Source organism: Streptomyces rimosus subsp. rimosus (assembly GCF_000720725.1).
GTDB classification, from domain to species: Bacteria; Actinomycetota; Actinomycetes; order Streptomycetales; family Streptomycetaceae; genus Streptomyces; species Streptomyces rimosus_A.
In genome coordinates this window covers 1-56,313 of the sequence record NZ_JOCQ01000044.1, presented here as the reverse complement: position 1 = coordinate 56,313, position 56,313 = coordinate 1, and the positions used below count along the sequence as shown (strand labels likewise).

The 56,313-nt window shown below is 73.5% G+C and carries 52 protein-coding genes and 1 pseudogene (1 of these 53 only partly in view); 29 read left to right on the top strand and 24 right to left on the bottom strand.

Translation table 11 applies throughout. The features are described from left to right. Both IH45_RS0123005 and der read left to right on the top strand, forming a co-directional pair. Positions 1 to 194 carry the 3' end of a lysophospholipid acyltransferase family protein gene (locus IH45_RS0123005; protein WP_234440636.1) on the top strand. Its footprint begins 394 nt before the window's first position, so only the last 194 of its 588 coding nucleotides appear in the window; its start codon lies off the left edge, out of view; the stop codon is at positions 192 to 194. A 64-nt stretch (positions 195 to 258) separates the two neighbouring features. Further along, complete coding sequence (gene der, locus IH45_RS0123000) at positions 259 to 1,719, top strand: ribosome biogenesis GTPase Der (protein WP_003986579.1); 1,461 nt, start codon at positions 259 to 261, stop codon at positions 1,717 to 1,719. A 109-nt stretch (positions 1,720 to 1,828) separates the two neighbouring features. On the opposite strand, the gene IH45_RS0122995 is transcribed toward der, so the two are convergent. Then, positions 1,829 to 2,173 carry a hypothetical protein gene (locus tag IH45_RS0122995; RefSeq protein WP_050515100.1) on the bottom strand — a complete coding sequence of 115 codons (345 nt, stop codon included), beginning with the start codon at positions 2,171 to 2,173 and terminating at the stop codon, positions 1,829 to 1,831. A gap of 244 nt (positions 2,174 to 2,417) precedes the next feature. After that, positions 2,418 to 3,248: a hypothetical protein gene (locus IH45_RS0122990; protein WP_030671509.1), complete on the bottom strand. Its 831-nt coding sequence runs from the start codon at positions 3,246 to 3,248 to the stop codon at positions 2,418 to 2,420. A 599-nt stretch (positions 3,249 to 3,847) separates the two neighbouring features. Here IH45_RS0122990 and IH45_RS0122985 point away from each other — a divergent pair. Then, positions 3,848 to 4,513, top strand: coding sequence for a LysM peptidoglycan-binding domain-containing protein (locus IH45_RS0122985; RefSeq protein ID WP_030671508.1), 666 nt, complete (start codon positions 3,848 to 3,850; stop codon positions 4,511 to 4,513). 175 nt (positions 4,514 to 4,688) lie between these two features. Then, positions 4,689 to 5,141, top strand: a complete 453-nt coding sequence (locus IH45_RS01000000143990; protein WP_050515094.1) for a transglycosylase family protein — start codon at positions 4,689 to 4,691, stop codon at positions 5,139 to 5,141. Here the strand turns inward: IH45_RS01000000143990 and IH45_RS0122975 are convergent. The 3 genes from IH45_RS0122975 to IH45_RS0122965 are packed head-to-tail and all read right to left on the bottom strand — an operon-like array spanning position 5,127 to position 9,081. After that, positions 5,127 to 5,825, bottom strand: a complete 699-nt coding sequence (locus tag IH45_RS0122975; protein WP_030671506.1) for an ATP-binding cassette domain-containing protein — start codon at positions 5,823 to 5,825, stop codon at positions 5,127 to 5,129. The two genes, IH45_RS01000000143990 and IH45_RS0122975, sit on opposite strands and share 15 nt — an antisense overlap. After that, positions 5,822 to 8,587 carry an ABC transporter permease subunit gene (locus IH45_RS0122970; RefSeq protein WP_050515093.1) on the bottom strand — a complete coding sequence of 922 codons (2,766 nt, stop codon included), beginning with the start codon at positions 8,585 to 8,587 and terminating at the stop codon, positions 5,822 to 5,824. Before IH45_RS0122970 ends, IH45_RS0122975 begins: the two co-directional genes overlap by 4 nt. Then, the gene (locus IH45_RS0122965; RefSeq protein ID WP_234440635.1) at positions 8,584 to 9,081 is read right to left on the bottom strand and encodes a hypothetical protein; all 498 of its coding nucleotides are present in this window, start codon (positions 9,079 to 9,081) and stop codon (positions 8,584 to 8,586) included. The genes IH45_RS0122970 and IH45_RS0122965 overlap by 4 nt, the downstream gene beginning before the upstream one ends. A 113-nt stretch (positions 9,082 to 9,194) precedes the next feature. On the opposite strand from IH45_RS0122965, the gene IH45_RS0122960 reads away from it, so the two are divergent. From IH45_RS0122960 to IH45_RS0122940, 5 genes are all read left to right on the top strand, one after another. Beyond that, positions 9,195 to 9,728, top strand: a complete 534-nt coding sequence (locus IH45_RS0122960; RefSeq protein WP_030671499.1) for a hypothetical protein — start codon at positions 9,195 to 9,197, stop codon at positions 9,726 to 9,728. Continuing rightward, positions 9,706 to 11,037 carry an ABC transporter substrate-binding protein gene (locus tag IH45_RS0122955; RefSeq protein WP_030671496.1) on the top strand — a complete coding sequence of 444 codons (1,332 nt, stop codon included), beginning with the start codon at positions 9,706 to 9,708 and terminating at the stop codon, positions 11,035 to 11,037. The genes IH45_RS0122960 and IH45_RS0122955 overlap by 23 nt, the downstream gene beginning before the upstream one ends. A 457-nt stretch (positions 11,038 to 11,494) precedes the next feature. Next, positions 11,495 to 12,517: a hypothetical protein gene (locus IH45_RS0122950; protein WP_032918118.1), complete on the top strand. Its 1,023-nt coding sequence runs from the start codon at positions 11,495 to 11,497 to the stop codon at positions 12,515 to 12,517. A gap of 72 nt (positions 12,518 to 12,589) precedes the next feature. Next, a complete protein-coding gene (locus tag IH45_RS0122945) occupies positions 12,590 to 12,760 on the top strand; it encodes a hypothetical protein (protein WP_003986593.1) in 171 nt (56 codons plus the stop codon). Between the two features lie 52 nt (positions 12,761 to 12,812). Then, on the top strand, positions 12,813 to 13,823 hold the full coding sequence (locus tag IH45_RS0122940; RefSeq protein ID WP_030671491.1) for a helix-turn-helix transcriptional regulator: 1,011 nt from the start codon (positions 12,813 to 12,815) through the stop codon (positions 13,821 to 13,823). On the opposite strand, the gene ctaD is transcribed toward IH45_RS0122940, so the two are convergent. The 11 genes from ctaD to IH45_RS0122885 all read right to left on the bottom strand — a co-directional run bounded on the left by ctaD (position 13,741) and on the right by IH45_RS0122885 (position 20,810). After that, on the bottom strand, positions 13,741 to 15,462 hold the full coding sequence (ctaD, locus tag IH45_RS0122935; RefSeq protein ID WP_030671488.1) for an aa3-type cytochrome oxidase subunit I: 1,722 nt from the start codon (positions 15,460 to 15,462) through the stop codon (positions 13,741 to 13,743). The genes IH45_RS0122940 and ctaD overlap by 83 nt on opposite strands. A gap of 157 nt (positions 15,463 to 15,619) precedes the next feature. Next, the gene (locus IH45_RS0122930; protein ID WP_030671485.1) at positions 15,620 to 15,895 is read right to left on the bottom strand and encodes a gas vesicle protein K; all 276 of its coding nucleotides are present in this window, start codon (positions 15,893 to 15,895) and stop codon (positions 15,620 to 15,622) included. Further along, a complete protein-coding gene (locus IH45_RS0122925; RefSeq protein WP_050515092.1) occupies positions 15,892 to 16,137 on the bottom strand; it encodes a gas vesicle protein in 246 nt (81 codons plus the stop codon). The genes IH45_RS0122930 and IH45_RS0122925 overlap by 4 nt, the downstream gene beginning before the upstream one ends. Beyond that, on the bottom strand, positions 16,134 to 16,964 hold the full coding sequence (locus IH45_RS0122920) for a GvpL/GvpF family gas vesicle protein (protein WP_234440634.1): 831 nt from the start codon (positions 16,962 to 16,964) through the stop codon (positions 16,134 to 16,136). Before IH45_RS0122920 ends, IH45_RS0122925 begins: the two co-directional genes overlap by 4 nt. Beyond that, entirely contained in the window at positions 16,961 to 17,284 is a 324-nt protein-coding gene (locus IH45_RS0122915) for a gas vesicle protein (protein ID WP_003986599.1), read from the bottom strand. Before IH45_RS0122915 ends, IH45_RS0122920 begins: the two co-directional genes overlap by 4 nt. Further along, on the bottom strand, positions 17,281 to 18,384 hold the full coding sequence (locus IH45_RS0122910; RefSeq protein WP_030671479.1) for an SRPBCC family protein: 1,104 nt from the start codon (positions 18,382 to 18,384) through the stop codon (positions 17,281 to 17,283). The genes IH45_RS0122915 and IH45_RS0122910 overlap by 4 nt, the downstream gene beginning before the upstream one ends. Beyond that, the gene (locus IH45_RS0122905; protein WP_030671477.1) at positions 18,377 to 19,024 is read right to left on the bottom strand and encodes a hypothetical protein; all 648 of its coding nucleotides are present in this window, start codon (positions 19,022 to 19,024) and stop codon (positions 18,377 to 18,379) included. Before IH45_RS0122905 ends, IH45_RS0122910 begins: the two co-directional genes overlap by 8 nt. Positions 19,025 to 19,075: 51 nt before the next feature. Next, positions 19,076 to 19,321 carry a gas vesicle protein GvpG gene (locus IH45_RS0122900; RefSeq protein ID WP_030671475.1) on the bottom strand — a complete coding sequence of 82 codons (246 nt, stop codon included), beginning with the start codon at positions 19,319 to 19,321 and terminating at the stop codon, positions 19,076 to 19,078. A gap of 3 nt (positions 19,322 to 19,324) precedes the next feature. Further along, positions 19,325 to 20,065 (bottom strand): GvpL/GvpF family gas vesicle protein, encoded by a 741-nt coding sequence (locus tag IH45_RS0122895; RefSeq protein WP_030671473.1) that lies wholly within the window; start codon positions 20,063 to 20,065, stop codon positions 19,325 to 19,327. Beyond that, positions 20,062 to 20,493, bottom strand: coding sequence for a gas vesicle structural protein GvpA (locus tag IH45_RS0122890; protein WP_030671470.1), 432 nt, complete (start codon positions 20,491 to 20,493; stop codon positions 20,062 to 20,064). Before IH45_RS0122890 ends, IH45_RS0122895 begins: the two co-directional genes overlap by 4 nt. After that, on the bottom strand, positions 20,490 to 20,810 hold the full coding sequence (locus tag IH45_RS0122885) for a gas vesicle protein GvpO (RefSeq protein ID WP_032918116.1): 321 nt from the start codon (positions 20,808 to 20,810) through the stop codon (positions 20,490 to 20,492). Before IH45_RS0122885 ends, IH45_RS0122890 begins: the two co-directional genes overlap by 4 nt. 399 nt (positions 20,811 to 21,209) lie before the next feature. On the opposite strand from IH45_RS0122885, the gene IH45_RS0122880 reads away from it, so the two are divergent. Further along, positions 21,210 to 21,425: an I78 family peptidase inhibitor gene (locus tag IH45_RS0122880; protein ID WP_003986606.1), complete on the top strand. Its 216-nt coding sequence runs from the start codon at positions 21,210 to 21,212 to the stop codon at positions 21,423 to 21,425. Between the two features lie 120 nt (positions 21,426 to 21,545). Here IH45_RS0122880 and IH45_RS0122875 read toward each other — a convergent pair whose 3' ends face one another. Both IH45_RS0122875 and IH45_RS0122870 read right to left on the bottom strand, forming a co-directional pair. Continuing rightward, positions 21,546 to 22,568 (bottom strand): phosphatase PAP2 family protein, encoded by a 1,023-nt coding sequence (locus IH45_RS0122875; RefSeq protein WP_030671466.1) that lies wholly within the window; start codon positions 22,566 to 22,568, stop codon positions 21,546 to 21,548. Between the two features lie 289 nt (positions 22,569 to 22,857). Then, positions 22,858 to 24,036, bottom strand: a complete 1,179-nt coding sequence (locus tag IH45_RS0122870) for a mannosyltransferase family protein (protein WP_030671463.1) — start codon at positions 24,034 to 24,036, stop codon at positions 22,858 to 22,860. A gap of 212 nt (positions 24,037 to 24,248) precedes the next feature. Between IH45_RS0122870 and IH45_RS0122865 the strand changes: the two genes are divergently transcribed. Then, the gene (locus tag IH45_RS0122865; protein WP_030671459.1) at positions 24,249 to 25,865 is read left to right on the top strand and encodes an MFS transporter; all 1,617 of its coding nucleotides are present in this window, start codon (positions 24,249 to 24,251) and stop codon (positions 25,863 to 25,865) included. A 192-nt stretch (positions 25,866 to 26,057) separates the two neighbouring features. After that, positions 26,058 to 27,254 (top strand): acyl-CoA dehydrogenase family protein, encoded by a 1,197-nt coding sequence (locus tag IH45_RS0122860; protein ID WP_030671456.1) that lies wholly within the window; start codon positions 26,058 to 26,060, stop codon positions 27,252 to 27,254. A 69-nt stretch (positions 27,255 to 27,323) separates the two neighbouring features. Here the strand turns inward: IH45_RS0122860 and IH45_RS0122855 are convergent, their stop codons facing one another. Then, a complete protein-coding gene (locus tag IH45_RS0122855; protein ID WP_030671453.1) occupies positions 27,324 to 27,776 on the bottom strand; it encodes a cell division protein SepF in 453 nt (150 codons plus the stop codon). Positions 27,777 to 28,698: 922 nt separating this feature from the next. On the opposite strand from IH45_RS0122855, the gene IH45_RS0122850 reads away from it, so the two are divergent. The 10 genes from IH45_RS0122850 to IH45_RS0122805 all read left to right on the top strand — a co-directional run bounded on the left by IH45_RS0122850 (position 28,699) and on the right by IH45_RS0122805 (position 40,685). Continuing rightward, positions 28,699 to 30,546 carry an FAD/NAD(P)-binding protein gene (locus IH45_RS0122850; RefSeq protein WP_030671450.1) on the top strand — a complete coding sequence of 616 codons (1,848 nt, stop codon included), beginning with the start codon at positions 28,699 to 28,701 and terminating at the stop codon, positions 30,544 to 30,546. Positions 30,547 to 30,635: 89 nt separating this feature from the next. Continuing rightward, entirely contained in the window at positions 30,636 to 31,676 is a 1,041-nt protein-coding gene (locus IH45_RS0122845) for an LLM class flavin-dependent oxidoreductase (RefSeq protein WP_030671448.1), read from the top strand. Positions 31,677 to 31,729: 53 nt separating this feature from the next. Continuing rightward, a complete protein-coding gene (locus tag IH45_RS0122840) occupies positions 31,730 to 33,019 on the top strand; it encodes an NtaA/DmoA family FMN-dependent monooxygenase (protein WP_030671446.1) in 1,290 nt (429 codons plus the stop codon). Between the two features lie 4 nt (positions 33,020 to 33,023). Further along, complete coding sequence (locus tag IH45_RS0122835) at positions 33,024 to 33,830, top strand: DUF1684 domain-containing protein (protein WP_030671443.1); 807 nt, start codon at positions 33,024 to 33,026, stop codon at positions 33,828 to 33,830. 253 nt (positions 33,831 to 34,083) lie between these two features. Further along, positions 34,084 to 35,001, top strand: a complete 918-nt coding sequence (locus tag IH45_RS0122830; protein ID WP_030671440.1) for a S1 family peptidase — start codon at positions 34,084 to 34,086, stop codon at positions 34,999 to 35,001. A gap of 185 nt (positions 35,002 to 35,186) precedes the next feature. After that, positions 35,187 to 36,146: a slipin family protein gene (locus IH45_RS0122825; protein WP_030671437.1), complete on the top strand. Its 960-nt coding sequence runs from the start codon at positions 35,187 to 35,189 to the stop codon at positions 36,144 to 36,146. A 444-nt stretch (positions 36,147 to 36,590) separates the two neighbouring features. After that, entirely contained in the window at positions 36,591 to 37,655 is a 1,065-nt protein-coding gene (locus tag IH45_RS0122820; protein ID WP_030671434.1) for a S1 family peptidase, read from the top strand. A 762-nt stretch (positions 37,656 to 38,417) separates the two neighbouring features. Next, positions 38,418 to 39,254 (top strand): GNAT family N-acetyltransferase, encoded by an 837-nt coding sequence (locus IH45_RS0122815; RefSeq protein ID WP_030671431.1) that lies wholly within the window; start codon positions 38,418 to 38,420, stop codon positions 39,252 to 39,254. Continuing rightward, a complete protein-coding gene (locus tag IH45_RS0122810) occupies positions 39,251 to 40,072 on the top strand; it encodes a lysophospholipid acyltransferase family protein (protein WP_063763040.1) in 822 nt (273 codons plus the stop codon). Before IH45_RS0122815 ends, IH45_RS0122810 begins: the two co-directional genes overlap by 4 nt. Beyond that, positions 40,065 to 40,685 (top strand): DedA family protein, encoded by a 621-nt coding sequence (locus IH45_RS0122805; RefSeq protein WP_030671425.1) that lies wholly within the window; start codon positions 40,065 to 40,067, stop codon positions 40,683 to 40,685. The genes IH45_RS0122810 and IH45_RS0122805 overlap by 8 nt, the downstream gene beginning before the upstream one ends. 143 nt (positions 40,686 to 40,828) lie before the next feature. Here IH45_RS0122805 and IH45_RS0122800 read toward each other — a convergent pair whose 3' ends face one another. Then, complete coding sequence (locus tag IH45_RS0122800) at positions 40,829 to 41,254, bottom strand: subtilase-type protease inhibitor (protein ID WP_030671422.1); 426 nt, start codon at positions 41,252 to 41,254, stop codon at positions 40,829 to 40,831. A gap of 586 nt (positions 41,255 to 41,840) precedes the next feature. Between IH45_RS0122800 and htpG the strand changes: the two genes are divergently transcribed. Further along, positions 41,841 to 43,766 carry a molecular chaperone HtpG gene (gene htpG, locus IH45_RS0122795; RefSeq protein ID WP_030671419.1) on the top strand — a complete coding sequence of 642 codons (1,926 nt, stop codon included), beginning with the start codon at positions 41,841 to 41,843 and terminating at the stop codon, positions 43,764 to 43,766. Positions 43,767 to 43,900: 134 nt separating this feature from the next. Here the strand turns inward: htpG and IH45_RS0122790 are convergent, their stop codons facing one another. Continuing rightward, entirely contained in the window at positions 43,901 to 44,599 is a 699-nt protein-coding gene (locus IH45_RS0122790; RefSeq protein ID WP_030671416.1) for a TetR family transcriptional regulator, read from the bottom strand. Between the two features lie 128 nt (positions 44,600 to 44,727). Between IH45_RS0122790 and IH45_RS0122780 the strand changes: the two genes are divergently transcribed. Then, a complete protein-coding gene (locus tag IH45_RS0122780; protein WP_030671412.1) occupies positions 44,728 to 45,492 on the top strand; it encodes an SDR family NAD(P)-dependent oxidoreductase in 765 nt (254 codons plus the stop codon). A gap of 50 nt (positions 45,493 to 45,542) precedes the next feature. Here the strand turns inward: IH45_RS0122780 and IH45_RS0122775 are convergent, their stop codons facing one another. Further along, a complete protein-coding gene (locus IH45_RS0122775) occupies positions 45,543 to 46,619 on the bottom strand; it encodes an ABC transporter permease (RefSeq protein ID WP_030671408.1) in 1,077 nt (358 codons plus the stop codon). Between the two features lie 279 nt (positions 46,620 to 46,898). On the opposite strand from IH45_RS0122775, the gene IH45_RS0122770 reads away from it, so the two are divergent. Next, a complete protein-coding gene (locus tag IH45_RS0122770) occupies positions 46,899 to 50,618 on the top strand; it encodes a DNA polymerase III subunit alpha (protein WP_030671407.1) in 3,720 nt (1,239 codons plus the stop codon). Next, positions 50,615 to 51,718, top strand: coding sequence for a DNA polymerase Y family protein (locus IH45_RS01000000143985; RefSeq protein ID WP_050515098.1), 1,104 nt, complete (start codon positions 50,615 to 50,617; stop codon positions 51,716 to 51,718). Before IH45_RS0122770 ends, IH45_RS01000000143985 begins: the two co-directional genes overlap by 4 nt. A 42-nt stretch (positions 51,719 to 51,760) precedes the next feature. Here the strand turns inward: IH45_RS01000000143985 and IH45_RS0122760 are convergent, their stop codons facing one another. Beyond that, positions 51,761 to 52,345, bottom strand: a complete 585-nt coding sequence (locus IH45_RS0122760; RefSeq protein ID WP_030671403.1) for a TetR/AcrR family transcriptional regulator — start codon at positions 52,343 to 52,345, stop codon at positions 51,761 to 51,763. A gap of 110 nt (positions 52,346 to 52,455) precedes the next feature. Here IH45_RS0122760 and IH45_RS0122755 point away from each other — a divergent pair, with 110 nt between their 5' ends. Further along, entirely contained in the window at positions 52,456 to 52,998 is a 543-nt protein-coding gene (locus tag IH45_RS0122755) for a hypothetical protein (RefSeq protein WP_050515091.1), read from the top strand. A 265-nt stretch (positions 52,999 to 53,263) separates the two neighbouring features. Here IH45_RS0122755 and IH45_RS0122750 read toward each other — a convergent pair whose 3' ends face one another. Beyond that, on the bottom strand, positions 53,264 to 54,286 hold the full coding sequence (locus IH45_RS0122750; protein ID WP_030671399.1) for a lytic polysaccharide monooxygenase: 1,023 nt from the start codon (positions 54,284 to 54,286) through the stop codon (positions 53,264 to 53,266). A gap of 231 nt (positions 54,287 to 54,517) precedes the next feature. On the opposite strand from IH45_RS0122750, the gene IH45_RS0122745 reads away from it, so the two are divergent. Then, complete coding sequence (locus IH45_RS0122745; RefSeq protein WP_078897728.1) at positions 54,518 to 55,786, top strand: ATP-grasp domain-containing protein; 1,269 nt, start codon at positions 54,518 to 54,520, stop codon at positions 55,784 to 55,786. Next, positions 55,783 to 56,313: pseudogene (locus tag IH45_RS0122740) on the top strand (hypothetical protein); the annotation flags it as partial. The gene IH45_RS0122745 and the pseudogene IH45_RS0122740, both read left to right, overlap by 4 nt.

Here is a 56,313-nt window from a genome sequence, read left to right as displayed (position 1 = left end):
CGGAGCGCCGTAGCCGGGCCATAAAGGCGGTACCGCCGCTGCGCAGCCGCGTGGACGTGGTCTTCGGCGACGCGTTCGCGGCCGGCGACGGCAGCGGCCGGCGCACCCGTACGGCGCTGGACGCGGCGACCGTACGGATACAGGAGCGGCTGACCGCTCACCTTGCCCAGGCCAGGCGCCTGACCGGGCACTGAACGAGACTTGTAGGGCGCCCGCGCACGAGCGGGCGCCGTTGACGGAGAACGAGGAACGGACTTCATGAACGACCAGATCCCCACCGGCGACGAGCACGGTGCGCTTGGTGACGCCGAGTACACGGAGTTCATGGAGCTCGCCGCGCAGGAGGGCTTCGACCTGGAGGAGGTCGAGGGCGACATCGCCGCGGCCGGGCACGGCCCGCTGCCCGTCCTCGCCGTCGTCGGCCGCCCCAATGTCGGCAAGTCGACCCTGGTGAACCGCATGATCGGCCGCCGCGAGGCGGTCGTCGAGGACAAGCCGGGCGTCACCCGGGACCGGGTCACCTACGAGGCGGAGTGGAACGGCCGCCGCTTCAAGGTCGTCGACACCGGCGGCTGGGAGCAGGACGTCCTCGGCATCGACGCGTCGGTGGCCGCCCAGGCCGAGTTCGCGATCGAGGCCGCCGACGCGGTGGTCTTCGTGGTGGACGCCAAGGTCGGCGCCACCGACACCGACGAGGCCGTGGTCAAGCTGCTGCGCCGGGCCGGCAAGCCGGTCGTGCTGGTCGCCAACAAGGTGGACGGGCCGTCCGGCGAGGCCGACGCCGCCATGCTGTGGTCGCTGGGCCTGGGCGAGCCGCACCCGATCTCCGCACTGCACGGCCGTGGCACCGGCGACATGCTCGACGCCGCCCTCGAAGCGCTGCCCGAGGCGCCCGAGCAGCTCTTCGGCACCCCGCTCGGCGGGCCGCGCCGGATCGCGCTGATCGGCCGCCCGAACGTCGGCAAGTCCTCGCTGCTGAACAAGCTCGCCGGCGAGGAGCGGGTGGTCGTCAACGAGATGGCGGGCACCACCCGCGACCCGGTCGACGAGCTGATCGAGCTGGGCGGCAAGACCTGGAAGTTCGTGGACACCGCGGGCATTCGCAAGCGTGTCCACCTCCAGGCGGGCGCCGACTACTACGCCTCGCTGCGCACCGCGGCCGCCGTGGAGAAGGCCGAGGTCGCGATCGTCCTGATCGACGCGAGCGAGTCCATCAGCGTCCAGGACCAGCGGATCATCACGATGGCCGTGGAGGCGGGCCGCGCGCTGGTCATCGCGTACAACAAGTGGGACCAGCTCGACGAGGAGCGCCGCTTCTACCTGGAGCGGGAGATCGAGCGGGACCTCGTGCAGATCCCGTGGGCGATGCGGGTCAACGTCTCGGCGCGCACCGGCCGCCACATGGACAAGCTCGTCCCGGCGATCGAGACGGCGATCGAGGGCTGGGAGACCCGGGTGCCCACCGGCCGGCTGAACGCCTTCCTCGGTGAGATCGTCGCCGCCCACCCGCACCCCATCCGGGGCGGCAAGCAGCCGCGCATCCTCTTCGGCACCCAGGCGGGCACCAAGCCGCCGCGCTTCGTGCTCTTCGCCTCCGGCTTCCTGGAGGCCGGCTACCGCCGCTTCGTCGAGCGCCGGCTGCGCGAGGAGTTCGGCTTCGAGGGGACGCCGATCCACATCTCGGTGCGGGTGCGCGAGAAGCGCAGCAAGAAGAAGTAATCGCCGGCAGATCGGCGGTGAACGGTGGCGGGGCGGCTCCCGGGCCGCCCCGCCACCGTTTTCGCGTACGGGCGTACGGGCGTACGGCCACGCCCGCCGTTCGGACCGGTCAGTGCCCGTGCGGCCGGTACTCGCGGGGGGCCGGCGGCAGCGCCGGGGGGAAGTGGTTCCGCACGGGGCCGCCCGCGTGCTGCGGGTGGCCGTGGTACGGCTGGCGGGAGGCGGGCTCCCAGTGACCGGGCGACGGGAGGTGACCGGTCGCGGTGGTCGTACGGCCCCAGATGCTCCGCATCGCCTCGGCGCTCAGCCCTTCCTCGCCCGTACGGTCCCCCGGCAGCGCCCGGAAGGAGCGGCGGTACTCGGCGTACAGCGAGTCGTAGATCGGCGTGGCCGAGGCGGGGGCGGCGTGGGGGGCCGTCACGGTCGCCGTGGTCGCGTCGTGCGACGGGCGCATGCCGGGGATTTGGTAGGGATACGGGACGCGGGTGGACGGGTCGTATGGATGCACGTCTGTGCCAACGACCCGGATGCTCCCTGGATGCGGCCTTGGTGAAGAATCGGCTGATCGGCGGGAGCGCGCGACCGGCTCACGGTCGGCGCCCGCCCGCACCGAAGGCCGCCCCGCGCCGCTCGATGTGAGCACGGCGCGGGGCGGCCTTCCGGCGCGGTCGTCCACCAGGAGACCGCGGGCTTGTGCGTCAGGTGCCCGCCAGCGGCAGCACGGCGGCCACCAGCTTGCCCTCGGCGGTGGCCTTCTCCATGGCCTCGCGCATCAGGTCCTCACGCGGCTGGTGGCCGATGGCGCCGACCGGCGCCGCGTACACCAGCACGGTCTGCGCCTTGCCGGCGGCGGTGCGCCAGCCCTCCGAGACGGGCAGCGGCTGATGCGCCTGCCACCAGGAGACGGGCTGGCCGCCGTCGCTGCCCGGCTGCAGGATGGCGTGCAGCCGCCCGGCGGCCAGCAGTACGGACCAGCCCGGGTTGGTCGCGGGCATGACGGACATGTCCGTGACCGGGGCGAAGCCGTGCTCCAGGAGCAGCGGGAGGAACGCGTCGCCCGGTTCGGTGGAGCCGGGGCGGGCGATGGCGCCGGCGGGCTCGACGACCAGCGCCGGCCGCAGGTCGTTCTCGACCAGGACCAGCCCGCAGGTGACACCGAGTGTCGCCTGCCGGGGCTCGCCCGGGAGCGCGGCGAACGGGGTGGCGGGCGCGCGGCCCGAGGGCGCCGCCTGCGCCCCGTCGGGGCCGCCGTCCGCGCCGGTGATGGAGCGCACCGCGCCCTGCAGCTGCTCCTCGGAGACCGGCACGACCTGCGAGGGGATGCACGACGCGTGCGCGAAGGCGAGCACCGCGGTCTCCTCGCCCACGAACAGGACGGTGCTGGTGCGCTCCTGGTCGCTGTCGCCGGGGGTGCGGCAGGAGGTGCAGTCGTAGTTGCCGGGGGCGTTGCCACCGGCCAGCAGGCGGTCGGCTTCTTCGTCACCGATCTCGGCGCGTACGTCGTCACTGACGTCGAGCATGCGCGGCACGGATGGCTCCTCGATCGTTGCGCGGGCTTGCCGGGCGGTCCCCGGCTCGTACCTGGACAACGGGCGATCTGTGGCCGGGGTCACGCGCGGCCGGGTGCGGAACCGAACCGTTCGAAGCGCAGCGTGAGATGCGGCCCGGAACCGCTCACTCCCTGCCATCCGCTGCGGGGGACACGGAAGTTCCGGCGGTGAACTGGGTCACAGATCGCCGGAGTGGCTGGCGGATATATGCGGAAATCGGGGAATCAAGTGGGTGGCCGAAATTGGCCGATACCTCCGGTAACGCCCGACTGGCCAGGCGGGACGGCGGCGTGGTTGATAACGGGGCGTCAGCCTTCCTACATTCTCCGGCCGTGTGCACCGAGCACCACCCGGGGACGCCCGCCGTCCGCTTCCACCACCGGTCCGCACCACGGCCGGTACGCCGGGCACGGCACGGCACGAGAGCCGCGTCGTGTGGCACCGGATGCACCGCACGCAGCACCACCGAGCACCATTCAGCACCACCCCGCGGCGGGCGGGGTGCCGCGGACCGCGGGCGCCCGACGCGCCGGCGCCGCGACACCCGGGGGAGACCCGGGGCCGTGGAGAGGGATTCCATGCCTTTCACGAAGGGCGTCATACGTCGTGACATCGCCGCGCTGGCCGGGGCGGCACTGATCGCCCCGCTCGCGCTGGTGGCCGCCACCGCCGGTCCGGCGCAGGCGGCGGACGCCGGAGTGTGGGACCGCATCGCCCGCTGCGAGAGCGGCGGCAACTGGCACATCAACACCGGCAACGGCTTCTCGGGTGGCCTGCAGTTCACCCACAGCACCTGGCGCGCGCACGGCGGCGGGGCCTACGCGCCGACCGCCGCCCAGGCCAGCCGCGCCCAGCAGATCGCCGTGGCCTCCCGGGTCCAGGCCAACCAGGGCTGGGGCGCCTGGCCCACCTGCGCCGCCCGCGCCGGTGCTCACGGCAGCGCCCCCAAGGCGCCGAAGGCACACCGGTCGGACCGGAGCGGCGCCCAGCGGCACGTGCGCAAGGACGTCCGCCGGGACGTGCGCGCCAAGGTCGGCAAGCAGGCGCGCGGTACCGGCGGGCACGCCGACCGCGGCCGCATCCGGGCCGCTTCCGGCGGCGGGTACACGGTGCGCCCGGGCGACACGCTCAGCTCCATCGCCGCCGCGCACAACACGGGCTGGCAACGGCTGTACGCGGCGAACCGGGCCGCCATCGGCGGCAACCCGCACCTGATCGTCCCGGGGCAGCGGCTCAGCGTTTGAGCCGTGGGGGACGCGGCCCGGTTCCCGCGGGCGCCCGCGGGAACCGGCACGGGCCGGCTCCCCGTCCCCGGGTAGGCCGAACGCCCCATCCGGTCGTCCACCGGCCGGGTGGGGCGTCACACCGTTGGAGGCGCGGCGGAGGCGACACGCCCGGACCCCTGCCTAGCGTGAGCCGATGTCCCGTACTTTTCGCTCGCTGAAGCTCAAGCGTCTCGCGAAAGCAGGCCGCCTCAGAGCGGCCGTCCTGTCCCTCGTACCGGCCGTCGTCCTGCTGTGCGTGCCCTCCGGCGCGCAAGCGCGGGACACGGAGCAGCACCTGCCGTCCCCGGCCGGCTGCTCCCTGTCCCGGGGAGTGTGGAACTGCATCGCCGAGTGCGAGAGCGGCGGCGACTGGCGCAAGAACTCCGGAAACACCTACTTCGGCGGACTGCAGTTCCGGCAGTCGACCTGGAAGGAGCACGGCGGCCTGGCCTACGCGCCGCGCGCCGACCTCGCCACCCGCGAGCAGCAGATCGCCGTCGCCCGCCGCGTGCAGCGCGTGCAGGGCTGGGCGGCCTGGCCGTACTGCGCCAAGCGGTACGGACTCGGCAAGCGGAGCCTGGCGCCCGGCGGGTCACCGCCGGGGTGAGGACTCCGGACCGCCGGGTCCCGGGAAGCGGGCGGCCTCGGCCGGCTCGCCGCTGAAGGCGACGCCGCCGCGCCGCAGGACGTACGCGATGGTGGCCGCCCGGCACAGGCCGGGCGGTAGCGCTTGCTCGGCGACCAGGACGGTGCGCCCGGCGGCCGCCAGGTCGCCGAACAGCGCGTACGTACGTGCTGTGGTCTCCGGCGACATGCCCTGCGTGGGCTCGTCGAGGAGGAGCAGCCGGGCGGTGCCGACCAGCGCGCGCGCCACGGCGAGCATCCGCTGCTCGCCGCCGGACAGCGTGCCCGCCCGGCGGCCGAGGAGCGCGCGCAGCGGCGGGTAGGCGTCCAGTGCCGGGCCGATGACTCCGTTCGGCGCGGCGAGACCGAGCTGTTCGGCGACGGACAGCGAACCGAACACCGCGCTGCGGTCGGGCACCAGGGTCAGCCCGCGGCGCGCACGGGTGTGGGCGGGGACCCGGGTGATGTCCGTACCGCGCCACATGACGCGTCCTGCGGTGAGCGGCACGGTGCCCGCCAGCGCGCGCAGGGCCGTGGTGCGGCCCGAGCCGTTGCGCCCGAGCAGCACCGTGACGCGGGCGGCGGGGACGAGCAGGTCGACACCGTGCAGGGCCTCCAGTGAGCCGTAGCGGACCCGGGCCGCGCACAGAGCGACCTCGACGCTCACGCGCCCGGCTCCGGCAGCCCCGCTGGTCTGCTCGGCTCCGCCGGCCCCTCTGATCTGCTCGGCTCGGCCAGCCCCTCTGATCTGCTCGGCTCCGCCAAGACTTGGCGTGCGGGGCCGCGGGCCACGATCCGGCCCGCCGCCATCGCGTACACCGTGTCGGCCAGTCCGGCGACGAGGTCCAGGTCGTGCTCGACGACCAGCAGCGCCGTGCCGTCCGCCGCCAGGGTACGCAGCACGTCGGCCAGCGCCGCGACCTCCGCGCTGTCCAGACCCGCCGCGGGCTCGTCCAGCAGCAGGGTGCGCGGACGGCCCGCGACGGCGCGCGCCAGCTCGACGCGGCGCAGCGTGCCGGTGTCCAGCCCGGCGACGGGCGCGGAACGCAGCGGCCCGTCGAGGGAGAGCAGATCCAGCGCACGCGCGGTGGCGGCGGCCGGATCGAGCACGCCGCTCTGCTCGGCACCCACCCGCACGTTCTCGGCCACGCTCAGCCCCTCGAACACGGCGAGCTGCTGGAAGGTCCGGGCCAGTCCGAGGCGGGCTCGCGCGTGGGCGGACCTGCGGGTGATGTCGGCCCCGTCGAGCAGCACCCGCCCGCCGGCCGGGCGCAGGGTGCCGCACAGACAGTGGAACAGGGTGCTCTTGCCCGCGCCGTTGGGCCCGATGAGCGCGGTGATCCGGCCGGGTGCGACGGTCAGGTCCACCCCGTCCACAGCGGTGAAGCCGTCGTAGCGGGCCCGGACGGCGCGGGCGGTGAGGCGGCCGGCGGGGGTGGGGGAGAGCGGTGGAGGCGCGGGGCGGGGGCGCGGTCGGCGTACGGCCGGCGGGGGGCTTTCGGACGTACGGGTACGGGGCGTACGGCCCTCGGTCCCCGTACGTACCGGGCCCCGCACCACCGCCAACCGCTCCCGCATCTCCGCGCCCAGTGGAGTCAGCCGCACCTCCGGGGCCGCGAACAGGCGGGCCGCGGTGCCGCGCAGGGCCGCGTACGGGCCGTGCGGGAGGCGGCCGGCGAGTACGGCGAGCACGCCGATCACCGCGGCGGCGGCACCGCCCGCGGCCCCCGCGTCCAGGCCGACCAGCAGGACCGCGGCGGTGAGCGCGCCCAGCAGGCTGTCGGCGCCGAGGACGACCACGGCCGCGAACCACAGCAGGCCGCGCACCGGGTCGTAGGACGCGGCGTCGAAAGCGCGCAGCGCCATGCCGAGCATGCCGCCGCCCAGCGCGGCCAGCGCGGCGCCCACCACGAAGGCGGCCAGTTTGAGTGCCGGTACGGGCACTCCGGCAGCAGCCGCCCCTGGCTCGTGATCGCGCATCGCGGCCAGCGCGCGCCCCGTGCGACCGCGGCGCAGCGCCGCCACGGCGAGCAGCGCCAGGCCCAGCAGCACCAGTTCCAGGACGTAGTACGCGCGGTCGGCGGCGAAGCCGGCGGGGCGGTCCAGGGTGAGGCCGGCGGTGGCGTACGGCTGGTCGAAGACGAACCGGCTGACCGCGACGCCGAAGGCCAGGGTGGCCAGGGCTGTTGCCAGGCCGTGCCCCCGCAGCGCGGGCCGCCCGGTGAGCAGGCCGAGCGGCGCGGTCAGCAGGACGGCCAGCAGCAGTGCGAGCAGTCCGGGGACGGCCGGTACGCCCGGGAAGCGGCCGGCCGCGAGCAGCGCGGTGAACAGGGCGCCCAGCCCGGCGTACGCGGCCTGCCCCAGCGAGATCTGGCCGCCGCGCCCGGTGACCACGACCAGGGAGAGCAGCACCACGCCGAGCGCCGGTACCTGCACGGCGGTGCGCAGGTCGCCGCCCGCGAAGCCGAGGGGCAGCAGGAAGAGGATGCCGCAGACCAGCCAGGCGCGGCCGTCGTGGTCGGGCAGCGGGCCGGTGCGCAGGGCGGCGCCGGTGCCGTCGGACGCGGCCGGGGTGCGGGCGGAGCCGAGCCCGCGCAGGGCCGGGGCCGCGACGAGCAGCGCCACCACGAACAGATTGGCGCCCACGGCCTGCACCAGGGGCTCCAGGCTGCCGCCCGGGTGCAGCCGGGTGAGCTGGCTCTGCGCGACGCCGATGCCCAGCGCCACGGCCACCGCCACCGGCAGGCTGCGCAGCCCGGCGGCCACCGCGACCGCCATCACCTCCATGACCAGCAGCGGCAGCCCGTACGGGTCCAGGCGCAGCAGCGGGGCCAGCAGGATGCCGGTCAGCCCGGCGGTGAAGGAGCCGAAGGCCCAGCCGGCGGCGGCGACCCGGTCGGCGTCGATGCCGCCGAGGACGGCGAGCGGCCGGTTGTCGACGACGGCGCGCAGCTCGCGCCCGAAGCGGGACCAGCGGGTGACGGCGGCGACCCCGGCGGCCAGTGTGACGGCGGTGCCGAGCTGGACCCAGGGGTCGTCGGGCAGCAGCGCGGGCGCGTCCGCGCGCGCCCCCGGCCCCCACAACAGGCCCGCCCCGCCGACCAGGAGGACGAAGACGCCGAGCGAGGCGACCAGGGTGCGGGCCGGGCCCGCACCGCTGACGGCCAGCGGGCGGAAGACGGCCCGGTCCAGCGCGAGGCCGATGCCGGGCGCGACGAGGAGGAGGGTGACGGCGGCGGCGAGCGGCAGCGGCCAGTGCCAGGCCGCCAGTTGCCGCAGGACATAGGCGCACACCATGGCGACGGCGCCGTGCGCGAAGTTCAGCACGCCGGTGGCCCGGTAGGTGACGATCAGTCCGATGCCGGTGAGCGCGGCGGCGCTGCCCACCGCGAGGCCCGCCAGGGTGAGGTCGTACGAGAGCGAGCTCACCGCCGCGCGCCGCCGGGCTCACAGACGGGACAGGACGTCAGCGTTGCCGCGGGCCCCGCTTCCGGCGGCTCGCCCACGGGCCGGGCGTCCGGGCGGCCTGCCACGAGCGGGCAGCCGGGCCGGTGCAGGAGCGTTCCGCCGGGTACGGCGAGCGGTGGACCGGTGTCGTCCGGTACGGCTTCCCGCGCGGCCGCGGGGCCGTGCGCGCCGGGCGGTGTCCCGTCGGCCCCGTACGCGACCAGCAGCCCGTACAGCTCCTCGACCCGGGCCGCCGCCAGTCCCTGGTCGCCCCGCGCCACCAGCACCGCGCCCGCGACGATCAGCGCGGCGCCCGGGATCGAGCAGGACGCCAGGAACGGGATCTGGCGCTCGGCGAACCGCTCGCCGGAGACGCCGTACCAGCCGACCGCGCACAGCACCGCCCCGCCCGCCAGCGCCGCCCAGCCGCCCCACGGCACCAGGCGCGCGCCGGACCGTGTCCGCGCGTTGCGCATCACGCCCCCTCGCGACTTTCGGCGAATAGCGCCACTATGCCCTGTGGGAACAGCACCTTGAAGGCTTGTGCCAGACCGGCTCCGGGCGGTCGCGACGACAGGCGGTGGTGTACATGACGTTCCGTGGGGGCTCCGCGCGGCGGGTTCCGGCGCTGGTGGCGGCGGTGCTGCTGGTGGCGACCGGGACCGCGGGGTGCGGGGACGCCGACGACGGCGGGCAGCCGGCGCCCAGCGGCGCGGCCTCCGGCTCGGGGCAGTCCCGTACGGGCACACCGACGGGCAACGCCCCGGCCGACCCGGCCGCCGCCGAGCGGGAGATCAAGGAGAACTGGCGGAAGTTCTTCGACCCGAACTCGTCCAACGCCGAGAAGGCGAAGTACCTCCAGAACGGCGAGCAGCTCCAGCTGCTGCTGGAGGCGTTCAACGGCGACCAGCGGGGCCGGCAGGTCGGGGCGCAGGTGTCCGCCGTACGGTTCACCTCGGCGACCGAGGCCGATGTGACGTACAGCCTCACCCTCAAGAAGGCCACCGCGCTGCCGAACGCCAAAGGCGTCTCCGTCTACCAGGACAAGGTGTGGAAGGTCTCCCTCAAGACGCTGTGCGCGCTGGTGGGCATGAGCGGCAATGCGAGCGCGCCGGGCTGCTGAGGCGGCCGGTGCCGCCGCGTCGGCGCTACTGCTCGCGCTGACCGCGGCCTGCGGCAGCAGGCTCCCGGAGAGCGCCTTCGAGAACCGCCGGAGCGCGCCCGCGACCGGCGCGGCGCGCGAGCCGGTCACCGTCGGGATCATCACCAGCACGACGAGCCCGGTGGGCGGCGAGGCGTTCACCGGACCGCGGGACGGCGCGCTGGCCTACTTCGCCGCGCTCAACCGCGGGGGCGGCGTCAACGGGCGGCCGGTGCGCCCGGTCACCTGCGACGACGGGGGCAGCGGCGTCGGCAACAACGAGTGCGTGCGCGAACTGCTCACCGACAAGAAGGTGTTCGCGCTGGTGGCGACCACCGCGCTGGACTACGCGGGCGCACCGCGGGTCTCCGCCGCCGGCGTCCCCGACATCGGTGGGCAGCCGGTCGGCGCCGCGTACGACACGTATCCGCACCTGTACGGGATCTACGGCAGCCAGGCGCCGCGGGACGGGAAGGCTCCGGGCTGGGGCGGCACGCTCTACGGCGGCACGGAGGTCTACCGCTACTTCAAGCGCGTCCAGAAGGCCCGCAGCGCCGCCGTCGTCTCCTACAACCAGGCGGCCTCCGCCGCGTACGCCCGGCTGATCGTGCGCGGCCTGGAGGCCGAGGGGTACGACGTGACCACCGAGCAGGTCGACTTCGCGCTGCCCAACTTCCCCGCGGTCGCCGCCGGGCTGCGCGACCGGGGCGCCGACCTGGTCTTCGACGCGCTGGACACACACGGCAACGCGCGGCTGTGCGAGGCGATGGACGCGGCGGGCGTCCGGCCCACTGCGAAAGTCACGAATGTGCAGAATTGGTCGGATGTGGTTGCCAAGGACTACAAGGACTCGCCGGGCTGCCGCAACGCTCTGTGGGCCACGGGTGCCAGCCGCAACTACGACGATCAGGGGAGCGGGCCGGGCAGCGCGGCGGTACGGGAATTCCGTTCCGGAATGGCCCGCTACGCCAAGGGCGGGCCGCTGTCGCAGTGGCAGCTGGAGGGCTGGGCGGCGGCGATGTGGTTCGCCGACGCGGCGCGCTCGTGCGGGGCGCGGCTCACCCGCGCGTGCGTGGAGCGCTTCGTCGCCGACGGCGCGCCCTACACCGCCCGTGGCCTGCTGCTTCCCGCCTCGTTCCGGCCGCGGCCCGAGCCGCCGGCCACCGACCGCACCTGTCTGTCGGTCGCCCGCTGGCGGGACGGAGCGCGCGGCGGCAGGGGCGGCTGGGTCACCCAGGGCGACATGGACACCACCTGCTTCACCGTGCCGCAGTTGCCCTACCGGCCCTGAGTGCCCGGCCGGTACCCGCGGTCCGGCGTGTCGGTATCGCACGGCACAGCGTGCCAAGTTGAAGGCTGCACACCTCGTGACGGGACGCCCCGTGACCGCCTAGCTTGTGGCGTTACAGCACGGCGCGGCACGGCACGGATACGACGATCAGTGATGCAGGAAAGTTCCGTGATGTCGCTACCGATGTCCTAACTCTTTCGGAACAAGTTGGCGAAAGCCCTCAACCCGGAACCGAGGCCCGTGGTCTACCCGTTCAAGGGTCGGACGAACCGGACGCGTCCGCCGACGACCGAAGGACACGGGGACGGAACGCAGGACAGATGCACAGCTCATTCCTGTTTCACCACGCCGACGGCATCGGGGGGACGAACCGGACGACGTACAACCCGGCTCCGGGGCACGGGGCGTACGCAACCAAGGACGCGGCGCGAGCCGCTGTGAGAGGGGTGCGGACGGTATGAACGCGTCGACGCAACTGCCCGCGACGGGCGCCGGTCCGGCCGGTACCGAAGCCGTCGCTCCCGTGATCACCGAAGCCCCGGCCGCCGGTCCCGCGGCCCCGGACGCCACGGCGGCCGAGCACGGCGCCGGCGAAGCGGCCCCGGCCGCGCAGCCGCTGCGCGCCGACTGCATCGCGGACTCCGCCGGGGGCCTGACCTTCGACATCACCGCGCCCCAGGGCACCCGCCCGGTCTGGAGCGCGGCGCTCGTGCTGCGCCCGCGCGGCGACTGCAGCGCGGCCCACGAGGAGCTGCGGCTGCCGCTCGGCCCGAACGGCTCCGGACGGCTGCGCGCCGTCCTGCCCAGCACCGTTGCCCTGCCCGAAGGGCGCTGGAACGTTTACGCGGACCTCGGCGACGGCCGTGACCCGCAGCGGCTGCTGCCCGGCGACAACGACCTGCGCTCGCTGGTCGACCGCCGCCCGCTGGCCGGTATCGGCCGGCTGGGCGTGCGCATCCCGTACACCACCCGGTCCGGCAGCCTCGCGCTGCGCAGCTGGCTGCGGGGACCGCACGCGGAGGCCGCGGACATCGTCGTGGACGCCGGCGGCACGACGGTCACCGGCCGGCTGTACGGCGCCGTCCTCGGGCCGGGCGCGTGCGCCGAGGCCAGGCTCCGCGGGGGCGCCCCGGAAGCGGATGAAGCGGATGAAGCGGGCCCCGTCGTCACCGTCCCGCTCACCGGCGACGGCCCCGAATTCACCTTCACGCTGCCGTACGTGCCGCTCGCGGAGCGCTGGGGAGGCGACAACGAGCGCTGGGACCTGTGGCTGCGCGCGGCCGAGGGCGCCGAGCCGGTCCGCATCGCCCGGCTGCTGGACGACGTACCGGAGAAGAAGGCGATCTTCGTCCATCCGGCGCTGCCCGTCGGCTGCCCCGCCGGACAGCTGCGCATCGGGCCGTACTACACGCTCGACAACGATCTGACGATCCGGGTCACCGGCGACCGGCCGGACGGGCCGGACAGCACCGGCTGTTGACCGAGGTTCGTCAAGCCAGGGGGAATAACACCCCGCGCCGGGGGCACTCGGAGCAGCGGAGGTGCGAATCACATGGTTCCTGTTCTTTTGGTACTGCTTCTGGCTTTGATCCTGTTCGGCGCGGGTTTCGCGCTCAAGGCCCTGTGGTGGGTCGCCGTCGCGGTGCTGGTCGTGTGGCTGCTCGGCTTCCTGTTCCGTACGACGAGCGCGGGCGGCGGACGTACCCGCTGGTACAGGTGGTGACCCGATGACATACGGACCGTAGCTGTCCGCATGGGATGCCAGACTGCCCGGCATGTTGGAGACCTCGGCACGACTGCTCCGCCTGCTCTCCCTGCTGCAGGCACACCGCGCGTGGACGGGCGCGGATCTCGCCGACCGGCTCGGCGTGACCCCGCGCACCGTCCGCCGTGATGTGGACCGCCTGCGCGAACTGGGCTACCCCGTCCACTCGGCCCCCGGCACCGCCGGGGGCTATCAACTGGGCGCGGGCGCCGATCTGCCACCGCTGCTCCTCGACGACGAGGAGGCGGTGGCAGTCGCCGTCGGGCTGCGCACCGCGGCCGTCGGCGGCGTCGAGGGCATCGAGGAGACCTCCGTACGGGCCCTGGCCAAGCTGGAACAGGTACTGCCGAACCGGCTGCGCCGCCGCGTCAGCGCCCTGACCGCCTTCACCGTCCCCATGTTCGGCACCGCGGACGGACCCCGGGTCGACGCCGCCACCCTCACCGAACTGGCCAACGCCTGCCGCGACAGCGAGCGGCTGCGCTTCGACTACGCGGCGCACGACGGTACGGCCAGCCGCCGCACCGTCGAGCCGCACCGCCTGGTGTCCGCGCAGCGCCGCTGGTACCTCGTCGCCTGGGACGTGGACCGCGCGGACTGGCGGACGTTCCGCGCCGACCGCATCACCCCCACCCCGCCGCACGGCCCGCGGTTCACCCCACGGCAGGGCCCGGCCGACGACCTCGCCGCCTACGTCTCACAGGGCGTGTCCACCCGGGCCTACACCGAGCAGGCGGCCATCGTGCTGCACGCCTCCGCCGAGGAGGCCGGCCGGCGCATCACCCCGGCCGACGGCGTCATCGAACCGCTCGACGACCACCGCTGCCTGCTGCGCACCGGCGCGCACAGCCTGGACGTACTGGTCATTCACATCGTCCTGATGGGCTTCGACTTCGAGGTCCGCGAACCGCCCGGACTGGCCGGGCGGATCGAGGAGATCAGGGACCGGCTGACCCGGGCGCTGAACCCGGCTCCGGCTCCCCGGCGGAGCGTTCCGGCACCGGCGCGTCCGGCGGAGTGAGCCGGACGATCTCCGGGTGGTGCAGGTCGAAGGCGGGCGACTCCGAGCGGATGCGCGGAATGGTCAGGAAGTTGTGGCGCGGCGGGGGACAGGAGGTCGCCCACTCCAGCGACCGGCCGAAGCCCCAGGGATCGTCCGTCTCGGCCTTCGTGCCGTACTTCGTGGTCCGCCACACGTTGTAGAGGAACGGCAGCGTGGACAGGCCCAGCAGGAAGGCGCCGACGGTCGAGAGGGTGTTCAGCGCGGTGAAGCCGTCGGCCGCCAGGTAGTCGGGGATGCGGCGCGGCATCCCCGCCACGCCCAGCCAGTGCTGGACGAGGAAGGTGGTGTGGAAGCCCACGAACAGCGTCCAGAAGTGCAGCTTGCCCAGCCGCTCGTCGAGCATCTTCCCGGTGAACTTCGGCCACCAGAAGTAGAAGCCGGCGAACATCGCGAAGACGACCGTGCCGAAGACGACGTAGTGGAAGTGGGCGACGACGAAGTACGAGTCGGTGACCTGGAAGTCCAGCGGCGGCGAGGCCAGGATCACGCCGGTCAGCCCGCCGAACAGGAAGCTCGCCAGGAAGCCGACGGCCCACAGCATCGGCGTCTCGAAGGACAGCGAGCCGTGCCACATCGTGCCGATCCAGTTGAAGAACTTCACCCCCGTCGGCACCGCGATCAAAAACGACATGAACGAGAAGAACGGCAGCAGCACCGCGCCGGTGGCGAACATGTGGTGCGCCCACACCACCACCGACAGCCCGGTGATCGCCATCGTCGCGCCGATCAGCATGACGTAACCGAAGATGGGCTTCCGCGAGAAGACCGGGATGATCTCGGTGATGATGCCGAAGAACGGCAGCGCGATGATGTAGACCTCGGGATGCCCGAAGAACCAGAACAGGTGCTGCCACAGCAGCGATCCGCCCCACTGGGCCTCGAAGACCACCGAGCCGAAGCGCCGGTCCGCCTCCAGCGCCAGCAGCGAGGCGGCCAGCACCGGGAAGGCGATCAGCACGAGGATCGAGGTGAACAGCACGTTCCAGGTGAAGACCGGCATCCGGAACATCGTCATGCCCGGCGCGCGCATCCCGATGATGGTGGTGAGGAAGTTGACCGAACCGAGGATGGTGCCGAAGCCGGACAGCGCCAGGCCCATGATCCACATGTCGGCGCCGATGCCGGGGGAGCGGCCCAGCGAATTCAGCGGCGCGTAGGCGGTCCAGCCGAACTCCGCGCCGCCCGTCGGCGTCAGCAGGCTGGCCAGCACGATCAGGCCGCCGAAGAGGAACAGCCAGTACGAGAGCATGTTCAGCCGTGGGAACGCCACGTCCGGCGAGCCGATCTGCAGCGGCATGATCTCGTTGGCGAAGCCCGCGAAGGCCGGGGTGGCGAACAGCAGCAGCATGATCGTGCCGTGCATCGTGAACGCCTGGTTGAAGTCCTCGTTCGTCAGGATCTGCAGCCCCGGGCGGGCCAGTTCGGCCCGCATCAGCAGCGCCAGCAGACCGCCGACCAGGAAGAAGCCGAACGAGGTGATCAGGTAGAGATGGCCGATCTTCTTGTGGTCGGTGGTGGTCAGCCAGTCCACCAGCACTGCGCCGGGCCGTCGGGCCCGTACCGGTTCCGGGCTCGCCGCCACGGTGTCCGTACCCATCTGCGCCACCTCGTTCGCCAAGAAGCAACCGGCTGAGCCGGTAAGGGACGTGCTCGGGCTCTGGCGGCCATGATGGCCGCCCGCCCCGCGTCACGCGAGGGGGCGTACACAGCCCGGCCGGATCATTGCGGCCCCCGGACGTCGCGCGCCGCGGTTCTCACTCCCTGGGCAGCAGCGGCCCCAACGGGCCCAGGTCCAGATTGAGTTCGTCCTTGCCGATGCCGTAGCGCTCGCACAGCTCGCCCATCCGCCGCTCCAGCAGCATCAGCGTCAGACCGATCCGCTCCTCCTGGTCCTCGGACAGATCGCCCTGGTCGACGCGGCGCAGCGCCTGCCGCTCCATGAGCTGGTGCAGCAGTTCCACCACCGTCAGCACGAGCCGCACCAGGTCGCGCTCCACGGTGTCCTCGTCCAGTTCGACGCGCCGGGTCACGGCGCCACCTCCTCCTCGGCATCCGGCCCCAGATCGTCGAAGGGCGACGGGACGTTGGCGTTGACCGAGCTGATCAGGGCCCGCAGATCGATGCGGACGAGGTCCACCTCGGCGATGCGCAGCGTGAGATCGCCCGCGATGACCGCGCCGCCCGCCAGCAGCCGGTCCAGCAGGTCGACCAGCGCGATCTGCCGGTCGGCCAGCGGATGGCCCGGCTCGGAGGCGGGCACCGGCGCGGTCATCCGGCACCGCCCGCCCCGGTGTCCCCGCCCGGGTCCGAAGGCTGCGGCGCCTGCGTGAAGGAGTACGGGGCCCACGGCCCGGTCAGCTCGATCCGTACGCCGGGGCTGCGGTCCGCCAGCTCGCCCACCAGGCCCGCGAACGCCCCGGCCTGGTCGCGGGGGATCAGATATGCGCCGTTGAGCACATTGCGCCCGCTGACGCCGGACAGCCGGGGGTCCTGGGGGCGGTGCAGCCGGCTGCGCTCGGCGATCTTGTCCAGTGCCTCGTGGGCGGCGCGGGCCAGCTCGTCGGCGCGCCGCTGGCTCTGCTCCTGGGCCTGCCGGTGGGCGAGCCGCCGGCGCAGGAAGTCGCGCCCCGAGCCGTCGGCCGGCGCCTGACGCGCCGAACCGCTCGCGGGCACGGACGGTTTGGCGGTGCCGGGGTCCTCGACGTACGCCTTGACACCCCACTCCATCCGGCCGTCCAGGCTCACCAGCGCGCTCAGGAACTCCTCGGCGCGCTGCGCCAGCACCTGCCGCACCCCGCGCGCGTCGCGGTGGACGGTCACCAGGCGCAGCGGCAGCACGCAGAACTCCGCGGCGGCGGTGTCCACCACGCTGCGGTGCGCGCGGGCGGTCCGCTCCAGCCACGCCATGTCCTCCAGGTGCGCGCGCAGCGCCTCCTCGTCGAAGTCCGCGGCCGGCACCCGGGAGACCAGGGCGGCCAGCGCGCCCTCCGCGACGGTCTCCACGGGTGCGTCCGCGACGCCGAGCAGCCCGTCCGGCGGACGGCAGCCGGCCCGTGCGACGGCGTAGGTGTACATCAGCTCGGCGCCGTGCGTGCTCAAGTGATCTCCTCTCGCGGCTCCTGCTCCTCCAGGGCGGCGATCCGCTCGCGCAGCCGCTCGTTCTCCCGGGCGAGTTCCCGGCGCCGGGCGCCGGAGGACAGCGACGGGTCGTCGCGCCACCAGTCGATGCCCATCTCCTCCGCCCGCTCCACCGAGGCCACGATCAGCCGCAGCTTGATCGTGAGCAGCTCGATGTCGAGCAGGTTGATGCGGATGTCACCGGCGATCACCACGCCCTTGTCCAGGACGCGTTCGAGGATGTCGGCGAGGTTGGCACCGCCGTTGGAGGAGCCGTAGGGGGAGGGGACCTGGGAACTCATCGGGCCGGCTCCGGCTCGCGCTCGTCCTCCTCCTCGGCAGCGGAGTCGGAGGGCTCCTCCTCGTACGCGTCCTCCTCGGCGTCCTCCTCGTCGTCGTACGCGTCCTCGGGCTCGTCCTCGGCGTCCTCGTCCTCGTCCTCGTACGCGTCCTCGGCCTCCGGCTCCTCGCCCTCGGCGTCGTCGGTGTCGCGGGCATCGCCGGACCCCTCCTCGTAGGAGTCCTCGGACGGCTTGTCCGCGCCCTCGGTGTCCCGCTCCTCGCGGTCCTCCTCCTCGCGCTCCAGGGCCTCGTCGTGGCTGACGACGACCTCGCCGTCGCGGATCTCACCGCGCCACTCGCCGGTGGCCTCGCCCCGCATCATCACGAAGCGGCGGAAGTTCTTGAGGTCGAGGCGCGCCCGGCGGCCCTGCGCCCGCCAGATGTTGCCGGTCTTCTCGAACAGGCCCTTCGGGTAGTACTCGATGACCAGCAGCACCCGGGTGAGGCTCTCGGCCAGCTCGTGGAAGGTGACCACGCCCTTGAGCGTGCCCTTGGCGCCCTCCGAGGTCCAGGTGATGCGCTCGTCCGGGATCTGCTCGGTGGTGTGCGCCTTCCAGCTGCGGGTGGACCAGAAGATCTTCGCGCGCCAGTTGGAGTCGGTGTCGTCGGCGGACTCCACCCCCTGCACCCCCTTGGCGAAGGTGCTGAACTCCTGGAACTGCGTCCACTGGTTGTACGCCTCGCGGACCGGTACGCCGACGTCGACGTCCTCGCTGATCGTCACGAACTTGCCCTTGCCGCCGCCGCCCTTGCGCTTGCCGGTCAGCTTGCCGACGGCGCCCTTGACGGTGTTCTTGGCGCCGTCCTTGAGGGTGTTCTTGACCGCGCCCTTGAGCGTGTCCTTGAGCACCGGGCCGACCAGGCTGTCGCTGCGGCCCTCCGCCACGTCCGTGAGCCGGGTGGTGGCCTCGCCGAGCCGCTTGCCGGTGGCCACCAGCAGCCGCTGGGCCTGCGCCGCGGCGAACGAGACGGCTTCTTCCTTGAGGCGGTCGACGGCCGGGTTGCCCGCCACGCTCTCCTTGACGGCGGCCACCGGGCCGCCGGACCTCGACTCAGCCACGGTCCTCACCCCCGCTGCGGCGGGTGGCGGACCGGGCCGTCTTCTTCGCGGCCGACGCGGTCTTCTTCGGGGCGGCGGCGGTCTGCTTCGCGGGCCGCTTGCGCCTGTCGGAAGCGGTCTTCGTGCCGGATGTGCCCGTCTTCGAAGAGCGGGTGCCGGTCTTCTTGGCGGCGCTCCGTCCTTCCCCGCCCGCGGACTTCCGCGAGCCGCCGCGGTCCTCGGCGGTCTCCTCCTCTTCGGCGTCCTCGGGCGCCTCGTCACGGCTGCGTCCGCCGCCGGTCGCCCCGCGCACGGTGTCCGCGGCCTTGCCGCCGGCCTCGCCCGCGTCGAGCTGGTCGCGTACGTTCAGGGTCCGTTCGTGCAGGCTGTCCGCCAGGGAGTCGAGGCGCTTGGTGACCAGCGCGCCGGTCGCCGCCTTGCCCACCCCCTTCAGGTCGCCGCGCAGCTGCTCACGCAACTCCTTGAGCTGCGGGTTGGCCGCTATCTGGTCGCTGACCAGGGAGACCAGTTGCTGCGGGCTGAGGTTCAGGCGCTTGCCCAGGACCATGCTGCCGATACCGATGGCGAGCTTGGCCTTTTTCGTACGGCCGAGCAGATAGCCTCCGGCGACGGCCAGCACCAGTGCCGGCCGGTTCTTCATCTCGGGGTTCTCCTCAATGTCTGTTGCGCATGGGTGCGGCGGGGCGGGCGGCTAGGCCCCGGAGGAGCGCTGCCGCAGCTCCTCCAGCCGGTCCAGCAGCGCGTCCTCGCGCCGGTCGAACTCGGCCTCGTCGATCTCCCCGCGGTCCAGCCGCTCGGACAGTTCGCGCAGTTCGCGCTGGACCACGGACGGGTCGTAGTACTGCCGCTCCGCCTCGGTGAGGACCTGCCGCAACACCCAGCCGGTCCCGCGCACGGGAGCGGCCGGGAGCAGCAGCAGTTCCTTGAGCAGGCCCACCGGTCACTCCGCCGCGGCGGACTCCAGCGGCCGTACGAAGCTGTACGGCGGCAGCGGTCCGTTGACGAGCAGTTCCAGGTGGGGGTGGTCGGAGCCGAGCCGGTCGGCGGCCTCCAGGAACGCGGCCGCGTCCTCGCGCCGCATCAGGAAGGACAGGTTGACCAGCCAGCCGGCGCCCTCGGGCCCGGGCCGGGACTGCTCGGCCCGCGGCGTGAGCGCCGTCTCCACCGTGTGCGCGTCGCCCACCTCGCGGGCCCGCACGGCGTTGGCGATCAGCTCGCCGAGCCGGAGCTTGTCCTGGTAGGCACCGCCGCCGGACGCCTGGTTGGCCTCGTTGAGGGCCCGGATCTCGGGCTCCTCCACCAGGACCCGGCGCAGCACGTCCTCTTCGCGGTGCGCGGCCTTCACGTTGTACTCGACCCGGCCGTTGAGGTCGTCCAGCTGTGCCTTGTAGTGCTCGGCGTGCTCGGCCAGCACCTCCTGGACCGCCTCGTCACTGTCCGACAGCGAGCCGAACCGCAGCGGCAGCACCGCTCCGTCCGCTCCCGCCTCGGTCAGTACGTGCTGGTGGGCCAGCAGGTCACGGCGCTTGGGCCGGAGCCGGTCGGGGCAGTCGCTGACGATGGCCGCCAGGTCCCCGCCGCGGACGACGCGGACCGGGCGCGGCGGATCGCCGATGCCCAGGATCTCCTGCTCCGGTTCCGGGTGGCCGGCGCGGGCGATGCCGTAGACGTACGTGCTCACTCGCTCTCCTCCTTCTTGCGGGAGGCGGTGCGCCGCGGCCTGCGCTGCGGCTCACCTTCGGCCTCTGCCTTGTCCCGCCCCTGACCGATCGCCTCGGCGAAGGTCTCGGCCGCGCCCGAGAGCGCGCCCTTGGACTTGCCCTTGGCGCCGGACTCGGTGACCTGGCCGACCACGTCGGGCAGGCCGGGGCTCTTGTTGGCGCCGGTCTCCAGGTCGAGCCGGTTGCAGGCTTCGGCGAACCGCAGGTAGGTGTCGACGCTGGCCACCACCACCCGGACATCGATCTTGAGGATCTCGATGCCGACCAGTGAGACGCGGACGAACGCGTCGATCACCAGGCCGCGGTCGAGGATCAGCTCCAGGACGTCGTAGAGGCCACTGGTGCCACCCCCGCCCCCGGACTGCTGTTGTGCCGGGACAACGGTCATGTCTGTGGTCTTCCTCTCGCGCGCTCATAGCGGCTGACGCGCCGGTAGCCCGTGAGCATGCCGTCCGGGTCGAGCGAGACCTCGTACAACGCCATGAGGCTCATCGTCTCGGGGACCCGGGCGAGCTCCAGCACCTCGGTCTCCAGGACCCAGCCGTCCTCGGTCCGTTCGAACCGGGAGACCGTCTCGGGGGTCAGACCCGTCAGCTCGGCGAGCTGTTCCCGGGCCGACCGCAGGAGTTCCGGTGCGCTGGGGCGGGCGGACGCCGCTCGGTCGTTGTTGCTTCTGTCCGGTGTCTTCGCTGTGTTGTCTCCCATGGGGCTCCTCGGCAACAGCGAGTACCGCGCGGCGGTGGACCCAAACCCGCCGTCGGCCGTCATGCCCGTGAAATATGCGTGGGCGGCGTGCCGCCGACCGATTTCCGGACGCCGGACGGCGGGAAATCGAAGGAATAAACGGAGACTGACGGGGAATTAATTCCGGCCGCTCGGCAGGCGTGCCGCGGCGGTCTCCGGACGACGATCAAGGCCGGAATCCGGCCGACCTGGATTCCCACCCGGTTGGTGCAGTGCCGGGCTCGTTCGGGTGACGGAAACCGAACCGGACACGCGCCGTGGTCCTGTGACAGAAGTGTGACGAACGCAGGACCGGCCGGGTACCGGGGCGTGGCACCCCGGCCCTTCCACCGCCGTCGGCGGGCGCCTACGGTGGCTGCCATGGCACCCGTACCGAAGTCCCCGTTCGAACCCGACGACGACCCCGAGACCTATGTCGGGCTGGCGCGGCGGACCGCCGAGGAGCGCGCCCGCGAGCGCGGCTGGAGCACCGTCCGTTCCCTGGCGCCGGGCACGATCATCACCATGGAGTACCTGGGCGGCCGCCTGAACTTCGAGGTCAAGGACGACGTCGTGACCCGCAGCTGGAAGGGCTGAACCGCCGCGGCGCCAGCCGTGGGAAAGGCCGACGGCCCCGGCGCTCCGAGGAGGAGCGGCCGGGGCCGTCGGCCGCGGGGGAGAGGCTGTGCGTACCGTCCCCGCGGGTCTGGTCGCGGTTCAGCTGCCGCCGGTACGGCCGCGGGCCGGCGCCGGGGCCAGCGGCGCGGTGCGCGGTGCGCGGTCGGCGTGCGGCGGGCGCCGGGGGCCGGTCGGGGTGACCGGGGTGCGCTCCGAGCGGACCGTGTGCGGGCGCGGCGGGTGGTGCGGCCGGGCGTCCGCGGTGCGCGTGGCGGTGCCGGTGCGGGCGGGGCCGGCGGCTTCCCGTACGAGCACCTCGTCCTCGGGGGCGGGGCGCGGCGCGGACAGCCCGGAGCGGGCGGCCACCGGGGCGAGCGGCGCGGGGACGCGCGGCCGGCCGGTCCGCAGCCGTATCCACAGGGCCGTCAGCCGGGCCTCGGCCCACTCCACCGCGGGCTCGAACCAGGGCAGCGCGAGGAGGACCAGGAGCCCGGCGGCCCAGCCGAGCAGCACATCGCTGACCCAGTGGGTACCGAGGTAGACCGTGGTCATGCCCACGCCCAGGGCGCCGAGCGCGGCGATCACCGACAGTGCCCGGCGGCGCAGCGGCGTGGTCGCCAGGTAGGCCAGGACACCCCAGGTGACCACGGCGTTCGCGGTGTGGCCCGAAGGAAATATATCGCCGCCGAGCCACATCTCGTTGGCGCCGATGGTGGTCGCGTAGTGCGGGCCGAGCCGGCCCATGCCGAGCTTGGCGGCGCCCGCGGTGATGTTGAGCAGCAGCAGCGAGGTGCCCAGCACCAGCAGCGGGTGGAGGTTCTTCGTCCGCCAGCAGCGCCAGCCCAGCCAGGCCGCCACGGCAACCGCGGTGGGGCCGCGCTGGCCGAGCACGACGAAGTAGTCGAGGAAGGCGTGGATCTCCGGCCACTGCTTGTAAGGCCGGAAGAGCATGGCCTGCCAGTCGAACGTGACCAGCCATGAGGTGGCGAGCACGCCGACCACGATCGCCACGTACACCGCGAGCGTGCCCCCGAACAGCCACCAGCGGGTCCGGGTCATACGTGACGGTGGGCGATCGGCCGGGCGCTCCTCCATCTGGTCGAGCTTGTCATCGGTACGCACTCAATCGACGTTACCGCGTGTGATGTCGGTGCCCGGTCGAACTGTGAGCTTTGTAATGACGATGTGATGTGCAATCTGTCTCAAACGCGACTTTGGACAGTGGTTTTCCGAAGGAATTCCAGGGGCGTCCGATTACCTCTCGGGACGCTCCCGGAAGTCGCTCCGGGTGAGCCCTTTCCAATTCGCCGGAGAAGTTTATCGCCGATTCGTGCGGGTGTCGCGGTGCGTTTCCCCGGGAGGCCGTTCCCGGAGGGGAATGTTCCGTTCGGCGCGGGGGCGGCCGACGGGCTCAGGGCGGCCCCGAACCGTTCAGCCACACCGCCCCGTACACCGCCGACCCCGCGCTGACCAGGGCCGTAACCGTCCAGGCCGCCGCCGGACGCCACCGCGCCAGCCCGGCGGCGAGCGGCAGCAGCAGCGGGTAGGCCGGCATCATCAGCCGCGGCTTGGACCCGAAGTACCCCTTGGCGGTGAGCGCCAGCAGCAGGACGGTGCCGCCGTAGACGAGCAGCGGCAGCGGCTGCCCGCGGCGCGCGCCCAGCACGTACAGCCAGACCACCAGCGCGACCCCGGCCAGCAGTCCGAGGCCCGCCGGAAAGCCGAGGTCCCACAGGAACGCGGCGAAGGCCCTGCCCCCGTCGAAGCCGTTGCCCCAGCCGCCCTGGACGTCCAGATACGCGGTGAGGCTGCCCCGCTCCGCGGCCACCCACAGGAAATAGCCGCACCAGCCCAGCGGTGCCAGCAGCACGCCGAGGAGCATCCGCCGGTGGCGGCCCCACCGCGGAGCCCCGCCGGCCGGGCGGTCCCGCCACAGTGTCACCGCGGCGGTGAGCCACACCGCCGCGACCACCGCGGCCCCCACCGGCCGGGTCAGCCCCGCCAGCGAGGCCAGCACTCCCGCGGTCACCCACCGGCCGGTCAGTACGCAGTACACGCCCCACGCCGCGAGCGCGGTGAACAGCGACTCCGAATACGCCATCGACTGCACGATCCCCACCGGCAGCGCCGCCCACAGCGCGGCCAGCGCGACCCCGGCCCGCGGCCCGTGCAGCCGCTCGCCGGTCAGGTACAGCGCCCAGGCCGCGGCGAGCGACGCGAGCCAGGACACCGCCAGCCCGGCATCGGCGGCCGACAGCGGCGTCAGCGCGGACAGACCCCGCTCCAGCCACGGCAGCAGCGGGAAGAACGCCAGGTTGGAATGCACGTCCCCGTTGGCCAGCTGGACGCTGTAGCCGTAGCCCTGCTCCGCGACGCGGGTGTACCAGAGGGAGTCCCAGCGGGCGGTGAGCAGGGTGTGCCAGCTCTTGCCGTGCGCCGCGGACCAGGCGGCCAGGACGAGCACCCCCAGCGCCCGGATCGCGGCGTACGCCAGCAGTGCCGGGGCGGCCCGGCGCAGCGCGGCGCGCACGGGGCGGCCGCCGCCGTGGCCGGTCGGCGCCGGGGCGCGAAAGGGGGCAAGATCGTTCATCCGGTCGATTATCCCGCGGCCGGTACCCGCCGCCCGTCAGCGGGTATGGGAACCGCCGGGCCCTGCGATGAGCGTCTCATCGTGGGGTGAGCCACGCGTCACGTCACGCGACTCGCGTAGTCTGACGTCTCAACTCGCCCGTGCCGCCGGTTCTGCCGGAGCGCCTTCGCGCCCCGGCACGCGGCCGCGAGAGCATGACAGGAGGTACGCGAATGTCCGGGACGACCACGTCCGGCGACGAGCGGACGGCGGGTGTTCCCCGGCTTGGAGGCGTCGGCGCGGGCCGCTGGACCGTTCTGGTCGTGCTCTGCGTCAGCCTGCTGTTCGTCGCGCTGGACACCACCATCCTGTACGTGGCGGTGCCCTCGGTCACCGAGGACCTGCGCCCGGGGCCGGTGGAACTGCTGTGGATCGTGGACATCTACCCGCTGATCGCGGCGTCCCTGCTCATCCTCTTCGGCACGCTCGGCGACCGGGTGGGCCGCCGCCGCATCCTGCTCATGGGCTACGGCCTGTTCGGCGCGGCCTCGGCCGCCGCCGCGCTGGCCCCCAACCCGCAGATCCTGATGACCGCCCGCGCGCTGCTCGGCATCGGCGGCGCGATGATCATGCCGGCCACGCTGTCCATCCTGCGCCAGGTTTTTCCCGACCGGCGTGAACGGGCGGTCGCGATCGGCGTGTGGAGCGCGGTGGCCGCGGTGGGCGCCGCGGTGGGCCCGGTCCTCGGCGGCTTCCTCGTCGAGAACTTCTGGTGGGGCTCGGTCTTCCTGATCAACATCCCGATGATGGCGGTCATGGCCCTGATAGGCCGCTGGCTGCTGCCGGAGTCCCGGGGCGAGCGCAACGGGCCCTGGGACACCGTCGGCGCGGTCGTCGCGGCGCTCGGCGTGCTCGGCGTCGTCCTCGGCGTCAAGCGCATCGGCAGCGGCGAGGCGCTGATCGGCCCGACCACGCTGGGTTCGATCCTGCTCGGCACCGTGCTGCTGATCGTCTTCGTACGGCGCCAGCGCAGGCGCGCGCACCCGCTGATCGACATGCGGCTGTTCGCCCGCCCGGCCTTCGGCACCTCCGTGGGCTGCATCGTGCTGGCGATGCTCGCCCTCGTCGGGCTCCAGCTGATAGCGGTGCAGTACCTCCAGCTCGTGCTGGGCCTGAGCCCGCTGGAGACCGGGCTGCGGATGCTGCCGCTGGTCTTCTCGGCGATGGCCGCCGGGCTGACCGGTTCGAAGGTCCTCCAGGCCGTCGGACCCAAGGCGATGGTCTCGCTGGGCTTCGTGCTCACCGCGGCGGCGGTGCTCTGCCTGACCGCGATGGACGAGACGGACCGCCCCTGGCTGCTCGTCCTGGGCTTCGTGCTGCTCGGCTTCGGCTTCCAGAGCACGCTCTTCGGCGCCTACGAGTCGATGCTCAGCGAGGCCCCCGCCGACCAGGCGGGCGGCGCGGCGGCCATCGGCGAGACCTCGTACCAGCTCGGCGCCGGCATCGGCGTGGCCCTGCTCGGCAGTGTCATGAACGCCGCCTACGCCCCGGGGCTGTCCCATGTGGCCGGTGTCCCGGAGAGTGCCGCCGGTTCGGCCGCGCACTCCCTGGGGGAGGCGTACAAGGTCGCCTCGACGCTCGGCGGCCCGGCCCGGTCCGTCCTGCGCGACGCCGCGCAGGGCTCCTTCGTGCACGGGCTGCACGTCACGCTCGTCACCAGCGCCGTGCTGCTGCTGGTCGGCGCGCTGATCGCGCTGCGGCTGCCGCGCCGAGCGGCGGACGCGGGGGACCGGACCGACGGGGACGCGCACCGCGACGCGGAGCCCGCGCCCGCGAACACCGGACGGTGAGCGGCGCGGGCGTACCGGCGCGTACGGCGCTGACCGGGGCCGTCCTCCCGTACGGCGCAGGCGTACGGCGCTGACCGGGGCGTTCCCGTGCGGCGGTGGCCCTTGCCGCCGCGCCGCGGGCGGCCGTACCGTCGGAACCGGATAACTAACACCGCTAGTTTTCGGGTTCGCGCAGCCACCGGAGGCCCCGCCATGTCCGCACCCCCGTCCCCGCAGCTCCCGCCCTTCGACCCGGCCGACCCGCTGGGCATCGACGACCTGCTCTCCGACGAGGACCGGGCGGTCCGCGAGACCGTCCGCCGCTGGGCCGGCGACCGGGTGCTGCCGCACATCGCCGAGTGGTACGAGCGCGGCGAGCTGCCCGGCATCCGGGAGCTCGCCCGCGAACTGGGCTCCCTCGGCGCCCTGGGCATGGCGCTGAGCGGCTACGGCTGCGCGGGCGCCTCGCACGTCCAGTACGGCCTGGCCTGCCTGGAGCTGGAGGCGGCCGACTCCGGCATCCGCTCGCTGGTCTCCGTACAGGGCTCGCTCGCCATGTACGCGATCTGGCGCTTCGGCTCCGAGGAGCAGAAGCAGCGCTGGCTGCCGGACATGGCGTCCGGCGAGGTCATCGGCTGCTTCGGCCTGACCGAGCCGGACCACGGCTCCGACCCGGGCAACATGCGCACCCACGCCAAGCGGGACGGCACCGACTGGGTGCTGACCGGCCGCAAGATGTGGATCACCAACGGGTCGGTGGCCGGGGTCGCGGTGGTCTGGGCGCAGACCGACGACGGCATCCGCGGCTTCCTCGTCCCGGCCGGCACCCCCGGCTTCTCCGCGCCCGAGATCACCCATAAGTGGTCGCTGCGTGCCTCGGTCACCAGTGAACTCGTCCTGGACGGGGTGCGGCTGCCGGCCGACGCGGTGCTGCCCGGCGCCAAGGGGCTGGGCGGCCCGCTGCGCTGCCTGGGCCACGCCCGGTACGGGATCGTGTGGGGCTCGATGGGCGCCGCGCGGGCCAGCTTCGAGGCGGCGCTGGACTACGCCCGTACCCGCGAGCAGTTCGGCCGGCCCATCGGCGGCTTCCAGCTCACCCAGGCCAAGCTGGCCGACATGGCCGTGGAACTGCACAAGGGCCTGCTGCTCGCCCACCACCTGGGGCAGCGCTTCGACGCGGGGCGGCTGCGGCCGGAGCAGATCAGCTTCGGCAAGCTCAACAACGTACGGGAAGCGATCGAGATCTGCCGGACGGCCCGGACGATCCTGGGCGCGAACGGGATCTCGCTGGAGTACCCCGTCATGCGGCACGCGACGAACCTGGAATCGGTGCTCACCTACGAGGGCACCGTCGAGATGCACCAGCTCGTGCTGGGCAAGGCGCTCACCGGGCTCGACGCGTTCCGGTGAGCGGGGCCGGCCGGGGCCGGCGGGCTGCACGGCGCCCGCCGGCCCGGTGGGCCGGACCGGGCCCCCGGGTCAGCTCTGGTTGAAGAAGCCGCCCTCGCCGCGGCGCCGGCCGGGCTCACCGTTGAGGATCCGGTAGTCGGCCGGGGTGAGCAGGAAGACCCGGGTGGCGACCCGCTCGATGGAGCCGCGCAGCCCGAACGTCAGCCCGGCCGCGAAGTCCACCACCCGCTTGGCGTCGGCGGACTCCATGGCGGTCAGGTTGACGATGACGGGGATGCCCTCGCGGAACAGCTCCCCGATGCCGCGGGCGTCCCGGAAGCCGTCCGGGGTGACGGTGGCGATGCGGGTGCCCTGGTCCTGGGCGCTCTCCTCGGCGACCTGGACGCGCGGGTCGGTCACCCAGGGGTTGCTCCCGGTGCTGCCGGGCTCGGACCCCTCGGCGTAGTCGTCGTCGTAGTAGCGCTCGTCATCGTTGTCGTCGACGAGGCCCAGCCAGGCGCTTGCCTTGCGTACCGATCCCATTGACGCCTCCTCTCACCCGCGGTCCGTGTGTCCGCACCTCTATCGTCGTCCATGATGCGGATGCTCTGCCAAGTGGATAGCCGCCGCACGGGGGGTTCGTGACACATCTGGTGCAAAGAGGGTGGCATGGCGTCAGAACCGGGGGGAGTCGCGGAAACTGACCGTGTGAAGGCTGTCACATCGAGTGTCGGAACGTCCAGTGCCGGACCGGTACCCGGTCGTTTCCCGCTGCAAACCGGACGGAATGCGAACGGTTCGTGCGCGAACGACGCCCCGGCCGACCCCGTACGAGGGGCCGGATGAACCCGGTCGGCCGCTTGCCGGAGGCGCGGTGTTGACCGGTCTGCCGGGGCAGGCCGCGATGGGAAGAGATTTATCGACAATCTTGGTCTCCGGGCCGTGGCGGCCCGGAGGGTGCGGCGGTGCTGCGAGGGGAGGGTGCGCCGGCGGGCGCGGGTGTGTGAAGGCGCGGCGGAGGGAAGGCGGCGCGCCGCGGGCCCGGCCGGAAAGGCCGGCGGGCCGGGGCAGGGCGTCAGCTCAACAGGAGGACGACCACACACGACCGAAGTCGATGTGGTCGCGGGTGACCAGCCGCTGCCATGAGTCCATGCGGCCAAGTGGAACAGGCATCCGGTTTTCCGTCAACCGTCATGAGACGCGCTGCTCACGATCCGGACAGCCTTGACACGCGGGGCCGTTCGCCGCTTAACCTCAAGGTCCGGCTGCGCTGAGGGGCGCGGCCTGTTCCCGGCCCCGGCCGGTGTGTGAAGGCGTTCACCTCCCCCAGTGGGATCACCGCATCCACGGAGCCTTCACGCATGCCTGCGAACCACCGCGCGGCGGACGCCCCGCCGTCCCCGCGCCCCCCGCACCGTCTCCCGCTTCCCCCGGCCCCCTCCGCGCGGCGCCGGACCGGTGCCCGGTGAGACCCGCCGTCGTGCTCGTCGGCGCGGGCCCGCGCGGCACCGGCCTGGTCGAACGTCTCGCCGCCAACGCCCCCGAGCTGTACGGCACCGCCCCGCTCGACCTGCACCTGGTCGACCCCTACCCGCCCGGCGGCGGACGCGTCTGGCGCCGCGACCAGTCCCCGCTGCTGTGGATGAACTCCATGGCCGAGGACGTCACGATGTTCACCGACGCATCGGTCGAGCAGGAGGGGCCGGTACGGGCCGGGCCCTCGCTCGCCGAGTGGGCCGCCCTGGTACGTATGGGTGAGATCTCCGTGGGCCGCGAACTGCTTCCCGACATCGCCGGGTTAGGGCCGCAGGGCTTCGCCGGGCGGCAGGTGCAGAGCGCCTACCTGGAGTGGGTGTACGAGCACGTGGTGGCCGCGCTGCCGCCCGGCGTCACCGTCCACGTGCACCGCCGCCGCGCGGTACGTGTCGCGGGCCCGCGCGACGGACGGCAGCAGGTGTGGCTGGAGGGCAGCCCCACACCGCTCGTCGCCGACCTCGTCGTCCTCGCCCTCGGCCACCTCGACGCCCAGCCGCCGCCGGAACAGCGCGCGCTGACCGCCTTCGCGGCGGACCACCAACTGGCCTATCTACCGGCGGGCTTCACGGCAGACACGGACCTGGCCGGGCTGGGCCCCGGCGAGCCGGTGATCGTGCGCGGCTTAGGGCTGGCCTTCGTGGACCTGATGGTGCTGCTCACCGAAGGGCGCGGCGGTTCGTACGCACCGGGCCCGGACGGCGGGCCGGTGTACCGGCCGTCCGGCAAGGAGCCGGTGCTGTACGTCGGTTCGCGGCGCGGCATCCCGTACCACGCCAAGCTCGGCTACACCTGGCAGGGCGAACGGCCCCCACTGCCCCGCTTCTTCGGTCCCGCACAGGTCGACGCGCTGCTCGCCCGCCCGGACGGCTTCGACTTCCGGCGCGACGCCTGGCCGCTCATCGACAAGGAACTGGGCTTCGCCCACTACCACCGCCTCTTCACCGCCCACCCGGAGCGCGTCCGCGCCGACTGGACCGCGTTCGAGGAGAAGTACGCCGCCGCCGAGCCGCTCAGCGCCGAACAGCGGGAGCTGATCGCCGCCGCCGTACCCGATCCGGCGGACCATCTCGACCTGGCCGCCCTGGACCGGCCCCTCGCGGACGTCCGCTACCGGGACGCGGACGCCCTCCAAGACGGCTTACGCTCCTACATCGAGGCCGACCTCGCCCGCCGCCACGACCCCACGCACAGCCCCGACCTGGCGGTCTTCCTCGCCCTGCTGTCCGTATACGGCCAGCTCACCCGCCTCGGGGACCACGGCCCCTGGTGGCACGGCTTCTTCAGCTACCTGGCCTCCGGGCCGCCGGGGCCGCGGCTACGGCAGCTGCTCGCGCTGTCCCGGGCCGGTGTGGTGCGCTTCCTCGGTGCCGGACTCACCGTCACCGCCGACCCGGAGCGCGGGGTGTTCCGGGCCCGCGGCAGCAGCGCGCCGGGCGTGCTGGCCGAGGCCCGCGCGCTGGTGGAGGCGCGGCTCCCGGAGCCGACCGTGACGGGTACGAAGGACGCCCTGTTGCGCGGTCTGTACGACGACGGCGCCGCCTCCACCCACACCGGCCTGCTCGCCGTCGATCCCCGCGACGGCCGGGTGCTCGACCGCGCCGGCCGGCCGCACCCGCGCCGCTTCGCGCTCGGCCCGTACACCGATGCCCGCGCTTCCGGCGCCTTCGCCCGGCCCCGTACGAACGCGCCCGCCTTCCGGCAGAACGACGCCACCGCGCGCGCCCTGCTCCGGTTCCTGCGCGAGCACGCCGTACCGGAGCGGGGCGCACCGCGGTGAGAAGTTCCGCCGGCGGCCCGCAGGAGCCTTGCCCGCGCTTCCCCAGAAGTCTCGTCAGCAGTCCGCGACCAGCGACGAAAGGCCCCCACATGCCCGCATCCCCGTGCGCTCTGCGCCCCCTCCACCTCGCCTTCGCGCTCGACGGCCCGGCCCGCAGGGCCCGCCGCGGACCGCAGGCGTACGACCCGGAGCACTACGTCCGGCTGGCCCGGCTCGCCGAGCGCGGCACCCTGGACTTCGTCACGCTCGGCGACTCCTTCGCCCGGCCGGGGCCCGACGCGCTCGCCGTACTGGCCCGGGTCGCGCCCGCGACCGGGCGCGTCGGCCTGGTGCCGGCCGTCACCACCACCCACACCGAGCCGTTCCACGTCTCGACCGCGGTCAACACCCTGGACTGGGTCAGCCGCGGCCGGGCGGGCTGGACGGTGGAGGTGTCCCGGTCCCGCGCCGAGGCCCGGCTCTTCGGCCGCCGGGACGCCGCGCCCGCCGACGCGCTGTGGCGGGAGGCCGGCGAGGTCGCCGACGTGGCGGCCCGGCTGTGGGACAGCTGGGAGGACGACGCGGAGATCCGTGACGCGGCCACCGGCCGGTTCGTCGACCGCGACAAGCTGCACCACGTCGACTTCCGCGGCTCGTCCTTCTCCGTGCGCGGCCCCGCCATCACGCCCCGGCCGCCCCAGGGCCGCCCCGTCGTCGTGGTCGACGCGAGCGCGCGGGCCGCCCGGGAGGTGGCCGCGGCGCACGCGGACGTGGCCCTCGTACGGGCCGAGGACCCCGCCACCGCCGGTGACGCCCGCGCCGACCTGCGCGAACGCACCCGGGCCCTGGGCCGCGACCCCGACCGGCTGCGGGTGCTCGTCTCGCTGCCCGTCGAGCTGTACTGCTCCGGTGACGCCGTCGGGCTCGCCGACCTGATCGGCGACTGGCACGCGGACGGTGTGAGCGACGGCTTCCACCTGCGGCCCGCCGACCCGGAGCGCGACCTCGCCCGGCTCGTCGACGGCACCGTCCCGGTACTCCAGCACCGCTGCCTGCTCCGCCGCTTCTACCCGGGCGCGACCCTGCGCGAGCACCTCGGCCTGCCGCGCCCGGCCAACCGCTACGCCGCCGCCCGGAAGGTCGCACCGTGACCACGACCACCGCACCGTCCCGCGCCCCGTCCGCCGCGCCGCCCCTTCGGCGCATGCACCTGGCGGCCCACTTCCCCGGCGTCAACAACACCACCGTGTGGACGGACGCCCGCGCCGCGTCCCAGATCGACTTCGCCTCCTTCGAGCACCTGGCCCGCACCGCCGAACGCGGGCGCTTCGACTTCTTCTTCCTCGCCGAGGGGCTGCGGCTGCGCGAGCACAAGGGGCGGATCCACGACCTCGACGTCATGGGGCGCCCGGAGGCGATCACCGTGCTGAGCGCGCTGGCGGCGGTCACCGACCGGCTGGGCCTGGCCGCCACCGTCAGCGCCACCTTCAACGAGCCGTACGAACTCGCCCGGCGGCTGGCCAGCCTGGACCACCTCAGCGGGGGCCGTGCCGCCTGGAACGTCGTCACCACCTCGGACGCGTTCACCGGCGAGAACTTCCGCCGCGGCGGCTTCCTCGACCGCGCCGACCGCTACGTACGGGCCGCCGAGTTCGTCGCCACGACCCGCGCGCTGTGGGACTCCTGGCCGACGGGCGGCACCGCGCGGCCGGTCGCGCACCAGGGGCCGCACTTCAGCGTCCGGGGCGAGTTCACCCTGCCGCGCAGCCCGCAGGGCCACCCCGTCATCATCCAGGCCGGGGACTCCGCCGAGGGCCGCGACTTCGCCGCAGCCACCGCCGACGTGGTCTTCACGCGGCACAGCACCCTGGAGGCGGGCCAGGAGTTCTACGCCGATGTGAAGGCGCGGCTGGCCGTGCACGGCCGGGACGCCGACTCCCTCAAGATCATGCCGGGTGTCACCTTCGTCCTCGGCGACACCGCGGCCGACGCCCAGGAACGGGCCGCCACGATCCGCCGGCAGCAGGTCTCGCCGCAGAACGCGCTGGTCGCCCTGGAACAGGTCTGGGGCGTGGACCTGTCCGCGTACGACCCGGACGGGCCGCTGCCGGACTTCGACCCGGACCCGGACTCCCAGCTGGCCCAGGGCCGCGTCAGGATCGGCGATCCGAAGGCGGTCGCCGACCGCTGGCGGGCGCTGTCCGAGGCCAAGGGCCTGTCGATCCGGGAGACCGTGATCGAGACGACCGGGCGGCAGTCCTTCGTCGGCACGCCCGCGGCCGTCGCCGAGGAGATGGCCGCCTTCGTGGCCGGCCGCGCCGCCGACGGCTTCATCCTCATACCGCACCTGACCCCCGACGGCCTGGACGGCTTTGTGGACCGGGTGGTGCCGCTGCTCCAGGAGCGCGGCGTTCTCCGTACGGAATACGAGGGCGCCACGCTGCGCTCTCATCTGGGGCTGCCGGAACCGGTACGTCCCGCAGGAAAGGGTTGACGCCATGAGCACCACCACCAGCAGCACCGGCACGCAGGCGGAGCAGGACTGGAGGGCCTGGCACAACGAGCGCGCCGCCGAGGTTGCCCGGCCGTACGGTCCGCTCGCGCTGACAGGCACGCACTGGCTCGCCGATTCCCCGGACGGCCGGCTCGACGGCGTACCGGGCCACTGGAGCACGGACGGCGCGGCGGTGGTCCTGCGCGCAGCCGCCGACGACGGGCTCACCGTCGACGGGGCCCCGCTCGACGGCACCGTACGGCTCGGCGCGGACGGCAGCCCCGCGGCGGCCCGGGTCGCGCACGACGGCCGGCGGCTGCCGGTGCTGCACCGGGAGGGGCAGTGGGCCGTCCGCGTCTTCGACCCCGGCTCCGAGGCCCGCCGCACCTTCGGCGGCATCGACGTCTTCCCGTACGACGAGAGCTGGGTGCGGCCCGGACTCTTCCGGCCGTACCGCACGGGGCGCACGGTCGAGGTGGCCAACGCCGACGGGCAGCGGCGGGGGCTCGGCCTCGGTGGCGAACTGGCCTTCACGCTGGACGGCGACGAGCACACGCTTCAGGTCGCCGTCGAGGCGGACGGCTCGCTGTGGGCCGTCCTCGCCGACGCCACCAGCGGCACGGACAGCTACCGCTTCCGCTTCCTGCGGACCCCGGCCCCGGTGGCGGACGGCACCGTACCGGTGGACCTCAACCGCACCCTGCTGCCGCCCTGCGCCTTCGCCGACCACTTCATCTGCCCCTTCCCGCCGCCCGGCAACACCCTGCCCTTCGCACTGCGCGCCGGGGAGCGGAACCGCATCCCGGGCTGAGCCGTCCCAGTACCGACCGAGGGGGTCAACCTCCGCCCCGGCAGCGTCCGTTGCTGCCGGGGCGGGCGTGTGAACGGCCACCGTGCGGGCGTCCGAAAGCCACCCTTGCGCCCGCGGTCCCGGCCCTCGAAACTCCCGAGCAGCGCTGTCCGGGGCATGCGCGAACGGGACGTGCGGAGTCCCGCGTGCCCGCCGGGCGGTGCCGTACGGACCTGCCCACAGGCGGGTCCTTCCGATCCCCTCGGAGGTAGCAGTGAGACACGAGCGCACTACCCCCCGAAGCGGCGCGGCCAGACGCGGCCGGCTGATCGCCGTGGCGTCCGGGCTGGCCGCGATCGGCGCCATGACCCTGCCCACCGCCCACGCGGGCGAGCCCGCACCGTCCGCGGCACCCGCGACGTTCAGCGCCTCCCAGCTCGCCGCCGTCAGCGACGCCGTACGCTCCGCGGACGTCGCGGGCACCGCCTGGGCCGTGGACCCGAAGACCCACCGGGTCGTCGTCCAGGCCGACAGCCGGGTGACCCCGGCCCAGCTCGACAGGATCAAGCAGACCGCGGGCGTCAACGCCGGTGCGCTGAAGGTCGAGCGCATCCCCGGCGTGCTGCGCAAGCTGATCTCCGGTGGCGACGCCATCTACGCGCCGAGCTGGCGCTGCTCCCTCGGCTTCAACGTCAAGAAGGGCAGCACGTACTACTTCCTGACGGCCGGCCACTGCACCGACGGCAACCCGCCCTGGTACACCAACTCCTCGCACAGCACGAGCATCGGCCCGACCGCCGGTTCCAGCTTCCCGGGCAACGACTACGGCCTGGTGCGCTACAGCAACAGCAGCGTCTCGCACGAAGGCACGGTCGGCGGCCAGGACATCACCAAGGCCGGCAACGCGACCGTCGGCCAGACGGTCACCCGCCGCGGTTCGACCACCGGAACCCACAGCGGCAAGGTCACCGGCCTGAACGCCACCGTCAACTACGGCAACGGCGACGTCGTGTACGGCATGATCAAGACCACCGTCTGCGCCGAGCCCGGCGACAGCGGCGGCCCGCTCTACGCCGGCAGCACGGCGCTCGGCCTGACCTCCGGCGGCAGCGGCAACTGCCGCTCCGGCGGCACGACCTACTTCCAGCCCGTCACCGAAGCGATCAGCGCGTACGGGGTCAGCATCTACTGACCCGCCCCCACGCAGCCGGCAGCATTCCGGGCCCCCGACCGCACCCGCGGCCGGGGGCCTCGCCGGTGGCCGCGCGGCGTACGGCCGACACGGACCCTCGACCGTTCCACGGGCCGGTCATACCGTGGTGAGGGCGCACGATCCGGACGCGGGTGCGCGGGCAGATCGGACGGCAGGGGGCCGTGATGGTCGAGGAACTCGTGATAGCCGGGATCTCGCTGGCCTCGGCGGGCGCGGTGTACGTGATGGCGGCCGCGCGGGTGGTCAAGCAGTACGAACGGGGCGTCGTCCTGCGCCTGGGGAAGCTGACCTCGCCCGCGCGCGGGCCCGGCTTCACCATGATCGTTCCGGCCGTCGACCGGATGCGCAAGGTCAACATGCAGATCGTCACGATGCCGGTGCCCGCCCAGGAGGGCATCACCCACGACAACGTGACGGTCCGGGTGGACGCGGTGGTCTACTTCAAGGTCGTGGACGCCGCCGACGCGGTCGTCAAGGTCGAGGACTACCGCTTCGCGGTCTCCCAGGTCGCCCAGACCTCGCTGCGCTCCATCATCGGCAAGAGCGACCTGGACGACCTGCTCTCCAACCGGGAGAAGCTCAACCAGGGGCTGGAAGTGATGATCGACAGTCCGGCGCTGGGCTGGGGCGTGCAGATCGACCGGGTGGAGATCAAGGACGTGTCGCTGCCGGAGACCATGAAGCGGTCGATGGCGCGCCAGGCGGAGGCCACCCGCGACCGGCGGGCCCGGGTCATCAACGCCGACGCCGAACTCCAGGCGTCCAAGAAGCTGGCCGAGGCGGCGCAGGCGATGTCCGACCAGCCCGCCGCCCTGCAACTGCGCCTGCTTCAGACCGTCGTGGCGGTCGCCGCGGAGAAGAACTCCACGCTCGTCCTGCCGTTCCCGGTCGAGCTGCTGCGTTTCCTGGAGCGCTCCGGCCTCCAGGCGCAGGCGCAGACGGAGGCGTATGAGAGGCGGGAGCCCGCCGCCGTACAGGAAGCGCGGCCGGATGTCCGGCAGGAGCCGGACGCCCGGCAGGAAGTCCGGCCGGAAGACGTGCAGGACGCCCGGCCGGAAGCCGTGCCGCGCGCCGAAGCGGTCACCGGTCTGGAGGAGTTGCCGGAGGCGGAGCAGCTTCCCTGATGCGGGAGCGGAGGCCCGGGAGGCGGAGAACTGTCCTGGTGTGCGAAGCAAGTCTCCCTGCGGGGTGAATCTTCCGTGCGTCGTGCCGGTCCCCGTGGGCGAAGTCCGGCCGGGACCGTCGATTTTCGGACAGGTACGGACGGCGTCCGAGGCCGGTTCCGGCCACTCCAAAGTGTTCGTTTGGTGTCCGCACAGGGAAACGACGTGCGCGGATATCGGAACTCCGCGCGAACGGCCGGTTGATCGCTGCCCGTTCTCCAGACCGGATCTCGGTCTTGTGCGCGAGCACCGTTAATCGGAATACTCGAAACCGCGCATTGGCATGGACGCGACTTCCTGCGGCAGGCTGCGCAGGCAACTCCCGTTCCGTGTCTGTTCCTCAACACCCTCCGGGCACGCGGCCCCCCACACACCGCGGCCCATCCCCCCACGGAAGGCATTGAGTTGAAGCACCGACGGATTCCTCAGCGGCGCGCGGTCCTGGCCGGCGCGGGAGCCCTGGCCCTCGCGACCACTGCCACCCTCTCCCTGGCCAGCGCCAACGCGGCGGACGGCCCGGCCGTGAAGCAGCTGACGCCCGCCGCGGCCACCGCACTCGCGTCCCAGCTCAGCGGCCACGCGGCCGGCTCGTACTACGACGCGGCGGCCAAGAAGCTGGTGGTCAACGTCGTCGACCGGAAGGCGGCCGACGCCGTACGGGCCAAGGGCGCCGAGGCCAGAATGGTCCGGCACAGCCTCGCCCAGCTCGACGCGGCCCGGGCGACGCTCAAGCAGCGGGCCACCATCCCCGGTACGGCCTGGGCCATGGACCCGCGGGCCAACAAGGTCGTCGTCACCGCCGACCGCACGGTCTCGGGCGCGCGGCTGGACAAACTCGACAAGGTCGTCAAGGACCTCGGCAGCAAGGCCGAGCTGCGCCGCAGCAAGGGGAAGTTCTCCCCGTTCATCGCCGGCGGCGACGCGATCTGGGGGAGCAGCTCGCGCTGCTCGCTCGGCTTCAACGTCACCAAGGGCGGCCAGCCGTACTTCCTCACGGCCGGCCACTGCGGCAACGCCGTCAAGTCCTGGTCCGACAAGCAGGGCGGCCAGGAGATCGCCAGTACCGAGGACTCCAAGTTCCCGGGCAACGACTACGCCATCGCCAAGTACACCGCGGACACCGCCCACCCGAGCGAGGTGAACACCTACGGCGGCAGCCCGCAGAAGATCACCAAGGCGGCCGAGGCCACCGTCGGCGAGAAGGTCACGCGCAGTGGCAGCACCACCCAGGTGCACGACGGCACGGTCAAGGCGCTGAACGCCAGCGTCAACTACCAGGAAGGCACGGTCGAAGGGCTGATCCAGACCGATGTCTGCGCCGAGCCCGGCGACAGCGGCGGCGCGCTGTACGACGGCGATGCGGCGGTGGGTCTGACCTCGGGCGGCAGCGGCAACTGCTCCTCGGGCGGCGAGACCTACTTCCAGCCGGTCCCGGCGGCCCTGAAGGCGGTCGGCGCACAGATCGGCTGATGCCGCCCTCGGCTGACGCCGACGCGGCAGGCACCGTCATTCCGTAACGGAACGGTCCCCGGAAGCAATTGCTGCCGGGGGCCGTTTCTGTTTTCCGGACGCGGGTGGCAAAAGAATAGGAAAGAAGTCTGTGTAAATGCCGGCGGCCTGGTTCCACCGGCCGGGTAGTGGTGCGGCGGCGAGTGGGGGGCGTCGCGCCGGGCGGTCGGCAGGCTCCGGGGAATCGTTTTCACGTTGCCGGTACGGACCGTTGAAATGTTGACGGGAAAGTCATGTGACCCGCCCATTCCAAGGAGGTGTGAGGCACCTCTCAGGGATGCCGTCTTTCGGGGAAACGGCTGCTAAATGTCCAATATTATCCCTTTTTTGTGGTGCGGGCCGTGACGACTTCAGGAAGTCGGGAGCGCGTTGCCGAATTGCCGTACCGGCTTTTCCCGTTCGGCTGCCGGAACGGATTTGCCAAGCCCGTTGCGGCTGGCTCTAATGATGCATCAGCCCGGTGGCCGAAAAGATTCCGGCAGGTGCCGGTGAGCCGAGCGCCGTGCTGTTCCGGCAGGCGGCGTGAGGGCGTCCGCGCTGCCGCCCCGTGGAGGGGGCGGGGCGGCAGCGCGGACCGCGGACCGGCCCGTGGAGTTCATCCGATGGACCACGGGGGGCCCGACGAAAGTCGGGGGTCGCGGATGCCTTTCGGGCAATGTGCGGGCGGGGCGGGATTCCTAGCGTCGTAGGCGACCGGTTCCCGCACGAGGACAGGACCCCGCCATGCTGCCGACCGCCCCACCCTTCCCCGCGCCGACCACGGCTCCGGCTGCCGTCAGAGCCGCCGCACCGGTGGACAGCCGCCCCGCCTACGTCGCCTCCCTCGCCGATACGCCCGCCCGGATCCGGGCCGCGCAGCGGCTGCGGTACGCGGTCTTCGCCGAGGAGATGGGCGCCAGGCTCCATACGCCCCTGCCGGGACACGACATGGACGACTTCGACGACCTGGCGGACCACCTCATCGTCACCGAGACGTCCACCGGCGACGTGGTCGGCACCTACCGCCTGCTCCCGCCCGGCCGTACCGAACGCTCCTACGCGGCGACCGAGTTCGACCTGCGCGCCCTGCACGGCCTGCGGGCGGAGACGGTCGAGGCGGGCCGCTCGTGCGTCCACCCCGGCCACCGCTCCGGGGCGGTCGTCAACCAGATGTGGGCGGCGCTCGCGCGCTACGTCACGCTGTCCGGACACCGCTACCTGGCCGGCTGCGCCTCCGTACCGCTCGACGACGGCGGGCGCGCCGCCGCCGACGCCTGGCTGCTCGGCTCCACCCGGCACGCGTCGCCGCCCGAACTGCGGGTCCACCCGCGGCGGCCGTGGATACCCGGGCCGCCCGACGCGGCAGCGCCACCGGCCGGCGCGCCGGGCGCGGAGCGTGCGGGCGGGCCGGGCTACGCGCGGCTGCCCCCGCTGCTGCGCGGCTACCTGCGCATCGGCGCCTGGATGTGCGGAGCCCCGGCCCACGACCCGGAGTTCGGCGTCGCGGACTTCTTCGTCCTCCTGGACATGGAGCGGCTCGACGACCGCTACCGCCGCTTCTTCCTCGGGGAATCCCGGTGAACGCGTGGGCCGCCGCCTCGGCCTGCACCCCGCGCTGCGCCCGGCACACCGCCCCGCGGGTGACCGCGCCGCGCCTCGCCGGCCGCTACGCCGCGCTGGCCATGGCGCTGGCCGCGGGTGCCGCCGCGGGGGAGCGACTCGCCGACCGGCGGACCATGCGGCTCCGGGCCGCGGCGGTGCTGCGGGCGCTGGGGGTACGGGTGGAGGTCACCGTGCCCGGGGCGGCCGGTGGCCACGGCGGACCGCTCGGCGTGCCGGGCCCCCCGGGCGGTCCGGGGACGCTGATCGTCGCCGACCACATCTCCTGGCTGGACGTGCTGACGCTGCTGGCCGTGGAGCCGGTGACGGTGCTGGCCAAGCGGGAGATAGGCGGGTGGCCGCTGGTGGGGCCGCTCGCCAGGAAGGCGGGCACCCGGTTCATCGACCGGGAGGGCCTGCGCGCCCTGCCGCACGTGGTGGCGGACCTGGCGGGGCTGCTGCGCGAAGGGCGTTCCGTGCTGGTCTTCCCGCAGGGCACGACCTGGTGCTCGGCGGCGGCCGGCCGGTTCCGGCGGGCGACCTTCCAGGCGGCGGTCGACGCGGGCGCTCCCGTACGGCCGGTGACGGTTGCGTACGCCCAGCACGGCGCGCCGAGCACGGTGGCGGCCTTCCTCGGCGACGAGGGGTTCGGCAGATCGCTGCACCGGGTGGCCACGGCCGGCGGGCTCACCGTACGGGTGACCGTCCACCCGCCGCTGGAGCCCGCCGGGGACCGGCGCGTTCTGGCCGAGCGGGCCCAGCACGTCATCCGCGCGGGGGAGCCGCCCGCCCATGGGTGAGGTGCTGAACCAGGTGGTGGAGCTGCTGCGGGCGCAGCTGGACTCGCCGTGGCTGTGGGCGATCGTCTTCGGGATGGCCGGACTGGACGCGCTGCTGCCGTTCATGCCGAGCGAGACCACCGTGGTGATGGTGGCGGTGCTGCTCGGCGGCGACCTGCCGCGGCTCGCCGCGCTCGCGGCGGTGGCGGCGGCCGGCGCGCTGTGCGGGGACTGCCTGAGCCATGCGGTCGGTCGGTGGGGCGGCCCCCGGCTGACCGCGCGCCTGCTGCGTGGGGAACGCGGCCGAAGTCGCTACGCCTGGGCCTGTGCCGCGGTCGAACGGCACGCGACCTCCCTGGTGGTGGCGGCGCGCTTCCTGCCTGGTGGGCGGGTGGCGGCGGGCCTGTCCACGGGAGCGCTGCGCTTCCCGGTGCGGCGGTTCGTCCTGCTGGACGCCGTCGGCGCGAGCCTGTGGGCGGTGACGAGCACGGTGATCGGCGCGGTGGGCGGGACCCGTTTCGCCGAGGAGCCGGTCAAGGGCCTGCTGCTGGCGTTCGCACTGGCCCTCGGGCTGGTCGTCGCGCTGGGGGTGGCCCGCCGGGCCCGGGCCGCGCGGACGGCCGCGGTGCGTTGACGGCCCGTCGGGGGAGACGTCGTGGGGGCACGTCATGTCGGAACGGGGACGGCCCCCGGACATCCCTGCGGATGTCCGGGGGCCGGTGCGCGGTACGGCCGGGAGGCCGCGACGGCCGGACCGCTCAGTGGATCACCACCCGGTCAGAACTCGAAGACCAGGCCCTTGCCGCCCTCCAGTGCGCAGGGGTTGGCGAAGGTGTGCTCGTACGCGACGCGGCGGCCCTGCCAGACGCCGTTCGCCGTCACCACGACGGGGTTGTACTCCTTGGTGCACATACGGTCCGAGGCGGCCTTGGTGATCTTGTTGAAGTCACCGTTCGCGGTCCGGAGTTCGGCACAGGCGGCGCGCGCCATGGGGTGCGTACCGGTCCCGGCAGAGCTACAGCTCAGCGACACCGCGCGCTGGATGGAGGCCGTCGCGGCGGTGTCCCCGTACCCGACGGTGAGCACCAACTCGGAGGGCGCGTACAGGCTCTTCGGCGTCGCGGGCTGGGCCTCGGCCGTGGTGGCCAGGCCGCCGAGCGCGAGCGCCGCGCCGAGCGCGATCCCTCCAGTGATGTACCGCATTGTCGAACACTCCTTCGGTTGTTGTCTCGAATGCCGGACACCGAGGAGTCTGGCCGAGGCGCATCAGGAAAGCACATCGATCGGTGACTTCCAGTCGTTGGTTGAAAACTCAGCGTGGTGGCGTGAAGTCGAGTGGTGGGCGATTCGGTACGCGATGTGTGCAATGCCGTGCGGTCAGCGGGAACATGTGGGGCGCCGGGTTCCGGACGGGCCGGGCGTGCGGCGAAAAGCAGCCAACTCCTGTTGCCCAAGGGGGTGCAGGGGGCTCGTACGGGTTCGCCGCTAATGGCCGAAGTGCGGCTGCCGAGGGGGGTGTTGGGAGGGGTTGGGCGGCTGTCGGTGGTGACGGCATGACGTGTCCGGGCCCGCGAGCGGCGTGCCGTATGCCCCGTTGCAGTGACTTCGCGGTACTTGTCAGCAGCACTTGTTCACGGCGTGAGGAGGAAACCGTCGTGGGCGGACGGCGCCGGTACCGCACGCGCCGCAGGCCGCGCACCCGCCGGGAAGCACGCCCCTGGCCGGACCGGCTGATCTAGAGTTCTCGGGAAGGCCCGTCACCTGGTGACATGAGAAGGAATCCACGAATATGCCGACCGAGACGTTCGAGTTCCAGGTAGAAGCACGCCAGCTCCTGCAGATGATGATCCACTCGATCTACTCGAACAAGGATGTTTTCCTGCGCGAGCTGATCTCCAACGCCTCCGACGCGCTGGACAAACTGCGGCTCGAAGCGCTGCGCGACGACACACTCGACGCCGACGTCTCCGACCTGCACATCGCCATCGAGACCGACCCCGAAGCCCGTACCCTCACCGTCCGCGACAACGGCATCGGCATGTCGCACGACGAGGTGGTCCAGCTCATCGGGACCATCGCCAACTCCGGGACCGCCAAGTTCCTCCAGGAGCTGAAGCAGGCCAAGGACGAGGCCACCGCGGAAGGTCTCATCGGGCAGTTCGGCGTCGGCTTCTACGCGGCGTTCATGGTCGCGGACGAGGTCACGCTGGTGACCCGGCGCGCGGGGCAGGGCGAGGGCACCCGCTGGTCGTCGACCGGCGAGGGCACGTACACCGTCGAGCCGGTCGACGGCGCGCCGCAGGGTACGGCCGTCACGCTGCACCTCAAGCCGGTGGACCAGGAGGACCAGCTCTTCGACTACACCTCCCGCTGGAAGATCCGGGAGATCGTCAAGCGGTACTCCGACTTCATCACCTGGCCGGTCCGGATGGCCGCCGAGGCCCCGGCCGAGCAGAAGGAGGGGGAGGCCGAGGAGGAGAAGGCGGCTCCCGAGCCCGAGACGCTCAACTCGATGAAGGCGCTGTGGGCGCGTTCCCGGGACGAGGTGAGCGACGAGGAGTACCACGAGCTCTACAAGCACATCAGCCACGACTGGACCGACCCGCTCGAAACCCTGCGCATGCAGGCGGAGGGCACGTTCGAGTACCAGGCGCTGCTGTTCCTGCCCGCCCGCGCGCCGCAGGACCTGTTCGCGCGTGAGCACAAGCGCGGCGTGCAGCTCTATGTGAAGCGCGTTTTCATCATGGACCACTGTGAAGCGCTGCTGCCCGAATACCTGCGCTTCGTCAAGGGTGTCGTGGACGCCCAGGACCTCTCGCTGAACGTCTCCCGGGAGATCCTCCAGCAGGACCGGCAGATCCAGCTGATGCACCGCCGGCTGGTGAAGAAGGTGCTGTCCACGGTCAAGGAGATGATGGCGCAGCGCCCGGAGAACTACGCCACGTTCTGGCGGGAGTTCGGCCGCGTCGTCAAGGAGGGCCTGCTCAGCGACCACGAGAACCGCGACGCCATCCTGCGCATCGCCTCGTTCGCCACCACCCGCGACCAGGAGGAGCCGGCCACTCTCCAGCAGTACGTCGAGCGTATGAAGGAGGGCCAGGAGCACATCTACTTCATGACCGGCGAGTCCCGTACCGCCATCGAGAACTCGCCGCACATGGAGGCCTTCCGGGACAAGGGCTACGAGGTGCTGCTGCTGACCGACCCGGTCGACGAGGTGTGGGTCGAGACCGTCCCCGAGTTCGACGGCAAGCCGCTGCGGTCGATCGCCAAGGGCGAGGCCGACCTCGCCGAGGAGGAGACCGAGGAGGCCAAGGCCGAACGGGAGCAGCGGCAGGAGGACTTCGCGGGGCTGCTGTCCTGGATGACGGAGCGTCTCGGCGAGCAGGTCAAGGAGGTACGGCTGTCCTCCCGCCTGACCGTCTCCCCGGCCTGCATCGTCTCGGACACCGACGATGTGACCCCGGCGCTGCGCAACATGTACCGCGCCATGGGCCAGGAACTGCCCGAGGCCAAGCGCATCCTGGAGCTCAACCCCGGCCACCCGCTGGTCGAGGGGCTGCGCAAGGCGCAGGCCGAGCGCCCTGATGACGCGGACCTCGCCGGGACGGCCGAGCTGCTGCACGGCATGGCGCTGCTCGCCGAGGGCGGCGAGCTGAGCGACCCGGCCCGCTTCACGAAGCTGATGGCGGAGCGTCTGGAGCGCGCGCTGTAAGCGCTCGGGGCTCGATTCCGTAAGACTGCCGCCGGGTCCTTCATGGGCCCGGCGGTGTCATGTCCGGCCTCATGACCGGCCCGGCCCCACGCCTGGCCTCACACCCGGTGCCATGCCCGGTGCCATGTCCGACGTCACGCCCGGCGCCGGTCCAGCCCCGGCAGCCCGGCCGTCAGCGCGCGCATGCCGCGCGCCACCAGCTCCGCGGGGTCCTCCGCCCGGGAAGCCGCAGGCCCCGCGTCCGCCCCGTCGTCCGCCGCGGCCCATGTCTCCACCGCGACCCGCATCGCCGTGTTGGCGGCCGCCGCCGCGAGTCGTACCTCCAGCGGGCCGCCGTCCGTCATCCCGGCGAGGACGGGGATCAGCGCCTCCTCGGAATCGTGGTGCACACGGTGCCAGACCGAGCGCAGCGCCGGGTCGTCCCGCATCGCCCGCAGCAGCCCGCGCGTCCAGCGCAGCGCCTCGGCGGCCCGCTCGTCGGACGGCGTCAGCGCCTGCCGCGCCGCCCGCTCCAGCACGTCCCGTACGGACGGCCCGTCCGCCTCCCCGGCGAGCCGGCGCAGCTCCGTGAGCCACTGCCGTACCCCGACGGCGAGCAGCGGCGCGACCGCGTCCTCCTTGGTGCGGAAGTAGCGGTAGAAGGTGCGCAGGGCGACGCCGGCGGCGCGGGCGATGTCGTCGGCGGTCACGGCACTGCCGCGCTCGGCGAACAGCGCCGCCGCGGCGCGGGCGATCTCCAGCTGGGTCTCCGCCTTGCGCCGCTCGGTGAGTGAGGGCGGCGCGGGAGTCGGTGCGGCGGGAGTCGGTGCGGTGGGGCGCGGTGCGGTGGGCATGGGGCGAGCTTACGTCTCCCGTACGGCGAAGTGGCACAGCGCGCGGAGGTGGCACATCGTGCCACCAAGGCGTACGGTGCCGGTGTCGTCCGCGGCGGACGCGGACACCGAGAGCGGGAGTAAGCCACATGGAACGCTTCGACGGACGCCGCGTGCTGATCACCGGGGCCGGGTCGGGCATCGGGCAGGCCACCGTCCACCGGGTGCTGGCCGAGGGCGGCCGGGTGGTGGCCGCCGACATCAGCGAGGCGGGGCTGAAGGCCACCGCCGAGCGGGCCGCGGCGGACGGCCGCGGGGACCGGCTCGTCACCGCGGTGCTGGACATCGCGGACGAGGAAGCGGTGCGCGCGGGCGTGGCCGCCGCCGTCGGGGAACTGGGCGGGCTGGACGTCCTGGTCAACGCGGCGGGCATCCTGCGCGCCTCGCACACCCACGAGACCACCCTGGACGCCTTCAACCGGATCGTCGCGGTCAACCTGACCGGCACCTTCCTGATGATCCGCGAGGCGCTGCCCGCGCTGCTGGCGGGCCGGGCGCCGGTGGTGGTCAACTTCAGCTCCACCTCCGCCGCGTTCGCGCACCCCTACATGGCGGCGTACGCGGCCAGCAAGGGCGGCATCCAGTCCATGACGCACGCCATCGCGAGCGAGTACGCCAAGCAGGGGCTGCGCGCGGTGTGCGTGGCGCCGGGCTCCGTACGGTCCGGTATGACCGCGGACCCCGGTCTGCCCGCGGACGCCGACATGAGCCTGTTCGGGAAGCTGCTGCCGGCCATCGGCGAGGGCTTCGCGCCCCCGGAGACGGTCGCGGGCGTCATTGCGATGCTCGCCTCCGAGGACGGCGCGTTCATCACCGGTACGGAGATACGGATCGACGGCGGTACGCACATGTGAGGCGCGCGCGGCGCCGGTGGCCGGTGCCGCCGGTCACCGGCGTACCACGGTCACTGCCGCACCTCGCTGCGGTTGATCGCCGTCCGGCCCTTGGCGAGGGCGGCGAAGACCAGCGTCAGGACGGTGCCCGCGACGGCCCAGGCGGACAGCACCAGCAGCGGGCCGGTCACCGCGTTGCCGTGGAAGTACGCGATGGAGCGGGACACCCAGGTGCCCGCGCCCGGCGGCAGCGCGGGGCCGATCGCCCGCCAGAAGTCCGGCAGCAGGGGGTACGGGTAGGCGCCGCCCGCGCTGGGGTTGCCGGCGATCACCACCACCAGGATGGTCAGTCCGATGCCGATGATCCCGGCGATGGCCTGGAAGGCGAAGGTGGTGGCGCCCACCGCGAACACGATCAGGGCGCCCAGGCCCCACAGCCCGTAGAGGCTGCCGGGCAGCGCCCCCAGGATCGGGCCGATGACGACGGCCCCGGCCAGGCCGGTGAGGACCGAGTAGACGGCGAGCGCGCCCAGCCGGATGACCGCCCGCCTGAGGTTGGTGGGGCGGGCGCCGAAGCTGATCGCGAGGATCGCGGCACACAGATAGCCGCCCACGCACCAGCCGACCACCAGGTAGAACGAGGACAGGCCGCGGGTGTCGTCCCGGTCCGCCGGGGCGATGTCCTGGACCTGCACGGTGCGCTTCTGCGCCTTCTCGGCCTGCGTGACCACCTGCTCGACGGCCTGGGCGAGCGAGGCCCCCGACCCGCCGGCGACCAGCAGTCTGTCGGTGCTGCCGCGCGGGTCGACGATCAGCGCGCCGTCGATGTCCCGCTCCTTGAGCTGCCGCGCCGCGTCCGCCTCGGAGGAGGCCGCACGCGGGTCGAGGGGGGAGCCCGGCAGCTTGTCGAGCCGTTCGACCAGCTGCCCGCTCAGCTGCTGGGGGGCGACGACCGCGAGCGCCACGTCCTTCGGCTTGGGGGAGTGGAAGGCGCCCGCGTACGACGCGATGAACAGGGCCGTCAGGGCCAGTACGCCGATCATCAGCAGCGCGGCCCGGGCGGAGACCGCGTCCTTCACCTCCCCGAGGAAGCTGCCGCTGTTGTCCTCGTCCCGGATCCCGCGGGTGCCGTCGTCCGCCGTGGCCATGCGCCACTCCCTCGCCCTGTCGTGCCGGTCGGTCCGTCGTGGGCCGGAGATCCCGTGAGAGCGGATCTCCGGTCTCAACCCTTTTGCCCCATATCTTCCGTTCCATTACGGAAGTCCGCAGGCCGGGCGGGCTGATCGGGGACGGGAGCCGGCCCGGGGGCGGGGCGAGAGGCGGGCGCCGTTCGATTTTCGTACGGCTGTTCGAGAAAAGCGTTATGGTGGGGAACGCGACGGGGGACGCGGACAGGTCAGGGGGTGCACGAGCGGTAGGAGGCGCGGATGCCACGGTTCACGCATCTGCACACCGCCTCGGGCTTCTCCCTGCGGTACGGCGCCGCCCACCCGGAGCGCCTGGTCGAACGCGCCGCCGAACGCGGCATGGACGCCCTCGCGCTGACCGACCGGGACGGCCTCGCCGGAGCCGTCCGCTTCGCCAAGGCGGCGGCCTCGGCCGGCGTCCGCCCGCTGTTCGGCACCGAACTGGCGGTGGCCCCGCCCGTGGACGGCCACCCGGCGCCGGGCGCCGCCCCGGGGACGGCCCGGCGGCGCGGCCCGGTGCGCGGCGGCGCCTTCATCGACGAGTCCGCGGCCCGCGCCGTCTTCCTCGCCCGGGACGGCGCGGCCGGCTGGGCCATGCTCTGCCGCCTGGTCTCGGCCGCACACGCGGCCACCCTGCCGGGGGATTCCACCCGGCCCGTACTGACCTGGACCGCCCTCACGGAAGCGGTGCGCGCCGGAGCGCCGGACGCGGTGACCGTCCTGCTCGGCCCGGACTCCGACCCCGGCCGCGCGCTGGCCGCCGGCCGCCCCGACCGCGCCGCCCGGCTCCTCGCCCCCTGGCGCGACCTGTTCGGCGACGCCCTGCGCCTGGAGGTCGTCGACCACGGCCGCACCGGCACCGGGCCCGGTTCGCTGCGCCTGGCCGCCCGCACCCTCGGCTTCGCCGTCGAACACGGCGTCCGGGCCGTGCTGACCAACGCGGTCCGCTACGCCGACCCCGGCCAGGGCCCGGTCGCCGACGTCCTGGATTCCGCCCGCCGCCTGGTGCCGGTGGACCGGCACCGCCCGGAGGCCCGGGACAGCGGCGAGCGGTGGCTCAAGGACGCGACCGCGATGGCCCGTACGGCCGAACGGGTCGCCGAGGCGGCCGGCCTCGGGCCCGGCACCGCGCGGCGGCTGCTGGAGATGACCGAGGAGACGGCCGCGCGGTGCCGGGTCGACCCCGAGGACGACATCGGGCTGGGCACCGTCCACTTCCCCGAACCCCGCCTGGTCGGCGCCGCGCGCCGCACCGCCGGACGGGTGCTGCGCTCCCGCTGCGCCGCCGGGATGGTGCTGCGCGGCTACGACCGCCGCCGTGAGTACTGGCAGCGGATGGACCACGAACTGGACATCATCGAGCACCACGGCTTCGCCTCGTACTTCCTGACCGTCGCCCAGGTCGTCCAGGACACCCGGGACCTGGGCATCCGGGTCACCGCGCGCGGCTCGGGCGCGGGCTCGCTGGTCAACCACCTGCTGGGCATCGCCCACGCCGACCCGGTCGAACAGCGGCTGCTGATGGAGCGCTTCCTGTCCAAGCGCCGCGCGGTGCTGCCCGACATCGACATCGACGTGGAGTCCGCGCGCCGCCTGGAGGTCTACCGCGCGATCTTCGACCGGTTCGGCACCGAGCGGGTCGCCACCGTCGCCATGCCCGAGACCTACCGGGTCCGGCACGCCGTACGGGACGTGGGCGCCGCGCTGGGCATGGACCCGGCCGAGGTGGACCGGCTGGCCAAGGCCTTCCCGCACATCCGGGCCCGGGACGCCCGTGCGGCCCTCGCCGAGCTGCCCGAGCTGCGCGGTGTGGACGCGGAGAAGTACGGGCCGATGTGGGACCTGGTCGAGGCGCTGGACGCGCTGCCGCGCGGCATGGCCATGCACCCGTGCGGGGTGCTGCTCTCGGACGCCTCGCTGCTGGCCCGTACGCCCGTCGTGCCGACCCGCAGCGAGATCCCGCACCGCGACGGCGAGGGCGGCTCCCCGCTGCCGATGTCGCAGTTCGACAAGGACGACGTGGAGGAGATGGGGCTGCTCAAGCTGGATGTGCTGGGCGTGCGGATGCAGTCCGCGATGGCGCACGCGACCGCCGAGATCGGGCGGGTCACCGGCCGTGCCGTCGACCTCGACGACCCGGCGCAGGTGCCGCCCGGCGACCCCGCCACGTACGGCCTGATCCGCTCCACCGAGACGCTCGGCTGCTTCCAGATCGAGTCGCCGGGCCAGCGCGACCTGGTCGGCCGGCTCCAGCCCGCCACCTTCCACGACCTGGTGGTCGACATCTCGCTGTTCCGCCCCGGGCCGGTCTCGGCCGATATGGTGCGGCCCTTCATCGAGGCCCGGCACGGCCGCAGCCCCGCCCGCTACCCGCACCCGGACCTGGAGGGGCCGCTGCGTGAGACCTACGGCGTGGTCGTCTTCCACGAGCAGGTCATCGAGATCCTGCGGATCATGACCGGCTGCGACCGGGGCGAGGCGGACGAGAAGCGGCGCGCGCTGTCCAAGCCGGAGATCCAGGGGCAGGTGCGGGCCTGGTTCACGGAGCGGGCCGGCCTGCGGGGATACGCGCCCGAGGTGGTCGAGCGCACCTGGGAGATCGTCGAGGCGTTCGGCTCGTACGGTTTCTGCAAGGCGCACGCGGTCGCCTTCGCGGTGCCCACGTACCAGTCCGCCTGGCTCAAGGCGCACCACCCGGCGGCCTTCTACGCCGGGCTGCTCACCCACGACCCGGGCATGTACCCGAAGCGGCTGCTGCTGGCGGACGCGCGGCGGCGCGGGGTGCCGGTGCTGCCGTTGGACGTGAACCGGTCGGCGGTCGCTCACCGAATCGAACTGGTGTCTGATGTGGTGGCGGGGAAGGGCCCCGGGACCGGTGCCGGCCCTGCCGTCTGGGGCCTGCGGCTCGCCCTGTCCGACGTGCACGGCATGAGCGAGGCCGAGGCGCGGCGCATCGAGGAGGGGCAGCCCTACTCCTCGCTCCCCGACCTGTGGCGGCGGGCCCGCCCCAGCCGCCCGGTGGCCGAACGCCTCGCCCGCGTCGGCGCGCTGGACGCCTTCGGCGCCAACCGCCGTGACCTGCTGCTGCACCTGGCCGAACTGCACGGTCAGCAGCGCGGCGTGGCCGCGGGACAGCTGCCCCTGGACGCCGGGGACGGCGCCGGCGCGCCCGTCGAGGCGGTCGAACCGGCCGGGCTGCCCGACCTGAGCGACGTCGAACGGCTCAGCGCCGAGCTGGGCGTCCTCGGCATGGACACCACCCGGCACCTGATGAGCGACCACCGGGAGTTCCTCGCGGAGCTGGGGGCGGTGCCGGCCAAGCGGCTGCGCGAGGTGGAGCACGGGGAGACGGTGCTGGTCGCCGGGGCCAAGGCGGCCACCCAGACCCCGCCGATCCGCTCCGGCCGCCGGGTCATCTTCACCACCCTCGACGACAGCACGGGCCTGGTCGACTGCGCCTTCTTCGACGATTCGCACGAGGCGTGCGCCCACACCGTCTTCCACTCCTGGCTGCTGCTCGTACGCGGCACGGTCCAGCGGCGCGGGCCGCGCAGCTTCAGCGTGGTCGGCGCCGCCGCCTGGAACCTGGCCGAGCTGGCCGAACTGCGGCGCGAAGGCGGCCTGGAGGCGGTCACCGCACGCCTCGCGGAAGGGGGACAGGCGGCGGCCCCGGCCGGTACGGCGGACGGCGGGCCCGGCCCGCGGCCCGTCCCGGAGCCGGTGCCGCGCCGGGTGCACAGCGAGCCGGGCCGCGCGGGCTCGGCCGCGGCCGAGGCGACCTGGGCGGCGGACCAGGCTCCGGCCGCCGCTGCCGGGGCCGGAACCGGTCCGGCCGCCGGCCGCACCATCCGGCTGGAGACCGGCTACGAGCTGCACCCCTGGGCCGACCTCCGGCCCGCGGGCGAAGGCGCCGGTACGGGACGGAAGTTGTGGCACGCCAGTCCGGGGAGCGCGGGATGACGCCGGCGAGTGGAGTGAGCGGCGGGTCCGGCGCGCCCGCCGAGGTGCTGTACGTACGGTTCCGTGCTCCCGCCGGGGGCGAGGGCGCGGACGGAGGTACGGGTGGAAGGGGGAACGCCGGCCCGGACGCTCCGCTCGGCGAGGAGACCTACGGCCACCTCCTGCGGCTGCTCGGCCAGTTCACGCCGGTGATCGAGGCGCTGCCGCCGGATGCCGCGCTGGCCGACGTACGGGGAGCGCTGCGCTACTTCGAACGGGACGCCGCGGGCATCGCCGAGCTGATCCGGCTGCGGGCGCTGGCCTGGTACGGGGTGCGGTGCACCATCGGCATCGCGGGCAACCCGCTGCTCGCGCGGATGGCGGCGCAGGGCGCGGCGCCCGGCGAGGTGCGCCGGGTCCCCGGCGACGCCGTCGCGGACTTCCTCGACCGCAAACCGGCCGCCGCGCTGCACGGCGTCGGACCGGCGACCGCGCGCGCCCTGTGCGCGTACGGGCTGGACAGCGTCGGCCGGATCGCCGCCGCGCCGCCCGCGACCCTGCAGCGCATCCTCGGCGCGAAGACCGGCCGGGCGGTGTACGACAAGGCCCGCGGGCTCGACCCGAGCCCGGTCACCCCGAACGCCGCCGCGCGCTCGACCGGCGCCGAACACCGCTTCGCGCACGACGAACTGGACCCGGACCGGCGGCGCCGCGCGCTGCTCTCGCTCGCGGACGACCTCGGCGCCCGGCTGCGCGGCAGCGGCCGGGCGGCCCGCGCGCTCACCCTCACCGTCCGCTACGCCGACCGCTCCACGACGACACGCACCCGGCGGCTGCCCGAACCGACCGCGCACGGACCGGCGCTGACGGACGCGGCGTACGCGCTGCACGCGGCGCTCGGGCTGCAACGGGCCCGCGTACGGTCCGTGGCGCTGCGGGCGGAGGACCTGTGCCGGGCCGAACTCGCCGTACGGCAGCTGACGTTCGACCCGGCCGAGGACAAGGCGCGCCGCATCGAGGCCGCCGTGGACCGGGCGCGGGAGCGCTTCGGCGAGGCGGCGGCCCGGCCCGCGGCGAAGCTGGACCGGCCGTACGGCCGGTCGCCGTACCGCGGGCCGTAGTGCTTCTCCGGTGGTACGGGAGACCACCGACCACGGCCCGCCTCAGCCCGCCAGCAGCGCGGCCGTGCACCGTTCGGCCAGGTCCTCGGCGTGCTCGGGCAGTTCGGTGCCGCCGCGCAGATGGCGGCGCACCAGGGACAGCGGTACGTCGATGACCGCGAGGGAGACCCGCTCGGTGTCCTGCGGGGTGTGCGCCCCCAGGTCCCGCGCGAGGGCGCCGACCGCGTCCCGTACCCGCCGGTGGCCCCGGTCGGCCCGCTCGGCGTGTTCGGCGGACCAGCCGTCCCGGCCGAAGTCCCGGGCACCGTACAGCAGGAGCGCGGCTTCCTCGGGGTGGGCGCGGCTCCAGGCGACGATGTGCCGGGCCGCCGCCGCGCCCGCGGCGTGCGGGTCCGGCGCCGACCGGAGGGCCGCGAAGTACCCCTCCTGGAAGCGCTCGACCGTACGCAGCCACACCTCGGCCAGCAGGGCGGGCCGCCCGGCGAAACGGTGGTAGACCGATCCGCTCGGCGCGCCGACGGCCGCGGCGACCGCGGACATGGTCACCCCCGCCGGGCCCGCCTCGGCGGCCAGCCGGACAGCGGCGTCCAGGAGCAGGGACATGTCGAAGAGCGGTGGTCTGGCCATGTTCTGGAGGGTACCCTCCAGAATGTATTGGAGGGCCTTCTCCAAAAGGGGCTTCGGGCCCGGGCGGAGCCTGCCCTGCCGACGCCCGCTGTCCTCGGAGGTGGACGGATATGGGGATCTGCAATGTGCACGAGCGCGAACTGCCGGTGCCGCTGCGCACCGTAGGCGCCCTGATCGACGGCCTGGCGGGCGCGGACGACCCGCTGTGGCCGGGCCGCGACTGGCCCCCGATGCGGCTGGACCGCCCTCTCGGTGAGGGTGCCACCGGCGGCCACGGCCCGGTCCGTTACACGGTTGCCGCCTATGTCCCGGGCGTCTGGGTGCGCTTCGCCTTCAGCGGGCCGCGCGGTTTCGACGGCTTCCACGAATACACCGCGCACGCCCTCGGGGAGCGGCGGTCGGTACTGCGGCACACCCTGGCGATGCGGGCCCGCGGCCCGGCCCGGCTCAGCTGGCCGCTGGCCTACCGGCCACTGCACGACGCGGCCCTGGAAGACAGCCTGGACCGCGCCGAGTTCGCCTGTACGGGGACGGTCGCACGTCCCGCCCGCTGGAGTCCGTACGTACGCCTGCTCCGGCGCCTCTCCGGGGATTCCCGGAATTCCCGCGCCGGAACGGGAATCTCCAACCCGGCGCGCGGCGCTGAGAGATGACACGACGTGGGTGGAGCACGGCCGGGCGCGCGCGGACCGCTCCCACGCCGCACCACAGGGGAGTGCGGCGCGGGAGCGGGACGGCGCGAAGGCGCCGCCGCCCCCTGAGGTGAAGGGAAGGGGGCGGCGGCGCCGGTGTGGGGGGTGGCCCCGTGAGGCCAGTGGGGGATGACCTCACGGGGCGGGCCCTGCGGGCCAGTGGGGGATGGCCTGACAGGGTGGGCCCTTGATGTGGGGGGAGGGCCCTGCGGGTTGGGCAATGGGGTCAGCCGCGCTGCCGGGCCGCCTTGCGGCGCGCGCTCGTGAACAGCACCGAGGCGCCCAGCGCCAGGACGGCCGCGCCACCGATGGCCAGCGGCCCGGTCGCGCTGTTGCCGCCGGTCTCGGCGAGGTGGCTGCCGGCCGCCTGCCGGTCACCGGCCTGCTTCGGGTCCACCTCCTTGGCCGCGCCGCCGTTGGGGTGCGCCGCGTTGCCCGCGGCGCCGTCGTCCTGCGCCTTGCTCCGCGCCGTGTCCTCGGCACCGGCCGCCGGGGCGGCGCCGTGCGAGCCATGGTGCATGTGGTCCATGGACGACTTGTCCGCCTCCGCCGCGATCTGCCGGTCGCTCGGTGCGGCGGCGGCCGGGGCGGTGCCCTTGCCCCCGCCTCCGCCGTCCTTGCCGAAGACCACGTCGGAGCACGTGTAGAACGCCTCGGGGCTGTCCGAGCGCTGCCAGATGCTGTAGATCAGGTGGCGTCCCGACTTGGCGGGCACCTTGCCGCTGAAGACGTAGTCACCGCCCGTCAGCTTCGGGTTGGTGACCTTGGCGAACGGCTTGGCCTCCAGGTCGGACCACTTGAGCGGCTTGGTGGGGTCGTAGCCGTCCTTGGTCATGTACAGCTCGAAGGAGCCGCGGTGCGGGGCGGTCGCCTTGTAGTGGAACGTGTGGTTCCCCGCCTGCATCCCGGTGGACGGCCAGTCGGCCCGCGGCAGGTCCAGCCCCTTGTACTCGGCGCTGTTGGCGCTGCACAGCTTGCCGTCCGGGATGCGCTTCCTGGACTGCCCGCCGGCGTTGCCGTCCCGTACGCCGTTCCAGTCGTACAGGGCCTGGGTGCCGCCGGCCGCGACCATCGCCTTGCAGGCCGCGGACTTCGGGTGCTCCGGGCCTTCCGCGAAGCAGGCGGAGATCCGGCTGACCGGGTCGGTCATCGAGCCGTGGGCGACCGCGGGGGTCGCGGTGAGCGCGGTGAGCACCAGGGGGGCGATACCGGTCAGCGCGATACCGGCGGCCTTGCGGCGAGCGGTCATCGTGGGGGTCTCCTTCGTCGGGGCGGGGGGAGCGCACCGGCGGGAGCGCCTGATCCCGCCGGTGCGATCAGCACGTTAGCCCCGCTGAGCAGCGGATTCGGGCCCGGAAGCCGGTTCTCGGCGATCTTTATGGCCCGCTTAAGGAAGGCCTGAGGACGGATTAAGCCCCGGGATGCCCGGCCTGTGGCGCAAGTTGACAAAGTTAGGTATGCCTAACCTAATCTTCGGCGTGTGAACGAGGCCGCACCCCCCAACGACGCCCGCGCGGGCCTGATCCTCCTCGCCCGCAACCCCACCGACTCCGTCACGGAAGGCTTCCTGCCGGCCGCGGCCCGCCTCGGCCTGTCCGTGGCGCTGCTGACCGACCAGCCGGACGCCCACCGGGAGGCGTACGGGCGCTGCGCGCGCGAGCGGGGCGGTGGCGGTCCGCTGCCCGCCGAGCTGGACATCGTATCGTGCGACGTACAGGACTTCCGTGCCGTGGTCGCGCTAACCTCCGCGAGAACCAGCCGAGTTGGGATGCCCGCCGGAGTCTTCACCAACAGCGACCACCTCCAGACCCAGGCCGCCCTGGCCGCCGACTACTTCGGGCTGCCCGGCAAGGACTGGCGGGCCGCTCTCCGTACGAAGAACAAGGCCGAGCTGCGGCGCGCCCTGGCCTCCGCAGGGCTGGACGCCGTACGCTCCGCCGAACTGGCGCCGGACGACGGCCCGGTCGGCCACGGCATCCCGTACCCCTGCGTCCTCAAACCGCGCGAAGGGGTCGCCAGTGAGGATGTCTTCCTGGTGGCGGACGACGCGGAACTGGCCGCCCGCTGCCGCGAGATCCGGGCCCGGCGGCCCGGCGCCGCACTGGTCCTGGAGGAGTACCTGGACGGCACCCTCCGCACCCTGGAAACCCTCGGCGACGGACACACCCTGCACCCGCTCGCCTCCTTCCGCACGGACATCTCACCACCGCCGCACTTCATCGAGGAACGGCTGCGCCTGCTCCCCGAACCGCCCTGCCCCGGCACGGACCAGGTACTGGCCCAACTGCGCGCGCTCGGCGTCGGCTTCGGCGCCTGCCACACCGAATACGTGGACCAGGGCGGCCGGGCCCGGATCATCGAGGTCAACTACCGCGCCATCGGCGACCGGTGCGACCTCGCCCTCGCCGAGGCGCTGGACCTGCCGCTCTTCGAGCTGATCCTCCGTACCCACCTGGGGGAGCGGCTGCCGCGGGCCCTGGAGACGCGGCGCGGCGTGCGGGTGCGCATGGAGTACGTGTGTGCCGACCGGGCCGGGGTGCTGAAGGCGGCACCGGAGCCGGAGGTACGGGAAGCGGGCGGCGTCCGGCTCGATTACCGGCCCTTACGCGAGGCGGGCGAGCGGCATCCGCTGTACCGCACCAACCGGGACTTCCTGGGGGTGCTGCGGGCCACCGGCCGCGACGAGGAGCGTATCGACGCGGCCGTACGGGAGTTCCTGGCCGCCCACCGTTGGGAGATCGTGCCGTGACGGCGGTGACAGGAGACGGCGTACCGGACACGCTGCGCGGTTCCGGCCCGGAGGACCTCACCGGCGGGCCCCTCGGCCGCCCGGAGGACGGCGCCGAGGACGGTGCGGAGGACGAGCTGATGCGGCGGGTGCTGAGCACGCTGCTGCGCGAGGACGCGTACGGGCTGCGCGGCGGCGCCGGAACGGTACGCGGGACCGACGGCGACCGGCTGCGGCTGCCCCTCCCGGACGGCCCGGTCCTGCTCCCGGTCGAGGCCGACGGCTTCCAGTGCGAGATCGCCGCCCGCGCGGGAGCGCTGGAGCGCCCCGACGGCACACGGGTGACCGGCATCGACGCGATCATGGCACTGCTGCGTACCGCGGTGCCGCCCGAGGACCGGCCGGGCTTCGACGCCTTCGTCGGCGAGTGCCACCAGGCGCTGGCCGCGGCCCGGGCGCAGGCCGCGGAGCGCGCCGCGGTGGTCGGCCGGCTCGGCCCGCACACGGGCGGCGGGGCGTACGGCGGGAAAAGCGGGGCGGCGGGCGGG

Coding starts and splice junctions, on each gene's coding strand:
- der (WP_003986579.1), top strand. CDS start 259: ATGAACGACCAGATCCCCACCGGCGACGAGCACGGTGCGCTTGGTGAC.
- IH45_RS0122995 (WP_050515100.1), bottom strand. CDS start 2,173: ATGCGCCCGTCGCACGACGCGACCACGGCGACCGTGACGGCCCCCCAC.
- IH45_RS0122985 (WP_030671508.1), top strand. CDS start 3,848: ATGCCTTTCACGAAGGGCGTCATACGTCGTGACATCGCCGCGCTGGCC.
- IH45_RS01000000143990 (WP_050515094.1), top strand. CDS start 4,689: ATGTCCCGTACTTTTCGCTCGCTGAAGCTCAAGCGTCTCGCGAAAGCA.
- IH45_RS0122965 (WP_234440635.1), bottom strand. CDS start 9,081: ATGCGCAACGCGCGGACACGGTCCGGCGCGCGCCTGGTGCCGTGGGGC.
- IH45_RS0122960 (WP_030671499.1), top strand. CDS start 9,195: ATGACGTTCCGTGGGGGCTCCGCGCGGCGGGTTCCGGCGCTGGTGGCG.
- IH45_RS0122955 (WP_030671496.1), top strand. CDS start 9,706: ATGCGAGCGCGCCGGGCTGCTGAGGCGGCCGGTGCCGCCGCGTCGGCG.
- IH45_RS0122950 (WP_032918118.1), top strand. CDS start 11,495: ATGAACGCGTCGACGCAACTGCCCGCGACGGGCGCCGGTCCGGCCGGT.
- IH45_RS0122945 (WP_003986593.1), top strand. CDS start 12,590: ATGGTTCCTGTTCTTTTGGTACTGCTTCTGGCTTTGATCCTGTTCGGC.
- IH45_RS0122940 (WP_030671491.1), top strand. CDS start 12,813: ATGTTGGAGACCTCGGCACGACTGCTCCGCCTGCTCTCCCTGCTGCAG.
- ctaD (WP_030671488.1), bottom strand. CDS start 15,462: ATGGGTACGGACACCGTGGCGGCGAGCCCGGAACCGGTACGGGCCCGA.
- IH45_RS0122925 (WP_050515092.1), bottom strand. CDS start 16,137: ATGACCGCGCCGGTGCCCGCCTCCGAGCCGGGCCATCCGCTGGCCGAC.
- IH45_RS0122915 (WP_003986599.1), bottom strand. CDS start 17,284: ATGAGTTCCCAGGTCCCCTCCCCCTACGGCTCCTCCAACGGCGGTGCC.
- IH45_RS0122905 (WP_030671477.1), bottom strand. CDS start 19,024: ATGAAGAACCGGCCGGCACTGGTGCTGGCCGTCGCCGGAGGCTATCTG.
- IH45_RS0122890 (WP_030671470.1), bottom strand. CDS start 20,493: ATGACCGTTGTCCCGGCACAACAGCAGTCCGGGGGCGGGGGTGGCACC.
- IH45_RS0122885 (WP_032918116.1), bottom strand. CDS start 20,810: ATGGGAGACAACACAGCGAAGACACCGGACAGAAGCAACAACGACCGA.
- IH45_RS0122880 (WP_003986606.1), top strand. CDS start 21,210: ATGGCACCCGTACCGAAGTCCCCGTTCGAACCCGACGACGACCCCGAG.
- IH45_RS0122870 (WP_030671463.1), bottom strand. CDS start 24,036: ATGAACGATCTTGCCCCCTTTCGCGCCCCGGCGCCGACCGGCCACGGC.
- IH45_RS0122865 (WP_030671459.1), top strand. CDS start 24,249: ATGTCCGGGACGACCACGTCCGGCGACGAGCGGACGGCGGGTGTTCCC.
- IH45_RS0122860 (WP_030671456.1), top strand. CDS start 26,058: ATGTCCGCACCCCCGTCCCCGCAGCTCCCGCCCTTCGACCCGGCCGAC.
- IH45_RS0122855 (WP_030671453.1), bottom strand. CDS start 27,776: ATGGGATCGGTACGCAAGGCAAGCGCCTGGCTGGGCCTCGTCGACGAC.
- IH45_RS0122845 (WP_030671448.1), top strand. CDS start 30,636: ATGCCCGCATCCCCGTGCGCTCTGCGCCCCCTCCACCTCGCCTTCGCG.
- IH45_RS0122840 (WP_030671446.1), top strand. CDS start 31,730: ATGCACCTGGCGGCCCACTTCCCCGGCGTCAACAACACCACCGTGTGG.
- IH45_RS0122835 (WP_030671443.1), top strand. CDS start 33,024: ATGAGCACCACCACCAGCAGCACCGGCACGCAGGCGGAGCAGGACTGG.
- IH45_RS0122825 (WP_030671437.1), top strand. CDS start 35,187: ATGGTCGAGGAACTCGTGATAGCCGGGATCTCGCTGGCCTCGGCGGGC.
- IH45_RS0122815 (WP_030671431.1), top strand. CDS start 38,418: ATGCTGCCGACCGCCCCACCCTTCCCCGCGCCGACCACGGCTCCGGCT.
- IH45_RS0122805 (WP_030671425.1), top strand. CDS start 40,065: ATGGGTGAGGTGCTGAACCAGGTGGTGGAGCTGCTGCGGGCGCAGCTG.
- IH45_RS0122800 (WP_030671422.1), bottom strand. CDS start 41,254: ATGCGGTACATCACTGGAGGGATCGCGCTCGGCGCGGCGCTCGCGCTC.
- htpG (WP_030671419.1), top strand. CDS start 41,841: ATGCCGACCGAGACGTTCGAGTTCCAGGTAGAAGCACGCCAGCTCCTG.
- IH45_RS0122790 (WP_030671416.1), bottom strand. CDS start 44,599: ATGCCCACCGCACCGCGCCCCACCGCACCGACTCCCGCCGCACCGACT.
- IH45_RS0122780 (WP_030671412.1), top strand. CDS start 44,728: ATGGAACGCTTCGACGGACGCCGCGTGCTGATCACCGGGGCCGGGTCG.
- IH45_RS0122775 (WP_030671408.1), bottom strand. CDS start 46,619: ATGGCCACGGCGGACGACGGCACCCGCGGGATCCGGGACGAGGACAAC.
- IH45_RS0122770 (WP_030671407.1), top strand. CDS start 46,899: ATGCCACGGTTCACGCATCTGCACACCGCCTCGGGCTTCTCCCTGCGG.
- IH45_RS01000000143985 (WP_050515098.1), top strand. CDS start 50,615: ATGACGCCGGCGAGTGGAGTGAGCGGCGGGTCCGGCGCGCCCGCCGAG.
- IH45_RS0122760 (WP_030671403.1), bottom strand. CDS start 52,345: ATGGCCAGACCACCGCTCTTCGACATGTCCCTGCTCCTGGACGCCGCT.
- IH45_RS0122755 (WP_050515091.1), top strand. CDS start 52,456: ATGGGGATCTGCAATGTGCACGAGCGCGAACTGCCGGTGCCGCTGCGC.
- IH45_RS0122750 (WP_030671399.1), bottom strand. CDS start 54,286: ATGACCGCTCGCCGCAAGGCCGCCGGTATCGCGCTGACCGGTATCGCC.